The following is a 56,629-nucleotide window of genomic DNA, read 5'->3' on the forward strand; positions in this document are numbered from 1 at the left end:
GCTGGTGGCGCGCCAAGGCCGACGAGATCTACCAGCGCATCCCCGATTTCGGCGGCTTTCTCGTCAAGGCCAACTCCGAAGGGCAGCCCGGCCCGCAGGACTATGGCCGCAGCCATGCCGAGGGCGCGAACATGCTGGCCGAGGCCCTGGCACCGCACGGCGGCCGCGTGATGTGGCGGGCCTTCGTCTATTCGCCCGAGGTCGGTGCCGACCGTGCGCAACAGGCCTACGACGAGTTCAAGCCCCTGGACGGGCGGTTTGCGTCGAATGTCATCGTCCAGGTCAAGAACGGTCCCATCGACTTCCAGCCCCGCGAGCCCTTCCACCCGCTGTTCGGCAGCATGCCCAAGACCGCCATGGCCCTGGAGGTGCAGCTGACCAAGGAGTACCTGGGATTCGCCAGCCACCTGGTCTACCTGGGCCCGCTGTTCGAGGAGGTGCTGAAGGCCGACACGCTGCAGCAGGGCCCGGGCAGCACGGTGGCCCGCGTCATCGCCGGCGGCGGGCCCGCGGCGCTGCCAGGGGCCATGGCCGGGGTGGCCAACATCGGCAGCGACCGCAACTGGACGGGCTCGCATTTCGACCAGGCCAACTGGTATGCCTTCGGCCGGATGGCCTGGGACCCGGACCTGAGCCCGGCGGCCGTGGCCAGGGAGTGGGCCGGCCAGACCTTCGGCTCCGCGCCGGCCGCCCTCGACGAGATCGTGTCGATCATGCTGGCCTCGCGCGAGGCGGCGGTGGACTACATGACACCGCTGGGCCTGCATCACCTGATGGGCACCGGCCATCACTACGGCCCGGCACCCTGGGTCGATGACCTGGAGCGGGCCGACTGGAACCCGACCTACTTCCATCGCGCAAGCCGGCTCGGCATCGGCTTCGACCGCACGCCTGGCGGATCGAATGCCGTGGCCCAGTACGCGCCGCCGCTGGCACGGCAGTTCGCCCAGGTGCGTGACACACCCGAGAACCTGCTGCTGTGGTTCCACCATCTGCCGTGGCAGCACCGCATGGCCTCCGGCCGCAGCCTGTGGCATGAGCTGGTGCTGCGCTACGACCGCGGAGCGGAGAAGGTCACCGAGTTCCGCCGTCGATGGGAGGCCCTGCGCCCCCATGTGGACGCGCAACGGCACGCCGATGTGGCGGCAGCACTGGTGGTGCAGGAGCGCGAGGCGCGCTGGTGGCGCGACGCCTGCGTGGCCTACTTCCAGTCCGTCAATGGCCTGCCCTTGCCGGAAGGCACGCGGCCGCCGGAGCATCCGCTGGCGCACTACAAGGGCTTGCGATTTCCCTTCGCCCCCGGCCACGGTGGTTGACGCCGGCCGGCCACCTGGGCGCCTTGCCCTATGATTGCGGAACCATGAACGCTGCCCCTGGGGCTCGCCGGTGTCACGCCGCCGGAGCTCCGGCGAGGCGTTGCGAAGCGGCCGGTACAGAGGCCAGGGGCCGCATGAATGACTCAAGAACGCGCCGTTCGATGGCGTGAACAGGTGGGGTGAGGATTGAAATCCGATACACGCCTTGGGCGCAGTCCCAAGGTTGCCACGATCGCCGACGTTGCGCGCCACGCGGGCGTGTCGCCGATGACGGTCTCGCGGGTCGTCAACGGCGAGTTGAACGTTCGGCTCGAAACCCGGCAGAAGGTGCAGGCGGCCCTGGCGGCGTTGAACTACGTGCCCAATCAGGCGGCGCGGAATCTCGCCGGTTCGGACCTGATCCGCATCGGCGTCATCTACAACGATCCCAGCGCCAGCTACCTCAACAAGTTCCTGATCGGCCTTCTGAACAAGTCGAGCCTCAGCAATGTGCGCCTGGTGGTGCAGCGCTGCGACGTCAGGGCGCAGGAGGCCACGATGGTGGCCGAGATGCTGCAGAACGGCCTGGACGGCCTGATCCTGCCGCCGCCGTTCTGTGACTCGCAGGCGCTGCTGAAGCTCGTGGCGGAGACCGACACGCCCGCCGTGACGGTCTCGAGCGGGCTGCCGGGTGCGCAGGTCTGTGCCGTGGGCATCGACGACTATCGCGCCGCCTATGTGATGACCCGCCATCTGCTGCAGTTGGGGCATCAGCGGCTGGGCTTCATCGTCGGCGATCCCAAGCAGACCTCGAGCGACCGTCGTCTGGCCGGCTTTCACGCGGCGATGGCGGACGCCGGGCTGGGCGCTTCGAATGAGCTGGTGGCGCAGGGCCTGTTCAGCTACCGCTCCGGGCTGGATGCCGCCGAAGTTCTGCTCTCCGACGAGCAGCGCCCCACGGCAATCTTCGCGAGCAACGACGACATGGCGGCCGCGACAGTGGCCATCGCGCACCGCATGGGCCTGGATGTTCCCAGCGATCTGACCGTGGTCGGCTTCGACGATGCGCCGCTGGCCACCACGATCTGGCCCGAGCTCACCACCGTGCGGCAGCCCATTGCAGAGATGGCCGCTGCCGCCGTGGACCTGGTGGTGCGACAGGTTCGCAGCCGGCGCAACGGTGAATCGATTGCGCCCGAGCAGATGCTGATGGACTTTGAACTGGTGAGGCGGCAGTCGGACGCCGCACCGCGGTTCCGCCCGCCGCTGCGGGTCACTGCATCGCGCCCCAGCGAGGTGTGAGCCAGCCTCGCACGCGCCCGGCCGGCGCCGGGGCGCGACGGCAGTTGTGCGGGCTTGCCATGCATGCAGACGCTGAATGCGCGCAGCTAGCACCTGTGCGGGGTCGGGCTTGGGCCAGGCCGCATCACACCGTAACCTGGACGCGCTGATTGACCGATAGGCATGGCGCCTGCCAGCCTGCTGCGCGGGTGCCGCACGCGCACCCGGCCGCCCAAGCGACACCGCCACCTTCGCCACCTGCAGCAGCCGCTGCGAAGCCTTGCGGCGTCGGGGTAAACCAGGGATCGCAAGCAAAGGTCGCTCGCTATACTGAACTGATTGCGCTACCAACTGATTGATACGCTACCAAACACGATGGTGTGATTGGTGCGGTCGAGCAGCCACGACAAGCCGGGGCGCATGGCAAACAGCAGGCCACCGAGCCGCACGCAGGAGTCGAACATGAATCGTTCTATGGGGGTGCCTCGCAAGTCGATGGGCGCGCGGGAAGTCTTTGCAACAACGTTGCTGAGCAGCCTGATCACGATGGCCTATGCGCAGTCGGCGCCGGCATCGGCGGGCGCCAAGGCCGACGACGCCAAGAGTGCCGGCGTTCAGGAGACTGTCGTCATCAGCGGCATCCGCAGCTCGCTCGCCGCCTCTGCACGCGAGAAGCGCGACAACATCGGCCTGACGGATTCGATCCATGCCGAGGACATGGGCAAGTTCCCGGACAACAACCTGGCCGAGTCGGTCTCGCGCGTGCCCGGGGTGCAGGTCAACCGCGACGTGACCGGCGAGGGCCTCAACATCCAGGTGCGCGGCCTGGGCTCGAACTTCACCCGCATCCTGTTGAACGGTGCGCCGGTGGCGTCGGCGGGCACCAGCTTCGGCAGCGCTTCCAATGCGAACCGCGAGGTCGACCTCGACTTCCTGCCCGGCGACCTGTTCTCCAACATCTCGGTGGCCAAGAGCCCGACCGCCAACCTGCTGGAAGGCGCCATTGCGGGTGTGGTGAACATGCGCACGGCGCGCCCGTTCGACAAGCCGGGTTCGCGCGGCGTGGTCAAGCTGCAACTCGCCAAGAACGACCCGTCGCCCCAGGCCAGCACGCGCGGCACGGCGCTCTACAGCACCACCTTCGACAAGAAGTTCGGTGTGCTGGCCGGCATCTCGTTTGCCGACAACCGCGTGGCCACGCGTGGCTTCGAGGTGGGCTATGTGCAGGACTGGATCACGCCGCGCCTGGCCAATCCGGCGCAATCGGGCAGCGGCACCTCGGGCACCACCGCGGGCGCGTGGAACGTGCCCACCACGGTCTCGTCGGCAGCCGCCGGCACCTACACGGTCGGTGGCCTGACGCGCACGCTGACGGCCGGCCAGGCCGTCAACGCGGCGCTGCTGAGCCAGCTCAACCCCAACGCGACGGTGCAGCAACTGGACAACGGCTATGTGCCCCGCCTGCCGCGCGAGGTGTACTTCGAGGGCCAGCGCAAGCGCCTGAACGCACTGCTGAGCTTCGAGTTCCGGCCGACGTCCGATCTGGACACCTATGTCGACCTGCTCGCGGGCAACAAGACGAACAAGCAGGAGCGCTCCGACTTCAACGTCAGCATCCGCAACTCCGCGGCCATCCCGATGGGGATGACCTACAACAGCGCGGATTGCTCGAGCTACTGCTTCGCGACCGGCGGCACCTTCCTGAACACCGCCGGCTTCCTGGAATGGCGCCGGATGGACGAGAAGACCGACTTCAGCTCGATCACGCCGGGTTTCGAGTGGCGCGTGAACGACAAGTGGACGCTCGACGGTCAGCTGAACGTTGCGCGCAGCACCTTCGAGCGCCTGGCGCCCACGCTGCACATCCCCACCAACAGCGCCAAGCCCTTCACCACCACCATCAGCCACAACGGCGAGTTCCCGGTCTACACGCCGAGCATCGACCCCAATGACCCGGCCAACTTCGGCTGGTATCCCGGCGGCCCGACCGGCATCAACATCTCGATCAACGGTGAAGGCCGGGTCATCAAGACCAGCGGTGCACGCTGGAACCTGGCATGGGGAGACGAGGATCTCACCATCAAGGGCGGCATGGCCTATGACAAGTACGCGCGCAGCATCACCGGCCTGACCGACGACGGCCGCTGGCAGAACATCACCTGCGGCGGCTATCTGAACTTCACGATGGCCTCGCCGAACAGCCTGAACCCCAACACCTGCAACGGCAGCATCACGGCCGCAAATGCGTCTTCCGTGAACGTGAAGTCGCAGTACCCCGGGTTTGGCACCGGTTGGACCACGGGCGCCGCGCCGCTGGCCTACCTGGGCTCGGCCGTTCCCAATGTCAGCAGCTACCTGTCGCCGGGCAAGAGCGGCTTCGTGACGCTGGACTGGGCGCGTTTTGCCGAGGCCACGCACTACTACGACCTGGCCAACAACCTGGTGCAGGCCACCAGCAACGGCTTCAGCGGCGTCTCCGCGCAGCGCTTCGGCGAAGACATCATCGGCACCTATGTGCAGGCGAACGGCCGTACCCGCATCTTCGACCGCCTGCTGCGCTACGACGTGGGCCTGCGCCACACGCATGCCATGCAGACCATCGGCGTGTTCGCGACGGCGCCCGATCCGCGCACGCTGGCGCTGACCGGCGGTGGCACGACATCGGCTTCGCAAGGCGCGCGGTATCCGCTGCTGATTGTCGAGACCTCGCAGCGCACCTCGTACAACAGCACGCTGCCCAGCGCGACGTTGGCCTACAACCTGAGCAACGACATGATCGTGCGCGCGGCCGGCTCCAAGTCGATCACCCGCGCCAACCCCAGCGATCTGCGGCCGCTCACCGTGACGTCCAGTGACGTGGCCTTCCAGACGGCCTCGGCCACCAACCCGGCGCTCAAGCCCTTCTCGTCGAAGAACCTCGACCTGGGCTGGGAGTGGTACACCGACCGCAAGGGCAGCTACCTCGCGGCCGCGTTCTTCGCCAAGAACATCAGCAACTTCCCGAAGACAGTGACGCAGCAGCTGACGCTGACGCAGATCCGTGATCTGTTCGGCCCGACCGCGCTGACCTACTCGGCCGGCAGCGCCGCCGAGGCGGCGGTGACCGCCAGCGGCGGTCCGGACAAGCACCTGATCACGCTGAGCCAGCCGGTCAACACCGATGACGTGATGAAGCTCAAGGGCCTGGAGCTGACCTGGTCGCAGTCGCTGGACCGCTACCTGCCGATGAACGGCTTCGGCTTCATCGCGAACTACACCCGCACGACCCAGGACGCTGGCACCAGCGGCCAGTCGCCCATCGGTGTCTCGCCCTACACGATCAACCTGACCGGCTACTTCGAGAACAGCCGCGGCTCGGTGCGCCTGAGCGGCAGCTACAAGGCCCAGAGCGTTCTCGAGACCATGGCCTCGGATGGCAACGTGGCGGTGCGGCTGAACAAGTACAACCGCGCCTATCTGCAGATGGACCTGTCGACCCGGCTCGAGATCGGTGACTGGGTGGGCTGGAAGCCTGGCGTGTCGGTCAACTTCGACGTGGCCAACCTGACGGCCGCCAAGCAGAAGACCTTCGTGCAGGAAGAGTACGCCACGCGCACCTACTGGGATCCGGGCCGTACCTACCAGCTGTCGGCGCAGATGAAGTTCTGATCCAGCGGCACCCGAGGGTGCCGAGGGGCCGACGCGAGCTGCTGGCTCGCGTCGGCCCTTTTTGCGTTGGCTGGGTGGTTTGCCGGGTGACTTGCCGGGTGACTTGCCGGGCGGTTCGGCGGCGTGACGCAACGGCCGCCGGGCCTGGCCCGCGGGCGCCTGCATGGGCACCGCCGGGCAACAACAGGCCGATCGCGTGCGACCGATTCGCAGGCCGGCGCTCAGCGGCCCGGCAAGGCAGCGATGCCGCGTGACGACGTGGCGACGTGGCGACGTGACGCCAAGACGCCAAGACGTGAGCGGCTAGCCATCCCATCTTGAACGACAGCGATCGTCGCGCCAGTCTCGTGTCCACGACAACTCTGTCATGGACACGATGGAACACTCGACACGCAAGAAGGTGCGCCAGCATCCCCCCGCGCTGAGGCAACAGGTGCTGGCGGAATGCGAGCAGCCCGGCGCATCGGTGGCCAGTGTGGCGCAGTCGCACGGTCTGAACGCGAACATGGTGCATGCCTGGCGCCGGCAGGAACGGGTTGCAGCGGCCGCACAGGACGCGAATGCTGCGACTCCAGCCCCGCAGTTCATCGCGCTGCCGCTGCCGCCGAGCACGGCCGGCGCGCTGCCGGACATCCGCATCGAGCTGCGCCGTGGCGCGACCACCGTGAGCATCATCTGGCCCGGCCAGGCCGCCAGCGAGTGCGGGGCTTGGCTGCGGGAGTGGCTGCGTTGATCCGTATCGACACGCTGTGGTTGTGCACCCAGCCGCAGGACATGCGTGCCGGTGCCGACCGGCTGCTGACAGTGGTGGTCAACACGCTGGGCGAGGCGCGCGCGCACCACGGCTACCTCTTCGCCAATGCGCGCGCAAGCCGGCTCAAGCTGCTCGTGCACGACGGCTTCGGCGTGTGGTGCGCCACGCGCCGGCTGCATGCTGGCCGCTTCGTCAGGCACACGGCCGAGGCGGGCTCGGCAGCTTGCGCGTTGCAGCTCAGCACGCAGCAGTTCGAGGCGCTGACGCTGGGCCTGCCCTGGCAGCGCCTGGGCGAACTGGCCACCATCCGCCGCTGCTGATCGAGCAATACGACGGCCGGGGGCCGTTGACAGCACAAGTGCCAATGGTGCCGTGGCGGCAGGCGCGGCACCATGCTGCGCATGCCGGGTGAATCTGCCGACGCCATCGATGTGACGAGCCTGCCGGCCGAGGTGGCCGCACTGATTGAGCGATTGAAGCAGCAGGCCCAGGCCGATGCGCATGAGCTGGCCCGGCGCGAGCGCGAGATTGCGCTGGCCCGAGTCAAGATCGACAAGCTCAACTTCGAGCTCGCGCGGCTCAAGCGCTGGAAGTTCGACGCCAAGACCGAGTCGATGACGGCCGCACAGCGGCTGCTGTTCGCTGAAGTCATGGCCGAGGACGAGGCCAGCCTGAGGGCGAAGCTGGCCGAGTTGCAGCGCGGCTTGCCCGAGACACCCAAGGCCCCGAAGGCGCCACCCGCAAGCCCCGTCGCCGGGCACTGCCCGAGCACCTGGAGCGCGTCGAGCACCGCCACGAGCCCGAGGACACCACCTGCCCAAACACCGACTGCGGCCGGCCGATGCAGCGCATCGGCGAGGACGTCAGCGAGAAGCTGGACATCATCCCGGCGAAGTTCTTCGTGCACCGGCACATCTACGGCAAGTGGGCCTGCAAGTGCTGCCAGCAACTGCACCAGGAGCCGGCCGAGCCGGACGTGGTCGACGGTGGCATCCCGGCTGCGGGCTTGGTGGCGCACACGCTGATCAGCCGCTTCGTCGACCACCTGCCGTACTACCGGCAGGCGCCGATCAACGCACGTTCGGGCGTGCACACGCCGCGCTCGACGCTGGCATCCTGGGGCGGCGCCGGTGGCGTATCGCTGGAGCCGCTGTTCGAGTTGCAGCGGCGCTTCATCCTCAGCTGCACGGTGCTGCACGCCGACGAGACGCCGCTGCCGCTGCTGGACCCGGGCGCAGGCAAGACGAAGAAGGTCTACGTCTGGGCCTGGGCGCGCAGCCACCACGATCCGCACCCGGGCGTGATCTACGAGTTCTGCCTGGGACGCGGGGCGCAATACCCGGTGGCCTTCCTGGGCGGCAAGGGGCCGCCATCGCCTGAGCCAGTGTGGAACGGCACCCTGATCACCGATCAGTACGCCGGCTACAACGGCGTACTCGATGCCAAGGTCTACCCGCAGCGCAAGGCAGCGGCCTGCGCCGCGCATGCCCGGCGCCGCTTCGAGGAACTCAGCCGCGGCGGCCACAGTGCCAGCGTGGTGGCCACCGAGGCGATGCTGCGCTGGAGCCGAATCTACCGGGCCGAGGCCGCCTTCGCCGAGATGGGCTGCGAGGAGCGTCGGCACGCACGTCAGGGCTTCAGCCGGCCGCTGTGGGAGGAGTTCGAGGTGTGGCTGAAGCTGCAGCGCACGCAGGTGCCGGACGGCACCAAGATCGCCGAGGCCATCGACTACAGCCTGAACGCCTGGAAGGCGCTCACGCTGCACCTGGACGACGGGGCGGTGGCCATCGACAACAACCTCATCGAGCGGCAGATCAAGCCGTGGAAGCTGGGCGCCAAGAACTGGCTGTTCGCCGGCAGCGCGCTGGCCGGGCAGCGCGCGGCGGTGGTGATGAGCCTGGTTCAGTCGGCCAAGCTCAATGGCCTGGATCCGTGGGCCTACCTGCGCGACGTGCTGGCGCGCATCCACCTGCACCCCAGCCACCGGCTGGACGAACTGCTGCCGCATCGCTGGCGGCCGGCCTGACTGAAGTTGAAGTTGATGGGACGGCTCGCGCAGTGGGTGGTGATCGAGGCCGACGTCGCCGTGCGCCGCATGAGCCACGACCAGAAGGTGCGCCTGGCCGACGAGATCTACGCCCAGCAGCCCAACATGCTCGCCTCGATCCTGGCGCTGCCGGGCATGGGGGCGGACATGTCGCAGCTGGAGGTGGCGCTGCACGTCCTGTTGGTCACCTTCCAGGCGATGAAGCTCAGCGGGCACCAGTGGCCGCTGATCACCGAGGACATCCAGGACGGCTGCCTGCAGCGCCTGACGGCCCGTGCGCGCTTCAACGAAGGCTTGCCGCAGGAACTGGCGACCAAGGTCGTCGAACAGTTCCACACTGAACATGCCGAGCGCTACCTGCTGGCCTTCGTATACGGCTGGCTCGACGAACACGACCTGATGGGCGTTCGCACCGAGGCGGAGAAGTACCTCATGCTGGGCGCGCTCAACCTGGTGGAGTGTGTTGCCTTCGTCGGGGCGGTCAAGCCCAGGCCATAGCAACGGGGCCAGTCCACTCGTCAAGATGGGACGGCCAGACGCTCACGCCAAGACGCCAAGACGCAGAGATGCAGAGATGCAGAGATGCGGGGACGCGGGGACGCGGGCACGCCGGGACGCCGGGACGTTCAAGTCGTTGGGGGGAGCTTGCAGGAGCGGCACCGGGCGGAGCCGCGGCGTGGGCGACAGGCCGGTGGCCCGAGGGGGACCGAAGGAAGGCCCGAAGGATAGGGCGAGGGGGGCGATGGGCGGTGACCGGAGGGGTGGTCACCCGGCGCCTGCTGGCGCGGCATCGGTGGGCCGGCGCGCCACGCCCAGGGTGGCGGCGCGCCCGGCGCGCGGTGTCGACGAGACCGGGGCGGTCTCGGGGTCAGTCACCGCGGGGGGGTGACTGACGGGCCGCTACAGCGCAGCGGCCTATGCGGCCCGTGCGCCTTGGCGGCGGGTGAAGGCCAGGCCGGCCAAGGCCATCCCCAGCAGGGCCAGCGAGCCAGGCTCGGGCACCGGTGACGGCCCCTGCAGCGTGAAGGCGCGTTCGCGGCCATTGCCGAACCAGTCGTCCAGCGAGCCGTAGTAGAACGACTCGACGCCATTGCCGGATGCCGCACCCGACCAGCCGACCCCGCTGCTGCCCAGCTGAAGGCCAAAGAAGTACTCGGTGCCGACCTGCGCCAGGAAGTCGGCATCGAAGGCGAACACCAGCTTCTGCACGTTGTCGCGCCGCCCCTGGGCCAGCACACTCGTGTCGATCTGCTGCAGCAGGGTGCCCGCGCCCGTCTGCAGGATGGCGCCAGGCTGGGCGCCGCCGTTGATCGACTCGAAGATGAAGTAGTTCAGCGTGCCGTCCCAGGCAAAGCCGCCCCCCTGCGACTCCAGCCACACGGTGGCACCGACGATCGGGGTGGTGGTGGCCACCGAGAAGTTGTCGGCTTGTACCCAGTCGGCGGCGTCATTGGCGAAGCCGCCTACCACCGTGACCTGGTTGTCGAACACCACGGATGCCTGGGTCAGGCCTGCGCAAAGCGCCAGGGCCGCCGCGGCGATGACTGACTTGATCGTCATGCTCTCAATTCACTTTCTCTGTGTTCATGGCGGAAGCGGCACAGCGCCGCCGGCTGCGCGGGCTCACTGGCTCACGAAGGTGTTCACGCTGCCCGGATCGATGTAGGCCGTGGCCTGGCCATCGACCACGGCATAGGTGCCGGCAGCCTCGTTCGAGTAGCTGGCCGAGGTGCGGGTCTTGGAAAAGCTCGTGACCGTGCCGCCCAGCAGGTTCAGCACGATGCGCCGCTGCGAGGTGCCGGTGTTGGTGGCCACGACCACCAGCTTGCCGGCCGAGTTGCGATAGGCGGTGACGAACACGTCCGTGTGCGGGTTCTCGGTGGCCGCGATGCGCACATAGCCGGGCCGGATGTAGCGCGCGTACTGCGCCATGATCGAGCCGCGCTTGCTGATGCGGCCATCGTCGGTGATCAGGCCGTAGGAGCGGCGGATGTACCACCAGACATAGGCGTTGTAGTTGGCCACCATGGCGCGGTGCAACTCCCGCGCGACAGGCATGGCCGAGGTCCAGTTGTTCGCATCGACGTTGTCGGTGAAGTGCTCGGTCATCCACACTTCCTTGCGCTTGGCACGGGCCAGCGGATAGTCGCTGGGCGTCGGGCCGTACAGGTGGCCGCCGACGATGTCTAGGTGCTGCACCGCGACGCTGTCGTTGAGGATGGGGTCCGACAGGGACTTCTTGAAGTTGAACGACTCCGGCGCAATGACCTTCAGGCTGCCGAACTTCGAGCCATGCGCCTGCAGAAAGCTCACCAGCTGCGCAGCTGTCCAGTTGCAGCTCTCGTAGGTGGGCGTGTAGTCGGGCTCGTTGGCCAACGAGATGGCGTGCAACGCCGCATTGCCCGAACTCATGTAGTTGGCAAAGCTCAGCAGGTGATCGGCGTACTTGCCATAGTTCTCGGGCAGCAGCGTGCCACCGTTGTTCAGGCTGTTGTTGGACTTCCAGGCGGCCGGCGGGCTCCAGGGCGTGGCGAACAACGTCACGCCCTTGGCCTTGGCGCGCTGGGCCGTGGGCAACTGCGTGGCCCATTTCGCACTGTTCGAGTCGATGCGCATGCGCATGATCGACAGGCCGACCTGGCCGGATTCGGTGCCGAAGGCGGTGTCGACCTCGGCCGGGGTCAGGTCATTGATCCAGCCCGCGCCGTTGTGGCCGCCAAAGCCGCGGATCAGCTGATGCACCGTGCCGGGATCGATGTTGATCGTCTGCGCCGAACTTTGGGCCGTGGCGCCCAGCAGGCCCAGGCCGGTGAACAGGGCGCACAGGGCGCTGAGGGTTCTTCTTCGGGTCATCTCACGCTTCTCCTTGGTGATTGCCGAAACGCCGGCAGGTTTTTTGTGTCCGGGCCGGCGCGCCGCCGTGCATCGACGCGGCGGCCGGCCCTAGCCGCGGCAAATGGTCGGCATACCAAAAGTGGTAGCGCAACCATTTCAGTGTATCGCCGTGTTACACGCGCAGTTTGGTGGTTAACCCTGGGGATCCCCTTCTTGGGGGCCTTGCGGCATGCAGGGGATGGACGCGGCGCAGCCGCGTGGCCGGCATGCGCCGCCGCCACATGGCCGCCGCCATCTGGCCGCTGCATGGCAGACGGGGCGCCGGGCGCTTGCCCGGCGCCCCGTCGCGTCGGCGTCCGGCGCATGGGCCGGCTCGTGGGGAGAGCGGGCCGCGGCTGGCCCGTGAACGTGCCTGGTCAGCGCCCGATGGCGCTGCGCACGGCCGGCATCACCTCGCGCGCCAGCAAGGTCATGGTCTCGAACTCGCGTGCGCGGTTTGCGCCCGAGCCGTCCATCATGGCCATCAGCAGGCCGCCGAAGGGCCCGGTGCGCTCGCGGAAGGCCAGCAGCTTCTCGGTCACGGTCTTGGGCGAGCCGTAGATGACCATGCTGTCGATCAGTTGCTCGACGGTGACCTTGTCATCAGGCTGCTTGGGATCGGCCTTCATCACCGCGGTGTAGTTCACCGCCAGCAGCACCTTCCACAGGTACTCGAAGTAGTAGTAGTTGCTGCCCGTGGGGTCCATCACGCGGTCGCGTGCCTCGGAGTCACTGCGGGCCAGCACGATGTTGCGCGCCACGCGCCAGTTGTCGCCGTTGGGCGTGCGGCCTGCCACCTCGCAGCCTTCCTTGTACTTCTTCCAGTGGCTGGCGATGATGTACTCGGGACAGAAGTTGGCGCTCATCGGGCCCCAGCCGCGGATGCCTGCGGTCTTGCAGCTGTCCGAGAACGGCGACATCGCCGTCATCATCACCGGCGGATGCGGCTGCTGCAGCGGCTTGGGGATGTAGCCCACGCCGAGCTCGGGCATCACCGTGTCCGCCAGTTTGATCTTCCAGTGCTTGCCATCGATGCGGTAGGGCGGATCCTGGCGCCACAGGCGCAGGATGGTGTCGATGGACTCCATCATGCGTTCGGTGCGGTAGGTGTTGTCCAGCACGTCGAACAGCTCCATGTCGCTGGCCAGGCCGCCCGGGCCGATGCCCAGCATCAGCCGTCCGCGGCTCATGTGGTCGAACTGCGCCACCTCCGAGGCCACCACGGCCGGGTGGTGGTTGGGCAGCGCGATCACGCCGGTGCCGAAGCGCACATGCTTCGTGCGGTTGATCAGCGAGGCCATGAACATCAGCGGCGAGGCGATCGGCTCGGTGGTGCACGACATGTGCTCACCGATCCACACCTCGTCGAAACCCACCTCGTCCGCGTGGATCACCTTGGCCGCGTCCTCCTCATAGCTCTCGGCCATCGGGCGGGTGGGCGGGTGCAGCGGCATGCCGAACAGACCTAGTTTCATCGCGAGTCTCCTTCTGGGGTGGAATACGCCGTGCGGCGTGGACGGGAAAGTGGTGCCGGCGCGTTGGCTGTGCGGGCGCGCTGGCGCGGTTCGGCGGGCCGGCTCAGGCGGTGGCCGTGAGCGCCGCGCGCTCGCCGGCCAGCCACACCAGCGGCGACATGGCGCCGGCCGTGGCGTCGGGGCAATGCACGCTGAGCACACGGCCGATGAACAGCGTGTGCGTGCCGTAGTCGGTGGCCAGGTCGACGGCGCATTCGATCGCGGCCGGCGCCTGCGGCAGCCAGGGCAGCCGGTCGGCGGCAAGGGACCAGGCGTCGGCCCAGTCATCGGAGCGGAAGCGCTCCACGCGCAGGCTGGTCTGCGAGAACGGGGCCAGCAAATGGTGCTGGTGGCCGGCCAGCAGGTTGACGCAGAAGCGGCCGCTGGCCGACAGCGCCGGATGCAGGCCCGCGCCGCGGTTGACGGCCACCAGCATGGACGGCGGCTCCATCGACACCGGAATCACCGACGAGGCCACCATGCCGTGCGGATGGCCCTCGCCGTCGCGCGTGGTGACGATCATCACCGAGGCCGCCAGGCGGCGCATGGCCTCGCGGAAGGCGCCAATCGCCGGCTCGGCCCAGGCCGTCGGGCTTGCTGGGGATTGCATCTGCGGTCTCCTCCTTGTTCACCGGACATCGGACATCCGGTGCGATGCCAGGAGCCACTGCGAAGGACGTGCCAGCCCTTGAGCCGAGTCAAATCAAGCACTTGCACGGCACGCATGTGTCGCAGGCGGCCGTGCTGCGACAGTGGGGTGTCGCAGCACGCCGGATGCGACAGTCATCACGCCCGCACAGCGCGGCACGCACGGCTCTGCACGAGCGGGTTCCCCCTCTGTGTGCCGCTCGGCCTTGCCGGTAGATTGCGCCCGCAACCCGCAGGAGAAGGACACCGATGAACGCCCACGCCCACCACGTGATGGCCGCATTGGACGGGCGCCGGCCCCATCTGGCCACCGATGTCGACGAGGTGCTGCGCGCGTCGTGGGTCCGCAGCGTGACCCAGCATGGACTGGAGCCCGACCGCATCGTCGAGCCCGACGTGCTCACGCGGTCAGAGTTGCTTGAGCGGCGCGCGCCCATCGAGGAGCTGAGCGCATTGTCCAGCCCGGAGATGGACCGCCTGTACCAGCGGCTGTCCGACCATGCCGAGGTGGTGATGCTGACCGACGCCCATGGTGTGGTGGTGCACTTCCGCAGCGCCGCCACCGTGGTGGACCGCTGCAGCAACCTGCGCGTGCTGCCGGGCTCGATCTGGACCGAGGAGCGCCAGGGCACCACCGGCGTCGGCCTGTGCCTGCGCGAGCAGCGGCCCCTGTCGGTGGTGATGGGCGAGCACTTCGCCACCAAGCTCACGCCACTGAGCTGCACCGTGGCCCCGATCTTCGGCGCCGAGGGGCGCCTGGCCGGCGTGCTCAACGTGACCTCGATGCACAGCACCAACCATGCGCTGCAGGCCGTGCTGCGTGAGCTGGTGGCCAGTTCGGCCCGCCGCATCGAGAACCTCTACTTCGACCGTCGCCACGCCAGGGGCCGCATCCTGCGCCTGTCGCGCCACGACGACTTCTGCGATGGCGCGGCCGAGGCGCGTCTGGCGCTGGACGATGGCGGCCGCATCATCGATGCCACGCCGCTGGCTGAACAATTCTTTGCCGGCGCCGCGGCCGCCCAGGGCGACGCGCCGCTCATCGGCCGCAAGCTCAGCACCGTGGCCGGTGTGCCCAGCGTGGACCGCCTGCTGGATGCGCGTTCACCCGCCATCGAGCTGGCGCAGGGCCGCGTGCATGTGCGGGTGGCCGATCCGCCGCGCCGGACCACGCCCACGCTGGCGCGTGGCCCGGTCGAGCTGGCGCGCGTGGTGCGCGGCCGCGCCGATCCGCGCGAGGCGGCCCTACGGCACCAGCCCACGCTCGACGAGATCGTCGGCAGCGATCCGGTCATGGTGGCCCAGCTGGGCAAGGCCCAGCGCCTGCATGCGCGTGGCCTGCCGCTGCTGCTGCAGGGAGAGAGCGGCAGCGGCAAGACCCAGCTGGCGCGGGCCCTGCATGCCGCGGGGCCACATCGTGCCGGCGCCTTCGTGTCCATCAACTGCGCGGCCATCCCGGCCGACCTGATCGAGAGCGAGCTGTTCGGGCACCGCGGCGGCGCGTTCACCGGCGCGTCCAAGCAAGGCTCGCCGGGACGCCTGCTGGCGGCCCATGGCGGCACACTGTTCCTCGACGAGATCGGCGACATGCCCTTTGCGCTGCAGGCGCGCCTGCTGCAGGTGCTGTCTGAAGGCGAGTTCGTGCCGGTGGGCGCGTCCGAGCCGGTGCATGTGCGCTTCGCGCTTGTGTCCGCCAGTCTGCGCGACCTGCAGCAGCTGGTGCGCGAGGGCCGCTTCCGCGAAGACCTGTACTACCGCCTGAGCGGCGCCACGCTGGTGCTGCCCGCGCTGCGCCAGCGCAGTGACCGTCGCGTGCTGGTGGAGCAGGCCTTCGAGCGCGCCGCTGCCGAGGCGCATCTGGGCGCACTGGCGCTCACCGACGCGGCGCTGCGTGCGCTGGTGCAGCACCCCTGGCCGGGCAATCTGCGCGAGCTGGCGCATGTGGCGCGCTTCGCGGTGGCCATCAGCGATTCACCGGTGATCGGCCTGGAGGCCCTGCCACCGCCGCTGTGTGCCGCGGACCGGCCGCCGCGCGCGGCCGCTGGGGCCGAAGCACAGGCCGCGCGCGTGCCGGCCGATGCCGACGCCGTGCGAGACGCCCTTCAACGCAGCGGCTGGAACGTGTCGACTGCCGCCGTGCTGCTGGGCATCTCACGCGCCACGCTGCACCGCCGGCTGGTGCAGTTCGGCATCGCGCGTCCGCGCAATGGCGCCGACGGCGACACGCCCCGCAAGCCCTCCTGAGTCGGGCGCAACCAGCGCCTGGCGCGCTGTCGCATCGCGCGCTGCCGTGCGACAGCTGGTGTCGCAGGGCATTGCGCTGCGACACGGCATCGCGCGCAAGTCCTTGAATGACCGGCCGGCCATCGCCGGGCATGAAGATCGCAGTGACCTGGGTCAACCGTGCATCCGCACACCTTCCACACGACCCAGGAGACAGAACAGATGGCATTCGATCGGATCGAGGACGCGCTGCAGGCCTTTGCGCGCGGCGAGATGATGGTGGTGGTCGACAACGAGGACCGCGAGAACGAGGGTGATCTGATCCTGGCGGCCGAGTACGCCACACCCGAGGCCGTGGCCTTCATGGTGCGCCACACCAGCGGCATGCTGTGCGTGGGCCTGCCCGGTGATCGGCTGGACCGGCTGGAGCTGCCGCTGATGGTGGAGCGCAACACCGAGTCGCTGCACACCGCCTACACGGTGACGGTGGACTTCCGCCACGGCACCAGCACCGGCATCTCGGCCGCCGACCGCGCCGCCACCATCCGCGCCCTGGTCGATCCCCAGGTGGTGGCGCAGGACTTCAATCGCCCGGGCCATGTCTTTCCGCTGCGCGCGGTGCCCGGCGGCGTGCTGCACCGGCCCGGCCACACCGAGGCCGCGGTGGATCTGGCCAGCCTGGCCGGCCTGCGCCGCGGCGGCGTGCTGGCCGAGATCGTCAACGAGGACGGCAGCATGGCGCGCCGGCCCGAGCTGGAGGTGTTTGCCCGCGAGCACGGGCTGCGAATGATCTCCATCCACGACCTCATCGCCTACCGGCGACGGCAGGTGGGCGTGCAGCGCGCCTCGGAGGCGCGGCTGCCCACGCGCCACGGCGTGTTCACGGCCTGCGTCTACCGCGAGCCGGGCAGTGTGCACGAGCACCTGGCCATGGTGATGGGCCAGGTCGACGGGGCCGACGACGTGCTGGTGCGCGTGCACTCCGAATGCCTCACCGGCGACACCTTCGGCTCGCTGCGCTGTGACTGCCGGCAGCAACTGGAGGCCTCGCTGGCCGCGGTCGGCCGTGCCGGGCGGGGCGTGGTGCTGTACCTGCGCGGCCACGAGGGCCGCGGCATCGGCCTGACGCACAAGCTGCGCGCCTATGCGCTGCAGGACAGCGGGCTGGACACCGTGGATGCCAACCTGGAACTGGGGCTGCAGGTGGATGCGCGTGACTACACGGTGGGCGCCAAGATCCTGCAGGATCTTGGCATCACCAGCATGCGCCTGATGACCAACAACCCGGCCAAGTACCAGGGCATCGCCGACTTCGGCCTGCACATTGCTGAGCGCCTGTCACTGCAGACGCCGCCCACCGACGAGAACCGCGCCTACCTGATGACCAAGCAGCGCCGACTGGGGCATGTGCTGGGCGTGGCCTGCGACGACCCGGCCACCTGACCCACCGGGCTCAGACCGGGTACTGCTGCACCGCGGGTTCCAGCGTGATCCACTTCAGCTCGGTGAACTCGTCGATCACCGCGCGGCCGTCGAAGCGGCCATAGCCGCTGTTCTTCATGCCGCCATAGGGCGCCTGGGCCTCGTTCTGCACGGTGGCACCGTTCACATGCACCGACCCGCAGTCGATCTGCAGCGCCACCTGCAGGGCGCGCGTCACGTCACGGCCGAACACGCCCGACGACAGGCCGTACTCGGTGTCGTTGGCCACGCGCACGGCCTCGTCGGCGCCCTTCACGCGCACAACGGTGGTGATCGGGCCGAAGGTCTCCTCGTCGTAGATCTTCATGCCCGGCTTGACATGGTCGACGATGGTGGCCGGCATTACCGCACCATCGGCGCGGCCGCCGGTGGCCAGCGTGGCGCCCTTGGCCAGCGCGTCGTCGATCAGCGCGTTCAGGCGCGGGCCCGATTCCCTGGCCACCATCGGGCCGATGACGCAGGCGGCGTTTTTCATCGGATCACCGGCCGGCAGCTCGGCGGCTTTGGCGGCGAACTTGGCCACGAACTCGTCGGCGATGGCCTCGTCCACCACGATGCGCTCGGTGGACATGCAGATCTGGCCCTGGTACAGGAAGGAGCCGAACACCGCGGCTTTCACCGCCTCGTCGACGTTGGCGTCGTCCAGCACCACCAGCGGCGACTTGCCGCCCAGCTCCAGCAGGCAGCGCTTGAGGTGCGTGGCCGCCTTCTGGGCAATGATGCGGCCCACGCGCGTGGAGCCGGTGAAGTTGATGCGGCGTACGGCCTTGTGGGCGATCAGCGCATCCACCACCTCGGGCGCGTCCTGCGGCGCGTTGATGATCATGTTCAGCACGCCGGCCGGCAGGCCGGCCTCCACCAGGGCCTCCGCCACCAGCGCATGGGTGCGCGGGCTGGCTTCCGACGCGCGGAAGACCACCGTGTTGCCGCAGACGATCGGGTAGGCGATGGCGCGCGCGGCCAGCACCACCGGGCCGTTCCAGGGCACGATGCTGAGGATCACGCCCACCGGCTGGCGCACGGTCATCGAGATCGCGCCGGGCTTGTCGGTGGGAATGGTCTCGCCCTGGATCTGCGTGGCCAGCGAGGCGGCCTCGCGGAACACGTTGGCGGCCAGGTAGACGTTGAAGCCGGCCCACAGGCCCGACGCGCCCACCTCGGCGCCCATGGCCTCGATGAAGGCCGGCGTGCGCGCCTCCAGCGCATCGGCAGCCTTGAGCAGGATGCGGCGGCGCTCGGACGGCGGCGAGTGGCGCCAGGCGGCAAAGGCCTTGGCAGCCGACTCGACGGCGGCCACGGCGTCATCCACGCCGCCGGCGGCCGCGCGGGTGACGACCTCGTTGCTCACCGGATGGCGGCGCTCGAAGACGGTGCCGGCCTTGGCCGGACGGCTCTCGTTGTCGATCAACAGTTGGGCTTCCATGATGCAGGTTCCTTGGGTGGGATGAGGGGGCGCAGCGAGCGGGCGGCTCAGCTGCGCTGGGTGAGGATCTCGGCCATGCGCTCGCCGATGAGCACGCAGCTGGCCATGGTGGCGACGGAGGCGATGCGCGGCATGATCGAGCTGTCGGCGATGCGCAGGTTCTTCACGCCGTTGACGCGCAGCTGGGCATCGACCACGGCCTGGTTGTCCTTGCCCATGCGGCAGGTTCCGGCCTGGTGGAAGTAGGTGGTGGCGCCGTCGCGCACGAAGTTCTCCATCTCCTGCCCGCTGAGCTTCTTGCCCGGCGCCACCTCGCGCTGGACAAAGGCGCTCATCGCCGGCGAGTTGCCGATCTCGCGCGCCAGCTCGATGCCGTAGGCCAGCGCCTTCACGTCGTCGGGGTGGCTGAGGAAGCGGGCGTCGACGATCGGCCGGTCGGCCGGGTTGGCCGACTTCAGGCGCACCTCGCCGCGGCTCTTGGGCGCCACCAGGCCGGCGCACAGCGCCCAGCTGGTGTTGGGCGGCGAGAAGCGCTTGCCGACCACGTCACTGGCATAGGGCAGCTCGATCTGCACCAGGTTCACGTCGGGCGAGGCCAGGCCGGCCTGGCTCTTGACGAAGCCAGCCGCGTTGGCGGCGCTGTTGCGGTGCGGGATGTGCTCCTTGGGTTCAAAGATGCAGCCGCCATGCAGCAGGTGGTCCTGGAAGTTCTGGCCCACCTCGGGCGCGTGCACGCGGGTCTGGATGCCGTGGCGCTTGAGCTGGGCCTCGTCACCGATGCCGCTGAGCATCAGCAGCTTGGGGGTGTTGATGCCGCCCGAGCAGACGATGACCTCGCTGCGCGCCTCGATGCGCCGCGGCCCGGTGCTGCCGCCCAGTTCCACGCCGGTGGCGCGGGTGCCCGCGAAGCTCAGGCGGTCGACATGGGTGTTGACCAGCAGCGTCACGTTCTTGCGCGACAGCACCGGGTACAGGTAGGCGCGGGCCATGCTCTGGCGCCGGCCGTCGCGGATGATCTGGTTCATCAGCGCAAAGCCGGCACTGGCCTCCTCGCGGGCGCCGTTCTGGTCGTCGAGCACCGGCAGGTTCAGGCTGCGGCAGGCGGCCAGCATGGCCGGCGCCAGCGGGTGCGGGTTGGCAGCGGGCTGGCACCACACCGGGCCGCCCTGACCGCGGTAGCGCGCATCCGGCTTGCCCTGCCAGTTCTCCACACGGCGGTAGATCGACAGGCCGTGCTCATAGCCCCAGGCCTTGTCGCCGCTCTCGGCGGCCCAGTGCTCCAGATCGGCCTTGAACGGGCGCGCCCAGATCGTGGCGTTGATGCTGCTGCCGCCGCCCACCACGCGGCCCATGTGCTCGGGGATGGCGCGGCCGTTGGTGCCGGCCGAGGGGATGGCCACGTCCTTCCAGTCGCGCTCGCTGCCCAGGTTGGTGAACCACACGCCCGGGTCCATCACCGAAGGCGCCGTGTCCCAGTCACCGGCTTCCAGCACCAGGATGCTGGCATCGGGCTTGGCGGCGGCCAGGCGGCCCACCAGGGCCGAGCCGGCGCTGCCGGTGCCCACGACGATGTAGTCGTAAGCGGGCTGCAGCGCCTTGGCGCGCTCGGCCTGGTTGGCGCGGATGGCGTCCAGCTCATCGGCCAGCACCTGCAGGCTGGGGCCGGCCAGGCCGGCGGCCGTGGCGGCGCGCAGGAAGCCGCGGCGGTTGATGCGCCCGGCAATCAGGGCCTGCTCCAGGCTGTCCAGCCAGGTCGGGTCGGGTGTCAATCCAACATCGTTCTTGCTCATGCGTGTCTCCAACGTTCGGTGCGATCGGCGGGTCGCGGGCCAGCGGGCTGCCCTGCGACGCGGGACCGAACGGTAGAGGGCATGACCCGTCGACACGAACCTCGGGTTAACGCGGGGTCGGGCGTGTTCTGTTTGGGAACACGCTGACGCGCCTTCAGGCCGCGGGCGATCCGTCGCGGCCCCTGGCACCGCGCAGGCGCCGGTAGATGAGGCCCCGCGAGACACCAAGCCGCGCCGCCGCCTCCGACACATTGCCACCGCAGGCCTGCAGCGTCTGCTGGATCAGGTGCAGATCGGATTCACGCAGCCGCTGGGGAGAGGCCGGCGTGGCCGTCGCCGCTGTGGGTGCGGGTGCGGATACGGGTGCGGACGGCGCTTCGGTCGCAGCCACCGCCGGCGCGGGCTCGGCGGGCGGCGCGGCATGCCAGGCCGGAGGGGCCACCGGGAAGGGAAATGGCGCCACCGCCACCATGCCGCGGCGGCCGTCGGGTGCACGCATCTCGGCCCGTGCCCACACCTGCAGGCCGTTTGGCAGGGTCAGTGGCGCGGCGCCGGTCAAGGGCAGCGCAGCCAGTTGCTGCCAGGCGAAGGCGGGCGCGGGCTCGGCGGGCTCTCGCCGCGCTGGCGCTGTGCCTGGTCCGCCTGGTCCGCCCGGCGAGGACGGCCCGCCGGCCCCGAGCAGGCTCTTGGCGACCCCGTTCTCCCAGGCCAGGCGGCCCCCTTGGTTCACCCCGATCAGGCCCACCATCGCCGAGTCCAGCAGTTCGGGTGCCACCTGAATGCGGATGACCAGGTGCTCGGTCGACTGCGCCAGCAGCAGGCGGCTTTCGATGGCACCGGCATACAGGCCGACCACGGCCGCAGCATCGAATGCGAACGGGATGCGCTCGCTGGACAGGTCGAGCACACCCGCCAGCCGGCCGTGGATGTCGCGGATCGGCGCGGCGGCGCAATGCATCTCCTGCACGCTGTCGAAGAAGTGCTCTCCGCCGAGCACACACACGGCCTTGCCGATGCGTGCCGCGACACCGGGCGCCGTGGTGCCTACGGCATCCTCCGACAGGTTCACGCCCAGGCGTGTGGCGACAGGCATGAGTTCCTCGTGCGAGCGGCCCACGCAGGAAGCGCCAATCAGCACACCCGAGGCATCGGTCAGCATGGCCGCGCAACTGGTGGCCGACAGCACGGTCTCCAGCCGTGGCAACTCGTCCATCCAGGCCTGCCGCAGATGGCGGTTCTTCATCAGCGCCAGCTGGGTGCGGCTGGCCGTCACCGGCTGGAACTCGGCGCGCTCACGCGGGCTGCCCAGCAGGCGCAGGCAGCGCGCCCAGGATTCGAACACCGCCTCGCCCACCACGCCGGTGGGTGCCTGGCCTTCCTCGAAGAAGCGCTGTCGCGCCTGCGCGATGCGGGCCGGCCGGGACTGGGGAAAGAGCGTGTGCGGCAGATGGTTCATGGCAACCCGAAACCGGCCGCGCCGCGCGCCCGCGCAAGGCTTCAGACCGGGGCACCATCCTGCCTGCTGCACCGCCCCGGCGCCAATGGCGCGGCGCGAATGTGGTGCATCACTGGCGGTGATGCAGCGGGCGGCAGCTCACTCCGCAGGTGCGGTCTTATCCTCGCCGAACAGGTCGAACACGATGCCACGCAGCCACTGGTGCACCGGCGAGCGGTGCACCTTGGCATGCCAGAACACGTTGATCGCCACCTCGGGCAGATCGAGCGGATGCTTGCGGAACGTGAGCTCGAAGGGCTCGGCCAGGCTCTCGGCCAGCCGTTCGGTCACCGTGGCCAGCATGTCCGAGCGGCGCAGGATGTGGCCCACGCTGACGAAGTGCGGCACGGTCAGCCGCGTGCTGCGCTCGATGCCGGCGCGCTGGATCAGCTCGTCGACCCGGCCGTGGCCGGTGCCGGCCGACACGATCACCAGGTGCTCGGCGGCCTTGAAGTCGGTCAGCGTCAGGCGCTTGCGGTCCAGCGCATGGCCCTTGCGGAACAGGCACACATAGCGCTGGCGGAACAGCCGGCGCTGGAAGAAGCCGGCCTTCAGCTGCGGCAGCGGGCCGATGGCCAGATCGACCTTGCCGGCCTCCATGTCGTCGCGCAGCGTGGTGGCCGTGGTGCGCACCGTGGCCAGCGAAAGGCCGGGCGCCTCCTGGCGCAGGCGCTCCACCAGGGCGGGCAGGAACACGATTTCGCCGATGTCGGTCATGCCGATGGTGATCGTGCGCTTGACGCTGGACGGCAGGAAGCGGGTGTGCTGGTTCAGCCCGCTGTGGATCATGCCCAGCGCATAGCCGATGGGCTCGGCCAGCTGCTCGGCAAAGGGCGTGGGCATCATGCCGGCGGGGGTGCGCACGAACAGGTCGTCGCCGAACTGGCGGCGCAGCTTGGCCAGGGTGTTGCTGACCGCCGGTTGCGTCAGCCCCAGGTTCTCGGCCACCTTCGAGACGCGCCGCTCGACCATCAGCTGCTGGAACAGCACCAGCTGGTTCAGGTCGATGTCGGTCAGTTCCACGGCCACCTCATCACGCGCAGTGATACATCACATTCATGCGATTCTATTTGCCGAATGCGCGGATGGGGGAATGATGCCGCCGGCGATCAGACACCGACATGGACATCCTCGTACAACCCCTCAACCGCGTCATCCAGGCCGAGCCCGGCGCCAATCTGCTTGAAGCTCTTTTGGCGGCCCAGGTGCCGATGTCCTACTCGTGCATGTCAGGCCGCTGCGGCACCTGCCGCTGCCGCGTGGTCGATGGCGACGTGCTGGCCGGCGGCGGCATCGATCAGCGGCCGCTGGATGTGCAGGACAGCGAGGTGCTGGCCTGCCAGACCTATGTGACCGAACCCTGCACCATCCGCATCCCGGAGCCCGACGAGGTGGTGGTGCATCCGGCACGGATCGTCAAGGCCAGCGTCGCGGCCATCGAGGACCTGACGCATGACATCAAGCGCGTGCTGCTCAAGCCCGCCAAGCCGATCGAGTTCTCGCCCGGCCAGTACGTGCAGCTGCAGTTCGGCCCCGATCTGAGCCGGCCCTATTCGATGGCCGGCCTGACGACCGACGGGCAGTTCGAGTTCCATGTCCGACTGGTGCCCGGTGGCCGCGTGACGGGCTACATCGCGGACCAGTTGAAGGTGGGCGACGCGGTCAAGGTCAGCGGGCCGCTGGGATCGGCCTACCTGCGGCGCAAGCATGCCGGCCCCATCCTGTGCGTGGCTGGTGGCACGGGGCTGGCACCCATCCTGTCCATCCTGCGCGGCATCGCAGCCGAAGGGCTGGCCAGCGACATCCACCTGTACTTCGGCGTACGTTCGCCACGCGACATCTACGGCTCAGACTGGCTTGCGGCGCTGCAGACAGCCAATCCGCGGCTCAACGTGCACGTGGTGGTCGCCTCGGGCGGTGACCCCGGCCAGCATCGCTGCGGTTTGGTCACCCAAGCCATCGAGGAAGACCACCCCGACCTGACGGGCTGGCGCGCCTACCTGTGCGGCTCGCCACCGATGGTGGAGGCCGCCACCCAACTGGCCCGGCAGCGCGGCATCGCGCCCGACCACATCTACGCCGACGCGTTCTACAGCCAAGGCAACTGAGGAAACCGCCATGACCCCCCGTCCCCTGTCCGACCAGGAGCGCGCCGCCCGTGCGGAGTTCTACAGCCGCATCGGCGCCAATGACATGACACCGCTGTGGGAGGTGCTGGGCGCGCTGGTGCCGCCCACCCCGCGGCCGGTGGCCCAGGCGGCGCTGTGGCGCTACCAGGACGTGCGCGAGCGCGTGATGGAGGCCGGCCGTCTGATCTCGGCCGAAGAGGCCGAGCGGCGCGTGCTGATCCTCGAGAACCCCGCGCTGCGCGGTCAGTCGTGCATCACCAACTCGCTGTATGCGGGCTTGCAGCTGATCCTGCCGGGCGAGGTGGCCCCGGCCCACCGCCATACCCAGTCGGCGCTGCGCCTGGTGCTGGACGGCGAGGGCGCCTACACCGCCGTCGATGGCGAGCGCACCACGATGCGCCGCGGCGATTTCATCATCACGCCGGCCTGGACCTGGCATGACCACGGCAACCTGGGTGACCAGCCCGTGGTGTGGCTGGACGGCCTGGACATCCCCATCGTTCGCTTCCTGGATGCCGGCTTTGCCGAGCGGGCCTCCGAATCCAGCCAGCAGCCACTGCGCCCCGAGGGCGACTCTCTCCACCGCTACGGCGCCAACATGGTCCCGGTCGACTTCGATCCCCGGCCGGCCGACCCGACGCGTGTGTTCGTGTACCCGTTTGAGCGGGCGCGCGAGGCGCTGCGCGGCCTGCAGGCCGCGGGCCAGCCCGATCCGCACCTTGCCCACAAGCTGCGCTATGTGAATCCGGCCACCGGCGCATCGCCCATGCCGACCATCGGCGCGTATGCCCAGCTGCTGCCGGCCGGATTCGAGACCCGCGGCTACCGCTGTACCGACGGCACCGTGCATGTGTGCCTGCAGGGCAGCGCCGAGCTCCAGGTGGGCGAGCGCGTGTGGCGCGTGAGCGAGAACGACGTGGTCGTGGTGCCGTCCTGGCAGACGCTGTCGATGCGCGCCGACCAGGAGTCCATCTTCTTCAGCTTCTCGGACCGGCCCGTGCAGAAGATGCTGGGCTTGTGGCGCGAAGAACGTCTCTGACAGCGCCCGCCACGGCGCCATGCCGTGCGCACCGAATGACCGACACATCCACATCCAGGAGACCCGCATGAGCGAGACATCGACTGTCTTCCCCGACCGGCCCCAATGGGAATCGGACGGCACCCACCGCATCCCGTTCGCGGCCTACACCGACGAACAGGTCTACCAGCGCGAGCTGGAGCGCTTCTTCTACAAGGGCCACTGGTGCTACGTGGGCCTGGAGGCCGAGGTGCCGAACACCGGCGACTTCAAGCGCACCGTCGTGGGCGAGCGCTCGGTGGTGATGGTGCGTGACGCCGACGGCCAAATCAATGTGGTGGAGAACGTGTGCGCGCATCGCGGCATGCGCTTTTGCCGCGAGCGCCATGGCAACCGCAAGGACCTGGTCTGCCCCTACCACCAGTGGAGCTACACGCTCAAGGGCGACCTGCAGGGCGTGCCGTTCCGCCGCGGCGTCAAGCAGGATGGCCAGGTGCACGGCGGCATGCCGTCGGACTTCCGCACCGAAGACCATGGCCTGACCAAGCTGAAGGTGGCCGTGCGCGGGGGGGTGGTCTTCGCGTCGTTCGACCACGACGTGGTGCCCTTCGAAGAATTCCTGGGACCCACCATCCTGGGCTACTTCGACCGGCTGTTCAACGGCCGCAAGCTCAAGGTGCTGGGCTACAACCGCCAGCGCATCCCGGGCAACTGGAAGCTGATGCAGGAGAACATCAAGGACCCGTACCACCCCGGCCTGCTGCACACCTGGTTCGTGACCTTCGGCCTCTGGCGCGCCGACAACAAGAGCCAGCTGCGCATGGACGACAAGCACCGCCACGCGGCCATGATCAGCACCCGTGGCCAGGGCGGCAAGTCCGACCAGGTGACCAGTGTTTCCTCGTTCAAGGAAAGCATGAAGCTCAACGACCCGAGCTTCCTGGACATCGTGCCCGAAGCGTGGTGGGGCGGACCGACCGCCGTGATGACCACCATCTTCCCAAGCGTGATCCTGCAGCAGCAGGTCAACAGCGTGTCCACCCGCCACATCCAGCCCAACGGCAACGGCAGCTTCGACTTCGTCTGGACGCACTTCGGGTTCGAGGACGACTCCGAGGAAATGACGCAGCGCCGGCTGCGCCAGGCCAACCTGTTCGGGCCTGCGGGCTTCGTGTCCGCGGACGACGGTGAGGTGATCGAGTTCTCGCAGGAAGGCTTCGAGAGCAAGCCCTTCCACCGCGCGGTGGCGGAACTGGGTGGCAAGGGTGTCGAGGACACCGAGCACATGGTGACCGAGACCTTGATCCGCGGCATGTACCGCTACTGGCGCGACGTGATGGAAGCCTGAGCCATGCTGGAGCAAGCCATGAACACCGAACTGTCCTTCCAAGACTGGCTGGCGCTGAACCAGCTGTATGCGGACTACGCCGCCGCCGTCGACTCGGGCCAATGGAGCCTGTGGCCCGAGTTCTTCACCGATGACTGCGTCTACCGCCTGCAGCCACGCGAGAACTTCGAGCGCGGCTTCCCGCTGGCCACGCTGGCCTTCACCAGCAAGGGCATGCTGAAAGACCGCGTCTACGGCATCACCGAGACCATCTTCCACGACCCCTACTACCAGCGCCATGTGGTGGGCACGCCGGTGATCCGTCGCGTGGCCGACGGACGCATCGAGAGCGAGGCCAACTACGCGGTGTTCCGCACCAAGCTGTCGCAGGAGTCCAGCGTGTTCAACGTGGGCCGGTACATCGACGTGGTGGTGCGCACGCCCCAGGGTCTGAAGTTCGCGTCGCGGCAGTGCATCTACGACAGCGAAATGATCCCCAACTCCATCATCTACCCGATCTGAGGCCCCCATGAGCCAAGCCGAATGGACCGATGTGCTCGCTGCCGCCGACCTGCCCACCGATGACGTGATCGGCCTGGATGTCGCGGGGCGGGACATCGCCCTCTACACCGTGGGCGACGCGGTCTATGCCACCGACAACCTGTGCTCGCACGGCAATGCCCGCTTGTGCGACGGCTTCCTGGACGGGCATGAGATCGAGTGCCCGCTGCACCAGGGCAAGTTCGACGTGCGCACCGGCGCGCCCAGCTGCGCGCCGGTGACCGAGCCGGTGACCAGTTACCCGGTGCGCATCGAAAACGGGCGCGTCTGGCTCGCCCTGGGCTGATCGGCCCCCCGGGCCTGCGGCCCGTCTGAATCAACGCCTCTTGGAGGGCCGGTCCACTGTCACGGCGCGTTGCGGCGCCGTGAGGGGTGGCTTCGTCCCGAAGCGCCACCGAGCGCGCTCATCCTGATCTCTGGAGACAGTCGCCATGCGTCAAATCGACATGCAGCGAATGGTCGATGAAGCGAGATTCAACTCGTTTCACGCCCTGGTACTTTTGTGGTGCGCCCTGATCATCGTCTTCGATGGCTACGACCTTGCCGTGGTCGGCGTGGCGCTGCCTTCCATCATGAAGGCCTACGGCGTTCAGCCCGCCAATGCCGGCTTCATGATCAGCTCCGCACTGTTCGGCATGATGTTCGGCGCGATCGCATTCGGAACGGTCGCTGATCGCATCGGGCGCCGCTGGACGATCGCTCTCTGCGTCGCGCTGTTCAGCATCTTCACCGCGGCCACCGGCCTGGCCACGACACCATGGGAATTCGCGGCTGTGCGCTTCGTGGCCGGGCTGGGCATCGGCGGCGTCATGCCCAACGTCGTGGCGCAGATGACCGAATACGCGCCCAAGCGGCTGCGCGCCACGCTGGTGACATTGATGTTCAGCGGCTACGCCGTGGGTGGCGTCATTGCAGCCCTGCTGGGCAAGGGCTTGATCGAGCAGTACGGCTGGTCGTCCGTCTTCTTTGCCGCTGGCTTTCCGGTGCTGCTGATCCCGATCATCCTCCGTGCCATGCCGGAGTCGATGGCCTTCTTGCTGGCACACCATCGCGAGGATGAACTCAAGGTCATCGCCGCACGCCTGGACCCGAGCTTCAAGCCCCAGCCGCAAGACCGGGTGCTGCTGCCGGCGGCGCAGAAGACCCAGCTGGCGCCGATCCGCATGCTGTTTCAGGACGGCCGCGGGTTCAGCACGGTCATGTTCTGGATCGCCTTCTTCACCTGCCTGTTCATGGTGTACGCGCTGAGTTCCTGGCTCACCAAGCTGATGGCTGGTGCGGGCTACAGCCTGGGCTCCGCGCTCACCTTCGTGCTGGTGCTGAACCTGGGCGCCGTGCTGGGCGCGGTGGGCGGCGGCTGGCTGGCCGACCGTTTCAACATCAAGCGGGTGCTGGCGGCGATGTATGCGCTGGCCGCGGTGTCGATCACGCTGCTGGGCCTGCGCCTGCCCACCTGGGCGCTGTTCGTGCTCGTCGCGCTGGCGGGGGCGTCGACCATCGGCACCCAGATCGTGGCCAACGCCTATGCCGGACAGTTCTATCCGATGGCCATCCGCGCCACCGGGCTGGGCTGGGCGCTGGGCATTGGCCGCAGCGGCGCCATCCTGGCGCCGATCCTGATCGGTGTTCTGGTTGGCATGAACCTGCCGCGGGAGCAGAACTTCGTCGCCATCGCCTTTCCTGCCGTCATCGGCATGGCGGCGGTGCTGTTGATCGACCACCGCCGCTCAGCTTCCCGACATCCGCATGTCATCGGGCTGGAGAGCGGCACGGTGTCCGCCTGATCCCGTTCCACGCTGTGCCCGTACAGGGCGCGAGCTCTGTCGTCCGTACCCATCACACCAACCCAGCGCCATGACCACGACCTATCTGTTTCCTCCCGCCCCCGTCGCCTCCCTGCCGATCGAAGGCCGCTCCGAGCGCTTCCCGGTCAACCGCCTGTTCTTCGTCGGCCGAAACTACCACGCGCATGCGGTGGAGATGGGCAAGCCGGTGGACAAGAGCGTCGAGCGCCCGTTCTATTTCACCAAGTCACCCAGCACCCTGGTGGAGTCGGGCGCCACCGCGGCCTACCCCAGCGAGACCAGCAACTTTCACCATGAGATGGAGCTGGTGGTGGCCATTGGCCAGCCGGGCTTTCGCGTGGCGGCCGAGCGGGCGCACGAACTGGTGTACGGCTACGCCTGCGGCCTGGACATGACCCGCCGCGACCTGCAGCTCGTGGCCCGCGACAAGGGCCGCCCGTGGGATCTGGGCAAGGACGTCGAGGGCTCGTCCGTCTGCGCGCCGATCAAACCCTTGCCCGGCGTGGTGCTGGACAAGGGCGCGCTGAGCATGAGCGTCAACGGCCAGGTGCGCCAAAAGTCGGACATCGACAAGCTGATCTGGAATATCCGCGAGCTCATCGCCGACCTGTCGCTGTTTTATCACCTGCAGCCCGGCGATCTGATCTACACCGGCACGCCAGAAGGCGTGGGTCCGGTGCTGCCGGGAGACGTGATCGAAGGATCGGTCGACGGCGTGGGCTCGGTCAAGCTGGTCGTCGGCCCGGCCGCTTGAATGCGCATGAAGCTCTACAACTTCTTTCGCAGCGGGACGTCCCATCGCCTGCGCATCGCCCTGAACCTCAAGGGCCTGTCATACGACTACGTGGCGGTGGACCTGCGTACCGAAGCGCACCTGCAGGACAGCTTCAAGGCCATCAACCCGCAGCAGCTGGTGCCCGCGCTGGCGCTGGACGACGGTGAGGTGCTGATCCAGTCGCCGGCGATCATCGAGTGGCTCGAAGAGCGCCACCCGACGCCGCCGCTGCTGCCCGCCGGCGCCGAGGACCGTGCCCGGGTGCGCGCGCTGGCAGCCATCATCGGCTGCGACATCCACCCGATCAACAACCGCCGCATCCTCGAGACCCTGCGCCGCCAGTTCGGCTGTGACGACACGGCGATCAACGCCTGGTGCGGCACCTGGATCGGCGCCGGCTTCGATGCGATCGAGGCACTGCTGTCGGCCGACACCCGGCGCGGACGCTTCTGCTTCGGCAACACGCCCGGCCTGGCCGATGTCTACCTGGTGCCGCAGGTGGAGAGCGCAAGGCGCTTTGGCGTGGAGATGTCGCGCTGGCCGCACATCGTGGCCGTGGACCGGGCCTGCGCGGAACTGCCGGCCTTTGCCGACGCTGCACCGGCGCGGCAGGTGGATGCACCCGCCAGGCCTTGAGGACGCAGTGGCCATGCCGTTCTGTGCCAGTCAGTGGCCGTGTCGCCACCAGCCATGTGTATGACAGCATAAAAGGTAACGCTATCATTCCTCGGTATTTGGAGGAACTGTGGCGCAGGGTCAATCCGGCAAGTCGAAGCAGGCCATCGAGCGCGAAGAGGGTCGTGAGGCCGCGGCGCTGTTCGCCCCGGAATCTAGGCTGGCCCGGGGGCGCAGTGGGTTGCGTCGGCCTCTTGTCTGTGTGGCGGTGCTGGCGGCCTGGGTGCTAAATGGGTGCGCAACCATAGCGCCTTCAGAGCCTGCGCGCTGGCAGGCGGCGTGGGCCAGTGCGCAGCTGGCGCATGAAGCGGCTCGGCCGGCTGACCCATCCGGCGGCGGTACCGCGGCAGTTTGGCGCGAGCCCCTCACCGGTGTCACCTTGCGCCAGGTGCTGCGCAGCAGCGCGGCCGGCAGCGCATTGCGCGTGCAGATCAGCAACGTCTTCGGGCGCAACCCGCTGGTGCTGGGCTCGGCCAGTGTGGCGCTGGCCGAGCCTGGCGAGGCGGTGGCCAGCCTCACCGGCAGCCCGCCTGCGGTCAGCCCAGCCCCGCGCGCACGCGCCGGCAGCCGGCAACTCCTGCGCTTCGGTGGCCGCACCCGCATCGAGTTGCCGCCCGGCGCTGAGGTGTGGAGTGACCCGGTGTCGCTGGCCGTGACCCGACATGCCGACCTGCTGGTGGATCTGCATCTACCATTAACCGCCGCCACACCCGCCAGCACGCATCCCGGCTCGCGCATCGAGAGCTGGGCGTTGCCCGGCGACGCCACCGCACGCGACGACTGGACCGGAGCCGCGCCGCGGGCCGGCTGGTGGTACCTCTCGGCGCTGGACGTTCGCGCAGACGGTGCGGCGCGCCAGCGCCCGGTGCTGGTGGCGACCGGCGACTCAATCACCGATGGCTACGGCGTGCCGCTGGCCAGCCACCTGCGCTGGACCGATCGGCTGTCGCAAAGGCTGGCGGCTGCGGGCATCGACGCCGCAGTGGTCAATACCGGCATCGGCGGCGGCCGCCTGCTGCGCGAAGGCCTGGGCCCGGCGCTGCTGGCACGCTGGCCGCGCGACGTGGCTGGCCGCAGCGGCATCACCCACGCCGTGGTGCTGATCGGTGTCAACGACCTCGGAGCCCAACGCCGCGCCGGCGCGGACAGCCCGCCGCAGCGCGCCGCGCTGCTGGACGAGTTGCAGCAGGCCTTGCGCTTGCTGGCCGCGCAGGCGCAGGCGCAGGGCGTGTGCCTGATCGCCGCCACGGTGCTGCCTTATGCCGGCAGCGGCTACTACCGCCCCGGTCCGGACAACGAGGCCGACCGCCAGACCCTCAACACCTGGATCCGCGGCTATCCTGGCTTTGCGGCGGTGCTGGACTTAGACGCCTGGATGCAGGATCCGCAGGCGCCGGCACGCTTGCGCGCCGATCTGGACATCGGCGATGGCCTGCACCCCTCGATGGCCGGCTACCAGGCCATGGCCGATGCCTTTCCACTGCCGCTGCTGCAGCGGCGCTGTGGCCCGTCGCTCCCCTGAGCCTGTGACGGGCGGCGGCCGCCCATTTCGCACCTGCTGGTTCGACGGGGCCGGGATCCAGGCGACGCCCATCCAATGAGCCCGGGACGGCAACCATCCCCGGCACCTGGCACCGCCGCCATTCAGCGCTTCGGCGCGGCCTCCACGCCGGACACGCCGCCACGGCCGGCGGCAGACGATCGCCCTGGATGCGAATGGCTGTCACGGCGGCGTTCAGCTGCTGCAGCTACTGCGCGCTGAATGAGAGGGCCGCGGCCCCCGGCCGATCAGGTCCCTGGCGGTACTGGCCACATCCTCGATGGGCACGTTAGGGGCCACGCGGTGCTGGACCGGCACGTCAATACGGTCGGTGCGCAAACTCCGAAGATGAGCGTCCACCATCCGCCGGATGTGCTCGGGCTGGCTGTTGCAGCCGCCCGACTGGCGCGCGCTGGTGCCGGGGTCGATGTCAAAGCCGAACTTGGTCCCCAACACCATCTGGTCGCGGATGCCCTGCAGCGCCTCGCCGATGAACTTTTCCGACAGGAAGGGGCGATAGGCCTCGGCCGTTTCGATCAGCGTGAAGCCCATGGTCCATGGCCTGGCGGATCAGGCGGATGGCGGCCAGGCGATCGAAGCGGCTGCTGTACGAATCGACCACCACACCCGGCGCCGCGATGGGCCGTCACTGGCAGCCCAGCCCCACCGGGAAGACCTCCTGCGGCCCGAGCCGGGGCCGCGCCACGGCTTCGGCCTGCACGCCGTGCTCGCGCAGGAAGGCCACGCTCTCTTCCTGTTGGTGGAAGGGGTGGACCTCCATCTGGTTGACCGCCGGCTTCACCGTGTTGAACAACGTGATGTCCATCAGCCAGTCCGGGTGTAAGTTGCTGACCCCGATGGTGCGCAACTTGCCGGCCCGGTAGGCCTCTTCCATGGCGCGCCAGGCGCCATGCACATCGCCAATGGGCTGGTGGATCAGGTACAGGTCGAGGTGGTCCAGCTGCAGGCGGCGCAGCGAGGCATCGATGGCTTTGGTGGTGCGCTCGTAGCCCACGTCCTGCACCCAGAGCTTGCTGGTGACGAACAGCTCGTCGCGCGCCACGCCGCTGCGGCGCAGGCCCTGGCCCACGGCCACCTCGTTCGGGTACGAGGCGGCGGTGTCGATCAGGCGGGAGCCCGCGGCGATGGCGTCAACGACGCTGCGCTCACCCTCGGCGGGGGCAGCAACTTCCACCCGGACCGGTACAGCTATTTCGTCTACTACGGCAGCCGCACCGCCCAGCCGGCGCGCGTGCGGGCCTTCGTGGACCTGGCGGTGGAGCGGCTCGTCGACAACCGCGAGTTCGTGCTGAGCGCGCGTGAACTGAAAGCCGCAGCGCGATCCAGGATCCCGCTGGCCGGCTGAGCATCGGCCGCTTGCCACTTGCCGTGGGTACGGCCAAGACGGGACCGCCAGTGAAGATGTCTCGGGTGCTTTGCGATCGCGAGGGTCTGCCTCGTCCACATACCGCTATGAGCCGAGAGCAGGATCGACAGGTTCCAATTGGCCCTTGACTAGACATAATGATCATCGTCACGGCCGAGAATGCATGGGCCAAGTTCTAGACGATCCAGGCGGTGCTTGACCGGATGCTTCGCGTGGGCCAGGCGGCCGAGCGGCTGGGGGTCAGCCTGCGGCAAGTCGAACGCATGCTGCTGCGCTGCCCCGCGCCGCGCAAGACGCTGCGGGGCGGGTCTCGCGCCGGCGCGGCCGGCCGAGCAAGCACCAGCTCGAACCCGGCCTGGCCGCCAAGGCCATCGCACAGGTGCGCCAAGGCTACGCCGACTTCGGCCCCGCGCTGGCCCGCGAGAAGCTGCTGGAGTGCCGTGGCCTGGCCCTTGGCCAGGAGACGCTGCAGCACTTGATGGCGGACGCCTGACCGCCGGCGCAATCCCTCCAACCGCATCTCTCGGTCTCGAACCGGCGCAGTCGACCCAGAGGATGCATTGAACCCGTCCCGTCAACACCGCAAGCGACGCTGCTGGCGGCAAGTTCGGTCAGAGGGATCGCACCACGCCATACAGCGCCGGGCTGCCGCTGCAGGCCTCGGTTTCGCTGAGCTTGCGGAACGCTGGGTCGCCGACCGCCGCCTGGAAGGCCGCCGGCGATGCCCACTGCGCCACGTTGATGAGTTGGAGCCGGGCGTCGGGGCGCAGAGCGCGGTGAAGCCGCGTGGAAACGAAGCCGGGCCGCTGCGAGAGGAACGCGGCCGCGCGGTCCCACACGGCAAGGCACTCGGTTTCCCGACCAGGCAGAACCTCGAAGGTGTTGATCAGCACCACACCCTCGCTTGCCGGCGGCTGTGCCGACGATGGCACAGCGTGAAGGAGCGCGACCACGATAGACGTGGCGGCAATGGCGCGCAGGGACAGTGACATGGCAATCTCCAGCAAGAGTCAATGATGACAACCAGTTTCCATTGTTGGCAACCGGTTGTCAACCGTGCACTCGCAAGAACGTGACAACCAGTTGCCAGTGGTGGAAACTCGTTGTCATGAACAGTCGACAACCAAACCCGGCAGGGACCGGGGCCACAACCATCACCAACCTGGCGCTGGCGGTGTTCCGCCTCAACGGCGTGCTGCTGAACTGGGGTGACCGGCTGGTTGCACCGCTCGGACTGACCAGCGCACGCTGGCAGATGCTGGGTGCCGTCGCCTTGGCCGGCGTACCCCTGACGGCCCCGCAGTTGAGCGAGGCCATGGGCGTCACGCGCCAGGGCGCGCAGAAGCAGCTCAACTTGCTGCTCGAGCAGGGGCTTGTCGATGTGAGCCCAAACCCGGGGCACAGGCGGTCTCCGCTCTACGCCCTCACGCCACAGGGTTTGGCTCTGTATCGGAAGGCCGACGCAATCTGGAATGCGCAGGCCTCTCAACTGGCCGCACTGATACCGGCCTCGCAAGCCAGCGCAGCTGCTCGCGCGCTCGAGTCCATGCTGCAAGCGCTCCAGGTCGCCAACGGCTCGGTCGAGGTCGAATAGCGATCAAACACCGACAGCGATCCGAAGAAAAGCGCGACACGATGGGGCCAGCCGGAAGAACGCGACAGAACATCGTGTGCCGTCTGGGCAGCCCGTCAACGGTGAGGGCGCGCTCCTACAACGCGCTGGTATCGAGCGCCCATGTCAAGCGGCCGGAAGGCATGCGATCACCCTTTCTCGGCAACGTTGCCTGCGGCAGCAAGCGGCCAGAAGGCCAGCGGCCGCAGCAGCCAGGGTCGCCAGCTCAAGGTGAAGGTCACGGTCAACGCCGCCGCCGCCAGCGTCATCACCCACACCAGGGCGGCCATCGTCGGGTGGTCGGCACGCAAGCAGGCCAGCAGCGACAGCAGCAGGGCCACCACACCCAGGCTGCGCAACAGGCGCGGCGGCGGCAGCGGCCCGGCGGGTCGCACCTGCCGACCATGCGGCTCCATGGCCAGGGCCAGCCAGGTGAAGCCGGCCACGCAGCCGGCATAGGCCAGCAAACACCACAGCAGTTTCATCGTCGGCACCTCAACCACGGCTGGCGGTGGCCGCCATGCCGGGCGACGCCGCAGCCTCGGCGCCCGGCGCTGCGGGGGTCGCGCGGGCCTGCTGGCTGCGCCCGGCATCGAGGCCCTGCTCGCGTCGGCGCAGCTTGCGCGTGGCCAGCAGCGCCACAGCGGCGCTGGCCAGCAGCACCAGATCGAAACCGGCCACCGGCCAGTAGCCCTGCCCCAGCGACTTCAGCAGATGGTCGCCCGTGGTGGCCCAGTTCAGCAGCACCGCCAGCACGGCCAGCGCGGCCACGGCCCAGCACTGCTCGCGCCAGGCCGGCGCCATGTGCGCCTGCTGCACCGGCGCCGTGCGCCAGAAGGCATGGGCCATGGCCAGCAGCCAGGCCAGCCAGAACCCGTAGGCCTGCCAGTCGTTGCGCTGCGCCAGGCCGGCCGGCAGCACCCGGTTGACGATCAGGAGGGCCAGCGTGGCGATCAGCATGCCGGTCACCGTGGTCACCGCCAGGGCATCCACGACACGGCTGCCGCCGACGCCGTCGCGCGCGTGCTGCTTCTTGCGCTTCTCGACGAAGAAGATGAACCCGGTGGCGATGCACACGCAGCCTGACAGTCCGCCCAGCACATACAGCCAGCGCAGCGGCCAGTGCTCGAAGTGCTGCAGGTGCAGGCCGGTGAGGAACTCGTTGATGCCGGCCACGGCGGTGGGCGGGGGGTCTTCGCGCAGCACCCGGCCCGTGGCGGCCTGGAAGTGCACGCCCTGCCCCACCAGCGCAACGCGGTCACTGCCGGCGCGAAACACGCTGACATAGCCGTTTGCATCGCCCACGTGCTCCATGAACAGCAGACCGACTTCACCTGGCATGCCGCGCTGCGCCCAGCGGCGCTTGGCTTCGACCACCATCGCATCGACCGACGCCAGCGGTGCCGCCACGCCGGCCGCCTGGTGCGGCAGCCCGGTGCGCGCTGCCTCGGCGGCTTCGTGCGCCTGGGCCAGCGGCCGCAGCAGCGTGCCGCCCACCGGCAGGTAGATGCTGGCAAAGATCACCAGGCCGGTGAAGGCAAAGAAGAAGTGAAAGGGCAGCGCCACCACGCCGGTCAGGTTGTGCAGGTCCAGCGCGCTGCGCTGGGTATGCTTGTTCGGGCGGAAGGTGAAGAACTCGCGAAAGATCTTGCGGTGCATCACCACGCCGCTGACCAGCGCCGCCAGCATCGCCAGCGCGGCCAGGCCGACGATCCAGTAGCCCAGGTCCTTCCAGTGCAGATGCAGGCTGTAGTGCATCGGGTAGAAGAACTCGCTGCCTACCTTCAGCGGGTTGCCCGGCAGCAGGCTGCCGTTGCGCGGATCGATGGTGACATCGCCGCCGATGTGGTTGTGGGCCTGCGGATCCTTCGGGCTGGGCACGCCGAAGTCGGCGCCCATGCGCAGCACCGGGTCGCGGTGCGTGGTGTAGGCCCAGTACTGCTCGGCCTTCAGGCTGGCGCGCGGCGGCAGTCCGCCCTGGGCCAGCGCGGCCGGGTCCATCAGCCGCGTCATCTCGTCGGCATAGCGCTCGGCGTCGGGCTGCAGGCTGGCGAAGATCGGCTGCAGCACCCGATCAAACGAAGGCATGGGCTGCGGCTGGAAGCGCGTCTCGGGGATCGCCCAGCGGTCGATCTCGCGATCAAACACCGACAGCGAGCCGAAGAAGAAGCAGGCCATCAGCACATAGCCCAGCACCAGTCCGAACCAGGTGTGCAGCCAGGCCATCGAGAGGCGGAAATTGGAAAACATCGCGGGGCTCCTCGATCGGGTCAGGTCAGGGACGACTGCAGCAGCCAGCCGGCACCAGTCATCAGCAGCGCGCCGCCCGCCAGCACCGTCCAGACCCGCCACAGGCTCCGGGCCGCGAAGGCCCAGCAGAACGCGGCCAGAAAGACCAGAAAGGCCAGCAGCATGGCCGCCGTGTGGGCCTCGCCATACGACTGGCCGAGCGCCACCTGCCCGGTGATGGCCAGGGTGACGAAGCCCCACACGAAGGCCCAGCCGCCCAGCAGGCTGGCGGCAATGCGGCTGAGGATCTGGGCAGCGGTCGGCATGGTTTGATGAGAAGAAGAATGCTTCTCATTATGAAGGCTGATGGCTGCGCTTCGCCTTCTGTGGGGGCATGCGCCGCAGCGTGATTCCCGGCCGACGAGCGGGTTGCTTGCGGAATATTGCTAATGCGAACTATTCGCATGTAGTATGCCGGCGTTGTCGTCGCTCGCGCCAGCCCTGCGCGCCCATGCGACGTCGCGCCTGCATGCCAGCACACGGCCAGCCCCAGGTATAGCCACCTCGAGGACCCGCCATGTCACGCCCATCCCTTTGCCCGCAGCCCGGTCAGCCGGCATCGCAGCCGAGCGCCGTGCGGATGCCGTGATGCGCGACCATCCGCTGTGCCCAACCCTCGAGTGGGCAGCCCTGGCGCTGGTGGTGCTGGCGGTCTACGTGCTGGTTCCGCTGGGCGCCTGAACGCCTTGAGTCCCGTGACCGGAAGAACTGGCAACGGCATGCTGGCACCGCGACAGTGGCTGGGCCTGACCATCGTGACGGTGGGCGCCGCCCTTGCCGTGGCCCAGGCATGGGCGGCACTGGGCCGGCTGGCCGGCGTGCAGGACGCCCTGCTGCTGGGCGCCGCGGCAGCACTGGCCACGGCCCTGGGCGTGCTGCCGATGGTGCTGGCGCGCGCACCAACGCAGCGCACCCAGGACGCCCTGCTGGGGTTTGGTGCCGGCCTGATGCTGGCGGCCACCTGCTTCTCGCTGCTCAACCCCGCCTTTGCCGCTGCGGGCGCGTCAGGCCTGGGGCCCTGGCCCCGCGCGCTGGGCATCGGGGCCGCCCTGCTGGCCGGCGCAGGGCTGCTGATGTGGCTTGAGCGTGTGCTGCCGCATGCGCATTTTTTTGGCGGATCGGGCCGCGCCGGGCCAGCCAGCATGCGCCGCAGCACCTTGTTCGTGCTGGCCATCGTGCTGCACAACCTGCCCGAGGGGCTGGCCATCGGCGTGGCCGCGGCGGGCACCAACGCCGCACACGCCATGGCCTTGGCCACCGGCATTGCCATCCAGGACGTGCCCGAGGGCCTGATCGTGGCGCTGGCGCTGCACCGCGTCGGCATGCGCCGGGCCACCGCTGCCGGCATCGGTGCGGCCTCGGGCCTGGTCGAGCCGCTGGCAGCGGCACTGGCCGCGGCCACGCTGGCACTGTCGGGCGCCTTGCTGCCCTGGGGCCTGGCACTTGCCGCGGGCGCGATGCTGTTCGTGGTCAGCCACGAGGTCATCCCGGAGTCGCACCGCCAGGGCCACGAGCGCTGGGCCACCACCGGCCTGCTGCTCGGCTTCACCTTGATGATGACGCTGGACACCGCCCTGGGCTGACGCCAGGCGGGCCGGCACCCACCGTGACCAGGACCAGACCATGACCACAGCGCACCGCGCACACGACACCCCTCCGCCGGCCGCGCTGCTGCGCTGGTGGGACCGCATCGGCATCGGCGTGCGCTGCGCCTACAACCCCCGCTGCGCCTGTGCCGTGCGCCTGTACCTGGAAGCCGGCCGGCGGGTGGCGGCCGAAGGGGCCTGGCCCGAACTGCCGACGCAGCGGCGCTGCCTGGAGCTGCTGCTGCAGACCGCCCGTGACCCGGCCCTGCCCTGGACCTGGCGCAACCTCTGCGTCGAACACGCTGTGTACCCGCAGGCCCGCCTGCAATCGCTGCTGGGTTGCCACGATCCGGTGGCCATGCAGGCCATCGATTGCGCGGTGCAATCGGTGCGCGACTTGCTCGCTGGCCTCGCCCGGTCGCCCGGATCGGCGGCCTGAGTCCGGGCACGGCCCGGCAAGACGGGCCCACCAGCCCGGTGCGGCGGGCGGCGCCCGGGCTCAGCCGCTCAACCGCGGCGTGCCGCGTCGATCGCCGCGATGTCGATCTTGCCCATCTGCATCATGGCCTCGAAGGCGCGCCGGGCGGCGGCGCGGTCGGGGTCGGCCAGGGCCTCGGTCAGCGCCCTCGGCGTGATCTGCCACGACACGCCCCAACGGTCCTTGCACCAGCCGCAGGCGCTGGCCTGGCCACCGTTGTCGACGATGGCCTGCCACAGCCGGTCGGTCTCGGCCTGGTCGTCGGTGGCCACCTGGAACGAGAAGGCCTCGGTCTGCGGAAAAACCGGCCCGCCGTTCAAACCCAGGCAGGCCATGCCCAGCACGGTGAAACACACGGTCAGCACATCCCCTTGCCGCCCCGACGGATAGTCGGCCGGCGCCAGCTGCACCGCGCCCACCGCGCTGTCGGCAAAGGTGGCGGCATAGAACTGCGCCGCCTCCAGGGCCGTGCCGTCGAACCAGAGGCACACGGTGTTCTTGGGGATGGTCATGCGGTGGTTCCTGATGTGGCCATGGCGCCCGTGCACGGTGGGCGCTGGCGCATCATCGCGCCAAGCGCCAGCGCCGCCCCGTCAGACCTGCGGCTTCTTCGGCCGGATGATGGTGCGCTGGCACCAGGCCTCGTTCATGTCGCGCAGAAACTCCAGTTCGATGGCGAAGCCCGACCGGTCGCCGATCACGGTCTCGCCGCCGCAGCGCGGGCACAGCGCGGTGGCGTCCTGCGCGGCGGCATCGGGGTCGTCGAAGCTGCTGGCATCGAGCCCGCCCCAGGCGATGATCTCGTCGGGCGGGAAGATCTGCGTGCAGTTGAAGCAGCCGCACACCGTGCTGGCTTCGATCTCGGCCTGGTTGCGGGCACTGTGGCGGTAGGCGGCGAGGAGGTCGGTCATGGGGTGCTGCGGGCTGTCCTGGAGGGCCGGGCGCGGCCGAGGCCCCGGTTTTTGTATCCCGATGTTGCCAGAGCGCCGGTGCCGGCCGCCATCCTCGGCCATCATTCAAGGGGAACCCCCAGTCACCCTTGCCGAGAACCCGCCATGCCAGCGCTGCCGATCCGCCGTCGCACCCATCTTGCCCAGCTGGGCGCCAGCCTCGGCACTGCCTGGGGCGCCGGCCTGGCCGCGCTGGCCGGCAGCCCCGCCCGCGCCCAGCCCGAGGCCGGCGCCGATGCGGCGCTGGCCGCCGCGCTGGCCGGCCCGCAGCGCAGCGCCAACAACCGCGCCCGCGACGCGGCACGCCACCCGGCCGAGACGCTGCAGTTCTTCGGCGTGCGCCCGGCGCACAGCGTGCTCGAGCTGTCGCCCGGCGGCGGCTGGTACACCGAGATCCTGGCCCCCTGGCTGCGCGAGCGTGGCCGCCTGGCGGTGGCGCATTTCGCGCGTGACGATGCCCAGGACTACCGCCGCCGCGGCCGCGCCAACTTCGAGGCCAAGCTCGCCAAGCACCCCGAGCTGTACGACCGCGTGCTGGTCGGCACGCTGCCGGGCGGGCCGCTGGGCCCGCGCTTTGGCGAGCTGCCGCTGGCGCCGGGCAGCGTGGACTGCGTGCTCACCTTCCGCAACGTGCACAACTGGCTCGAGGACAGCCAGCTCGACGACATCCTGCGCGCCAGCTTCGCGCTGCTGCGCCCCGGCGGTGTGCTGGGCGTGGTGGATCACCGCGCGGCGCCCGACACGCCGCTGGCCCAGCAGATCAAGACCGGCTACCTCACCGAGGCGCTGGTGGCCGAGCGCCTGCGCGCGGCCGGTTTTGTGGCCGAGGCGCGCAGCGAGGTCAATGCCAACCCGCGCGACACGCGCGACCATCCGCACGGCGTGTGGTCGCTGCCGCCCACGCTGCGCGGTGGCGAGGCCACGCGCGAGCGCTTCCTGGCCATTGGCGAATCCGACCGCTTCACGCACCGCTACCGCAAGCCGGGCTGAGCCGGGCCGGCGCGGCCCGGGCAAACCCTGGATGAGCCCTGCGCGACACCGGTGCGCCCGCCGCCGCGCCTAGAGTGGCGCGGCCCGGCCGGCTGCCCTGGCCTGGGCGCCCCCTGCCCCCGCCCGGAGCCCGCCCCATGGCCGACAGCGCGACCCATGTCCTTCCAGCGGCCGACGACCGCTTCGACGCGGCCGCACTGCACCGCCGCTACGAGGCCGAGCGACTGCGCCGCCTGCGGGCCGACGGCAATGCGCAGTACCTCGAGGCCGCCGGCGAGCTGGCCCGCTACCGCGACGATCCGCACGCCGCGGCGCCCACGCCGCGCGCACCGCAGCAGCGCACGGTGGATGTGCTGATCCTGGGCGGCGGCTTCGGCGGCCTGCTCACCGCCGCGCAGCTGCGCCAGGCCGGCTGGGACGACCTGTGCATCCTGGACCAGGCGGCCGATTTCGGCGGCACCTGGTACTGGAACCGCTACCCCGGCGCGGCCTGCGACACCGAGAGCTACATCTACCTGCCGCTGCTCGAAGAAACCGGCTACATGCCGCTGAGCAAGTACGCCCGCGCGCCCGAGATCCTGGCGCACAGCCAGCGCATCGGCCGGCATTTCGACCTGTACCGGGCGGCGCTGTTCCAGACCACCGTGGCCGACATGCGCTGGCTGGCCGAGACCGCGCGCTGGCGCGTGCGCACCGACCGCGGCGACCAGCTTGACGCGCGCTTCGTGGTGCTGGCCGGCGGGCCGCTCAACCGGCCCAAGCTGCCGGGCATCGCGGGCGTCGAGAGCTTTCGCGGCCACAGCTTCCACACCAGCCGCTGGGACTACGCCTATACCGGTGGCGACGCGTCCGGCGCACCGCTCACCGGCCTGGCCGATCGGCGCGTGGGCCTGATCGGCACCGGCGCCACGGCCGTGCAGTGCGTGCCGCACATCGGCGCGGCGGCGCAGGAGTTTTTCGTCTTCCAGCGCACGCCCTCGGCGGTGGATGTGCGCAACGACCGGCCCACCGACCCGGCCTGGGTGCAGGGCCTGCAGCCCGGCTGGCAGCGCCAGCGCATGGACAACTTCACCGCCGTGATCTCGGGCGCCGACTTCGAGGTCGACCTGGTCGATGATGGCTGGACCGACCTGATCACCGGCATCCTGCTGGCCGCACGGCGTGCGCGCAAGGCGGGCGATGCGCCGGCCAGCCGCGAAGACACCGAGGCCCTGATCCAGCACGCCGACGACCTGAAGATGCAGCGCGTGCGCGCGCGCATCGACGCCGTGGTGCGCAACCCGGCCACCGCCGAGGCGCTCAAGCCCTGGTACAGCCAGTTCTGCAAGCGCCCCTGCTTTCACGACCAGTACCTGCCCACCTTCAACCGGCCCAACGTGCACCTGGTCGACACCCAGGGCCAGGGCGTTGAGCGCATCACCGAGCGCGGCGTGGTGGTGGCCGGGCGCGAGTACGTGCTCGACTGCCTGATCTACGGCACCGGCTTCGAGGTCGGCACCGATGTCACCCGCCGCCTGGGCTTCGAGGTCACCGGCCGCGACGGCCTCACGCTCAGCCACAAGTGGCGCGATGGTGCCAGCAGCTTCCACGGCCTGTTCACGCGCGGCTTTCCCAACCTGTTCATCACCGGCACCCAGCAGTCGGGCCAGAGCGCCAACTTCCAGCACATGCTCGACGAGCAGTCGCGCCACATTGCCCATGTGCTGGGCGAGGTGCGCGCCCGTGGCCTGGCCACGCTGGAGGCCGACGCCGAGGCCGAGGCCCGGTGGACGGCCACCATCGTCAAGTACGCCCGCGCGCGGCGTGACTACCTGGCCGCCTGCACGCCCGGCTACTACAACAACGAAGGCGTGTACGACGAGCGCAGCGAGCGCAACGGCCAGTTCTGGCGCGGGCCCACGGTGTTCATCCGCCTGCTCGACGAATGGCGCCGCGACGGCACGCTGCCGGGGCTGGAGACCACGCCGCTGCCTGCACCTGGCGTGCGCTGATCGGCGCCCGGTGCGCATGGCCCCAGGCGGGTCTCGCGGGGCCTGCGGGGCCGCCCGGCCCCGTCGCAAGTCGCACGCAAGTCGCACCCCCGCCCGGCCCGGCCGCCTGGCCGCTTGAGACGGCCGTCGCAGCCGGGCTGCGACGAACAGGCCTGCGGCGCCCGTCGCGGCCGTCCGACCACCGGGCTATCCCTGAGGCAGCGCCTGGCACGCATCCTGCGCGTACAGCGGCAGGAACCGGCGGCGCCATGCATGCGCCGCGGTCGTCTGAGGAGACACCCAGCATGCCAGTCCATCGCGCCCTGCCCACGCCGAGCACCACCCAGGCCTTGCCACCGCCCGCAGGCCACCAGCCCCGGCCGTGGCCCCGGCCCAACCCCCACGCAGCGCGCACGCCCAGCGGCTGATCGCCCGGGGCGGCCCGCACCGCCCAGCCCCCTGCCCTCACCCGTTCACCTGCCGGGCCGCCCGGCCGCAGCGTGAGCGCCAGCCTGCCCGATTGCGGCGCCTGGCCACAGCCCGCTTGCGGCGCCCGACCACAGCCAGGCCACCGCATCCATCCACCGCTTCCATCCACCCGCCCCTGGTTCGCCATGTCCTTCCCCCCTCTCCAGCCATCCTCACCCACCTGCAGCCTGCCGGCCCCAACGGCCTGTCCACGGCATCCCCGGCATCCCCGCCCTGCCCCGGCTGCGACACCGGCCGCCGCGCCGCACTGCAGCGCCTGGCCTGCGGCGCCGCCGCCGCCGGCGGCCTGTCCACCGCCGAGGCCTGGTCGGCCGCCGAGGGCCCGCAGCCCGGCGACTGGCTGGTGTCGGTGGACGCCGACACCCCGGTGCCGCTGACCGTGGCCGATCTCAAGCCCAACGCCAAGCAGCAGCTGGCCTGGCCCTTCGACCCCAAGGCCCGCGCGCTGCGCGACAGCTCGCGCCTGAACCGCGTGCTGCTGGTGCGGCTGGAGGCCAGTGCGCTGGACGCCCCGTCGGCCCAGCGCGCCGCCGAGGGCGTGATGGCCTACTCGTCGGTATGCACCCACCAGGGCTGCGATGTGAGCGCCTGGCGCGAGCAGGAGAAGACCCTGCTGTGCTTCTGCCACTTCTCGCAGTTCCAGCCGGCCCAGGGCGGCGCGGTGGTGGCCGGCCCGGCGCCGCGCCCGCTGCCCGCGCTGCCGCTGCGGGTGGAAGCCGGCCGCCTGGTGGTGGCCGGCGGCTTCAGCCAGCCCCCCGGCGGCCACAAGGCCTGAACCCGTTTCCCTCAGCGTGGCCAACGTGCCGCGCGCCGTTCCCCAAGACCCACAAGCCCAGGAGACCGACCATGCCCCGTTCCCGCACCCTCCGTCCCCGCCTGCACTGGCTGGCCCTTGCCGCGGCCAGCGCCACCCTCGCCGCCGGCCCCGCGCTGGCGCAGAGCGCGCGGCCCTACCCCACGGTGACCGATGCGCGCCTGGCCAACCCCGAGCCGGCCAACTGGCTGCAGTACCGCGGCAACTACGGCGGCTGGGGCTACAGCCCGCTCAAGCAGATCAACAACGCCAACGTGGCCAAACTGCAGCTGGCCTGGGCCTTCAGCACCGGACAGGTCGAAGGCCACCAGAGCCCGCCGATGGTCAACGGCGGCTACATGTACATCACCACGCCGGGCAGCCAGATCGTGGCCCTCGACGCCAAGACCGGCACCGAGCTGTGGCGTTACAAGAAACAGCTGCCGGCCGAGCTGACCCAGCTGCACCCCACCAACCGCGGCGTGGCGCTGTACGGCGACAAGCTGTACTTCGCCACGCTCGACTGCATGCTGGTGGCGCTGGATGCCAAGACCGGCAAGGTGCTGTGGGAGAAGCCGGTCGAGAACTGGAAGACCGGCTACTACATGACCCTGGCGCCACTGGCCGCCAAGGGCAAGATCATGGTCGGCAGCTCGGGTGGCGAGTTCGGCGTGCGCGGCTTCGTGGCCGCCTATGACGCCGAGACCGGCGCCCAGGCCTGGCGCACCTACACCGTGCCGGCCCCCGGTGAGCCCGGCGGCGACACCTGGCCCGACAACGGCAGCTACAAGACCGGCGGCGGCAGCATCTGGATCACCGGCACCTACGATCCGGCGCGCAACGTGGCCTACTGGGGCACCGGCAACCCGGCCCCCTGGACACCCGATACGCGCCAGGGCGACAACCTCTACACCTCGTCCAGCGTGGCACTCGATGTGGACACCGGCAAGATCACCGGCCACCACCAGTACACCTGGAACGACAGCTGGGACTGGGACGAGGTCTCGCCGCCGATCCTGTTCGACACCGAGTTCAAGGGCCGCAAGATCCAGGCGGCCGTGCGTGCCGGGCGCAACGGCTACATGTGGGTGCTCGAGCGCGACGGCGGCAAGCTCAAGTTTGTCGATGCCTGGCCCTATGTGAACAACAACGTGTTCACCGGCCTCGACAAGACCAGCGGCCGCCCCAGCTACGACATGAGCCGCAAGCCGGCCCTCGGCAAGGGCGCCGACTACTGCCCCAGCCTGTGGGGCGGCAAGGACTGGACACCCGAGGCCTACAACCCCGGCACCGGCCTGTTCTACGTGCCGGCCAACAACAACCTGTGCAGCTACCTGCCCGGCGGCATTGCCGAGAAGTACAAGCCCGGCGAGCTGTGGATCGGCTTTCCGCTCGAAGGCATCCTGAGCAATGTGCGCGTGCCCAAGCCCGACCAGAGCATCGGCGAGATCCAGGCCTGGGACATGAAGACCGGCAAGCTGGCCTGGAGCACCAAGTTCAACACCTTCCTGTGGGCGCCGCTGATGACCACCGGCGGCAACCTGGTGTTTGCCGGCGGCACCAACGACCGCATGTTCCGCGCCTTTGACGCCCGCAACGGCAAGACGCTGTGGGAAACCGCCACGCCCTCGGGCGTGACCGGCGTGCCCAGCACCTACGAGGTGGACGGCGAGCAGTACGTGGCCGTGCTCTCGGGCTGGGGCGTGGATGCCGAGCGCATGCAGGGCGCCTTCAACAGCCTGTTCAAGACCACCACCACGGTGCCGCAGGGCGGCAACCTGATGGTCTACAAGCTGCCGAAATAAGTCCCCCCCGAGGCGCCTTCGGCGCTTCCCCCCAGGGGGCACCGCCAGCGGCCCGGCAAAGCCGGTTCCGCGGCGGTCGCTGGGTTCGACCTGAGACCTGCTTCGATAGGAGCAACATTGCAATGACCAGTTTTCAATTGAACGGCAAGCCGGTGCAGCTGGATGCCGCGCCCGAGATGCCGCTGCTGTGGGCACTGCGCGACCGCCTGGGCGCCACCGGCACCAAATACGCCTGCGGCGTGGGCGTGTGCGGGGCCTGCACCGTGCACCTCAACGGCACGGCGGTGCGGGCCTGCACCACGCCGCTGTCGGCGGTGGCGGGCAAGCAGGTCACCACGGTGGAAGGCCTCGCGGCCCTGCCCGTGGGCCGCCAGCTGCAGCAAGCCTGGCAGGCCCATGGCGTGGCCCAGTGCGGCTTTTGCCAGAGCGGCCAGCTGATGAGCGCCGCGGCGCTGCTGAAAAGCCGCAGCAAGCCCACCGACGCCGAGATCGACCAGGCCATGAGCGGCAACCTGTGCCGTTGCGGCACCTACACCCGGATACGGGCGGCCATCCACCAGGCTGCCGGCCAACCCGCAGGAGGCAAGGCATGACCACGCGCACACCGCACACCGCCCCCCGCGAGCACAGTGGCAACGGACTCAGCCGCCGCCGCTGGCTGCAGCTGCTGCCCGGCGCAGGCGGCCTGCTGCTGGCCGTGGGCCTGGACGGCCTGCCGCGCATCGCCCAGGCGCAGGAAGCCCCCAAGTACGGCGCCGACGGCATGCCCAATGGCTGGCGCGACAGCCCGGCCACCTTCATCGCCATCGGCCGCGACGGCCGGGTGACGATCGTGGTGCACCGCAGCGAGATGGGCCAGGGCATCCGCACCAGCCTGCCGCGCGTGGTGGCCGACGAGCTGGAGGCCGACTGGGCCCGCGTGAGGGTGCAGCAGGCACCGGGCGACGAAGGCAAGTTCGGCAACCAGGACACCGACGGCTCGCGCAGCATGCGCCACTGGTTCGAGCCGATGCGCCGCTGCGGCGCCGCGGCGCGCCAGATGCTGGAGGCCGCGGCCGCCGCCCGGTGGGGCGTGCCGGTGGCCGAGGTGGCCGCAAAGAACCACCAGGTGGTGCATGCCGCCAGTAAGCGCAGCCTGGGTTTCGGCGCGCTGGCCGAAGCCGCCGGCGCCCTGCCGGTGCCCGAGCGCAGCGCGCTCACGCTGAAGACGCCCGAGCACTGGCGCTACATCGGCAAGGACAGCATGCTGTCGGTGGACGGGGCCGACATGGTCAGCGGCCGCGCGCAGTACGGCCAGGACGTGATGCTGCCCGGCATGCTGTTTGCCGTGGTGGCGCGTCCGCCGGTGCTGGGCAGCGCGGTCAAGCGCTTCGACGCCGCCGCGGCGCTGAAGGTGCCGGGCGTGCTCAAGGTCATCGAGCTGCCGGGCACGCCGCCGCCGTCGGAATTTCAACCGCTGGGCGGCGTGGCCGTGGTGGCACGCGACACCTGGTCGGCCATCGAGGGCCGCAAGGCCCTGGTGATCGAGTGGACCGACAGCCCGCACGCCAGCTACGACACCAGCACCTACCGCGCCACGCTGCAGGCCGCCGCCAACAGCGAAGACGGCAAGCTGCTGCGCAACGAGGGCGACGCCCGCGCGGCGCTGGCCGTGGCGACACGCCGCGTCGAGGCCGACTACCACGTGCCGCACCTGGCCCATGTGTCGATGGAGACCCCGGTGGCAGTGGCGCGCATCGTCGGCGGGCGCTGCGAGTGCTGGGCACCGGTGCAGTCGCCGCAGGCCGCGCGCGACCGCATCGCCAAGCGCCTGAAGCTCGACTTCGGCGCGGTCACGGTCAACGTCACGCTGCTGGGCGGCGGCTTCGGCCGCAAGAGCAAGCCCGATTTCGCGGTGGAGGCGGCGCTGCTGAGCCAGGCACTCGACGGCGCGGCGGTGAAAGTGACCTGGACCCGCGAGGACGACCTGGCCCACGACTACCTGCACACCATCTCGGCGCAGCGCCTGGAGGCCGGCATCAACGCCGACGGCAAGCTCATCGCCTGGCGGCACCGCGCCGCCGAGCAGACCTTCATGTCGCTGTTCATGCCCGACCCCAAGCACCTGCACGGCATCGAGATCGGGCTGGGCCTGATCGGCCTGCCCTTCGACATCCCCAACATCCGCATCGAGAACCCGGCCGCCGAGGCCCATGCCCGCATCGGCTGGCTGCGCTCGGTTAACAACATCCAGCATGCCTTTGCCACGCAGAGCTTCGTGGCCGAGCTGGCGGCCGCCGCCGGCCGCGACCACCGCGACTACCTGCTGGCCCTGCTGGGGGCCGACCGCAAGATCGATCCGGCGGCCATCGCCGATGGCTGGAACCACGGCGAATCGCCCGAGCGCTACCCCATCGACACCGGCCGCCTGCGCCGGGTGATCGAGCGCGTCACCCAGGAGGCCGGCTGGGGCAAGGGCCAGCAGCCGCGCAGCGGCCGGGGCCTGGCCGCGCACTACAGCTTCGTCAGCTACGTGGCCGCGGTGGTGCAGGTGGCGGTGGACGCGCAGGGCCAGCTGCGCATCCCGCGGGTGGACGTGGCGGTGGACTGCGGCGCGGTGGTCAACCCCGACCGCGTGCGCTCGCAGATCGAGGGCGCGGTGATCAACGGCCTGTCGCAGGCGATGTTCGGTGAGGTGACGTTCCAGAACGGCCGCGTACAGCAGCGCAACTTCCAGGATTACGAACTGTTGCGCATGGCCCAGGCCCCGCGCGAAATCCGCGTGCACCTGATGCCCTCCAACCCCGCGCTGCCACTCGGCGGCGTGGGCGAGCCGGGGGTGCCGCCGATCGCCCCGGCGCTGTGCAATGCCTTGTTCGCCGCCACAGGCAAGCGCATACGCCAATTGCCGATCGGCCGCCAGCTTGCCTAGCATGCAGCGCACGCGCCGCCTGCCGCCGTGGCAGTTCACAGGCGGCGCGTGCCAGCCATGCGCACCCGGATGAGCGATCCCGAAAGCCTGCAGCATGTCGAGCGCGTGCTCGGCGCGCTTGAGCGCAGCCCCGAGGCCGACAACACCCCGCCCGGCCAGGCCGCGGCGCCCGGCGCGCTGCTGCGTGGCAGCGATGCCGGCGGCGAGGCCTACATCGCCGCCTCGTGGCAGCGCTCGCTGCAGCGCCACCGGCTCGACCCCGCCGGCAACAGCTACCGCCGCGTGCTGGGCGCCGCCGAGCTGCGCGAGACCGCCGCCCGCGTGGGCGCGCTGATGGACCTGGCGCGCCCGCATGTCGACGCGCTCGACCGCCATGTGGCGCCAGCCAACTACTGCATCCTGCTGGCCGATGCGGCCGGCGTGACGCTCGACTTCCGCCACCGCGGCGACACCGACGCGCGCTTCAAGCGCGCCGGCGTGCGCCCCGGGGTGTGCTGGGCCGAAGAGAGCGAGGGCACCAATGGCGTGGGCACCGCCATCGCCACGCGCCAGGCGGTGCTGGTGCACAAGACCGACCACTTCCGCGTCGACAACATCGCGCTGAGCTGCAGCGCGGCACCGGTGTTCGGGCTCGACGACGAACTGCTCGCGGTGCTCGACGCCAGCACCCTGTACTCGCCCTACCAGCGCGAGAGCCAGCAGCTGGTGTTCAACCTGGTCCAGGAAAAGGCGCTGCTGATCGAGAACGCCTACGCCGAGTACCGCCTGCGCGACCACTGGCGCCTGAGCTTCGGGCCCGGCGGCAGTGCCGGCGGCCGCGGCGCGGCCAGCGAGCTGCTGCTGGCCTTTGACGAGCAGGGCCGCATCGTGGCCGCCAACCGGCCGGCGCGGCGCCTGCTGGAGCGCCTGTGCCCGGCCAGCCAGCCCACGCTGGCCGCGCTGTTCGAGACCGGGGCCGGGCAGCTGGTGGCGCAGGCCCATGCCGCCCCCGGGCTGGCGCTGCCGCTGCGCGTCTGCGGCACCGGCGAGCTGATGCACGGCGTGCTGCGCGCGCCGCGCCAGATGGCGCCGGGCCCGGGCGGCCCGGCCGCCAGCAGCCCCACCAGCCCCACCAGCCCCGCAGGCCACAGCACCCTTGCCACTGGCACTGGCACCGGCAGCGGCCGCGCGGCGGCAGCCGCCGGCGGGCGCGGCTTTGCCCAGCTGGCCACCGGCGACACCGCGCTGCGCCCGCTGGTCGAGCGTGCGCTGCGGGTCGTCAACCGCGACATGCCGATCATGCTGCTGGGCGAAACCGGCACCGGCAAGGAGGCCTTCGCCCAGGCCCTGCACGCCGCCAGCCTGCGCGCGGCGCGGCCCTTCGTAGCGCTGAACTGCGCCGCCATCCCCGACACGCTGATCGAGAGCGAGCTGTTCGGCTACCGCGACGGCGCCTTCACCGGCGCCCGCGCGCGCGGCGCCCGCGGCAAGGTGCTGCAGGCCGACGGCGGCACGCTGTTTCTCGACGAGATCGGCGACATGCCGCTGGCCCTGCAAAGCCGGCTGCTGCGCGTGCTGGCCGAGGGCGAGGTCACGCCGCTGGGCGCCGAGGAGGCGGTGGCCGTGAAGCTGAGCGTGGTCTGCGCCACCCACCAGGACCTGCCCACCCTGGTGGCGCAGCAGCGCTTTCGCGAAGACCTGTACTACCGCCTGGCCGGCGCCTGCTTTCGCCTGCCGCCGCTGCGCGAGCGCACCGACCGCGCCGAGCTGATCCAGCTGCTGCTGCGCCAGGAGGCCCAGGCCGCCAACCGCCCGGGCCTGCTGCTGGGCGAGCAGGCCCTGCAGCAGCTGATGGCCCACCGCTGGCCGGGCAACATCCGCCAGCTGCGCCTGGCGCTGCGCTATGCCTGCGCGGTGGCCGATGGCAGCGTGCTGCTGCCCGCCGACTTTGCCGATGACCTGTGGGCCACGGCCGGCAGCGCCGGGCGCACGCCAGGCCAGGCGCCCGCGGTCGGGGCCCCGGCTCAGGCCGCCCCACCGGCCACCACATCGGCAGCACCCCCGGCCGCAAACCCGGCCGCAACTCCGGCCACGCCGCAGGCCGCGCCGGCCGCCCCGGCCGCCCAGGTGGCCCAGGTGGCCGAGCGCCAGCGCATCGAGCAGGCCCTGCGCCAGCAGCGCTGGCGGGTGGGCGAGGCGGCGGCGCGGCTGGGCCTCTCGCGCGCCACGCTGTACCGACGCATCAAGGCGCTGGGCATCGTGGCGCCGCACCGCCTGCCGCCCGACGACGAGGGCAGCGGCACGGCGTAGCATCGCCGGCTCCAGCATTGCCGCGAAAGATGTTCCCCATGTCCCTGGCAGCCTCCATCGTCGTCGCGCTCGTCGGCCTGATCCATGTCTACATCCTGCTGCTCGAGATGCTGTGGTGGGACACGCCCAAGGGCCACAAGGCCTTCGGCCTGACGCCCGAGTTCGCCGCCGCCAGCAAGGTGCTGGCGGCCAACCAGGGCCTGTACAACGGCTTCCTGGCCGCCGGCCTGTTCTGGGGCCTGTGGCAGGGCGCGGCCGGCCGGCCGGTGCAGGCCTTCTTCCTGCTGTGCGTGCTGGTGGCCGGCCTGTACGGTGCGGCCACGGCCAGCCGCCGCATCCTGTTCGTGCAGGCCCTGCCGGCGGCCCTGGGCCTGGCCCTGCTGGCACTGGCCTGACAAGCTGTGAATGAACCTGCTGCGCGGGCCCATGGCGGCCCTGCCTTGTGAGTCCCTTGCCCGTCGCCGTGGGCGGGCTGGGCCAGCTCGGGCCGCTGCTGCGCCACTACGGCCGCGAGGGCGGCCGCCATGTGCACAGCCATGCCCAGGTGCTGTTCGGCCTGGACGGCGCGCTGTGCATGGAAGTGGAAGGACGCGATGCGCGGGTCGATGCCAGCAGCGGCCTGATCGTGCCGGCCGGCCAGGTGCACAGCTACCGCGCCGAGGGCCGCGCCCGCGTGCTGGTGTTCGATTGCGAGCACGCGCCGGCCCTGGCGCGCCTGCGCCGCCTGGCGCCGCCGCCCGGCTGGCGCGAGCGCCTGGCGGAGCAGCCCGCGCACGGCTTGCTCGAGGCGCTGCTGGGCCAGGCACGCACGTTGGCGCCGCGCCGGCCGATCGATTTCGAGGCGCTGGCCGCACGCATCGATGCCGAGCCGGCCGGTGACTGGAGCGTGGCCGCGCTGGCCGCCGCCTGCCACCTGAGCCCGCAGCGCCTGCGCGCGCGCTGCGCCGAGGCGCTGGGCTGCTCGCCGCAGCACTTTGTGCGCCAGCGCCGGCTGGCCCGCGCCGAGCAGTGGCTGCGCGCCGGCCTGGCGCTGGAGGCGGTGGCGCTGCAGGTGGGCTATGGCAGCGCCAGCGCGCTGTCGGTGGCACTGCGGCGCGAGCGCGGCACCGGCGCACGCCGCCTGCGGGCCGCCGCCACAGGACGAGCGCTGCGCGAAAGTTGAGCCCGCCAGCGCCGCCATGCTGGCCGGCATGTACCCGATCGCTCGTCCCTGGTTGGGCGTGGCCTGTGTCTGTGGCGCGGCCATGCTGTGGGGCACCACCGGCACCGCCCAGGCGCTGGCCGGTGCCCAGTTGCCCGCGCTGTGGTTTGGCGCGCTGCGCCTGGCCTTTGCCGCGGCCTTCTATGCCATGTTGGCGCTGGCCACCGGGGCCTGGCGGGCCAGCGCCTGGCGCGGCCTGTCGCCGGCCGCGGCGCTGGGGGCCGGCCTGTGCATGGCGGTCTACAACCTGGCCTTCTTTGCCGGCGTGCGGCTCACCGGCGTGGCGGTGGGCACGGCCATCGCCCTGGGCAGCGGGCCGCTGTGGGCCGGGCTGCTGCAGGCCGCGGTGCAGCGGCAGCCGCCGGCGGCGCACTGGTGGCTGGGCGCGGCGCTGGCGGTGGCCGGTGGCGTGCTGCTGGCCAGCGGCGGGCCGCTGCTGGCGGCCGGGGCTGCGGCGACGCTGCCGATCTCGCTGCCCGGCATCGCGCTGTGCCTGGTCTCCGGCCTGGCCTACGCCGTCTACAGCCTGCTCAACCAGCGCATGCTGCGGCAGGCTCCGGCGGCGGTGATCACGCTGTCGGCCTTTGGCGTGGCCGCCTTGCTGGCGCTGCCGGCCGCCGTGTGGCAGGCCGGCCTGCCGGCACCCGATGCGCGTGCGCTGGCGGCCACGGCCTACACCGGCGTCGTCACGGCCGGCCTGGCCTACCTGCTCTACAGCCACGCGCTGCACCATGTGAGCCTGGCCACCGGTGTGACGCTGGCGCTGACCGAGCCGGTGGTGGCCTTCGTGCTGGCCGTGGCCCTGCTGGGCGAGCCGGTGGGCGGCCCGGCGCTGGCCGGGCTGGCGCTGGTGCTGGCCGGCGTGCTGGGCGTGGTGCGCGCCGAGCTGCGCCGCGGCATTGCGGCCCCGGCCTGAGGGCCTGCCGCGGCCCTCAGGGCGCCGGCGGCAGCCAGCGCAGCAGGGTCTGGTACAGGCTCTCGGGATCCACCGGCTTGGCCAGGTGGTCGTCGATGCCGGCGTCGTGCCAGGCCTGGCGGTCGGGGCCGAAGGCATCGGCGCTCATGATCACGATGGCCGGGCGCGCGCCGCGCGGCGAGGCGGGCGGCACACCCGGCCCGGCAGCGCCCGACCCGGCAGCGCCCAATCCAGCAGCACCCGGCCCGGCAGCCCCTGGCGCGCCGGCCGGCGGGCGCAGCCGGCGCGCGGTGGCCAGGCCATCGAGCACCGGCATCTGCGCGCCCAGCAGCAGCAGATCCACCGGCTGGCTGGCGGCCAGCGCCAGGGCCTGCGCGCCATCACTGGCCAGCAGCACCTCCAGGCCGGCCAGGCGCAGCAGCTCGTAGAGCACGCTCTGGTTGATCGGGTTGTCCTCGGCCACCAGCACGCGCCGGCCGGCATGGCCACGGCGCAATGCCGCCTCGGCCAGCGCGCGGCCGGTGAGCTGCGCGGCGGCCACCGGCTGCGGCGTGCGCAGCACCTGCATCAGCAGCCGGTGCAGCGCCGAGGGCAGGACCGGCTTGCTCAGCACGCCCTCGCAGCGCAGGCCGCGCGGCGGCTGCCAGGCCTGCGCCGGCCCCTCGCCGGACGCCATCAGGATGGCCGGCGGCATGCCATCGCCCAGGGCCTTGCGCAGCGCGCGCAGCGTGGCCAGGCCGTCCAGCGGCTGCATGTCGCGGTCGATCAGCAGCAGGTCGAAGGGCGTGCCGCGCAGCATCGCCTGCTGCACCACCTGCAGCGCCTCGCGGCCACCCGGCACGCCCAGCACCTGCAGGCCCAGCTGCCCCAGCTGCCGGCCCAGGCTGGCCAGCGCCTCGGGCAGGTCGTCCACCACCAGGGCGCGCAGGCTCTGCAGGCGCACCGGCTCGTCGGCCTCGACCTGGTCGGCGGCGCGCTCCAGCCAGGCGGTGAACCAGAAGCGGCTGCCCTGGCCGGGCGTACTGGCCACGCCCACCTCACCGCCCATCAGCTGCGCCAGATGGCGCGTGAGCAGCAGGCCCAGGCCAGAGCCGGCCGGCCGGGCGCGGTGCTCGTCGGCCGGCGCATCGCCATCAAACAAGCGGGCCTGGGCCGCAGGCGCGATGCCCCGGCCGGTGTCGCGCACCTCCAGGCGCAGCAGCACGCGTGCGCCGGCCTCGCGCAGCAGCTCGCCGTGCAGGCGCACCGAGCCCTGGGTGGTGAACTTCACCCCGTTCGACAGCAGGTGCAGCAACGCCTGGCGCAGCCGCTGGGCGTCGCCGCGCAGGCGCCGCGGCAGCCCATGGGTGTCGAGCACCAGCTCCAGGCCCTTGCCCTGCGCCTGGCTGGCCAGCTGCTCGAAGCAGGCGCTGAACATCGCGTCGAGCGCAAACTCGGCCGGCTCGAGCTGCAGGCGGCCGGACTCGATGCGCGAGAGGTCTTGCAGGTCGTTGATCAGCTGCATCAGCCGGCGTGCCGCCGCATCCACCTGGCCCAGGCGCTCGCGCTGCAGCGGATCGCGGTTGTCGCGGGCCATCAGATGGTTCAGGCCGACGATGGCATGCATCGGCGTGCGGATCTCGTGGCCGATGTTCGACAGGAACGCGCTGCGCGCGCGGCTGGCGGCCTCGGCGCGCCGCAGCGCCTGGCGCAGCACGATCTCGCGCATGGCCGCATGGGCCAGCTCGCCGAGCAGCGCGATGTCCTGCTCGCGCCATTGGCGCGGCGCGAAGTCCACCGCGCAGAAGCTGCCCAGGCACAGGCCGTCGTCGGTGATCAGGGGCACGCCGGCATAGGCCCGGATGCCCAGCGAACGCACCGTGGGCACCTCGCGAAAGCCCGGATAGGCGGTGACATCGTCGAGCACCAGCGGGCCCTCGCACACCAGGCCGAAGTGGCAGAAGGTGCGGCCCTCGAGCTGGCGCACGCTGGCCAGCGGCTCCGCAAAACCGCTGTGGCTCTTGTAGAAATCGCGGCCCTCGTCCACCAGGGTCATGAACGACACCGGCGCGCCGATGAGGCGCGTGGCCAGGCGGGTCAGGCGGTCGAAGCTGTCTTCGGCCGGCGTGTCGAGCAGCTCGGTGGCCCGCACCGCGGCCAGCCGCGAAACGTGGGTGATGACTGCCTGCAGGGTGGCGTCGTCGGCAGCGCGTGGGGGAGGTACAAGCATGGCGGCGCGCACAAGGCCTCGGTGGGGCCACAGGCCGCGGCCAGCGGTGGCCGCACGATGCGCAGGGACCGCGGCGGATGATAGCGGCAGCTCAGAGGGTGCCTCTCATTTCGGGGACACCCTCTCAGTCGGGCTTGATCTTCGCCCGCGCCACCACCGCCTTCCAGCGCTGCTGCTCCAGCGCGATGAACTTCGCAAACTCGGCCGGCGTGTTGCCCACGGCCATGGCGGCGTCGCCATTCAGGCGCTCCACGGTGGCCGGCGCGCGCACCGCGGCCACGGCGGCGGTGGCCAGGCGGTCGGCGGCGGGCTGCGGCAGCGAGGCCGGCGCCAGCAGGCCGTACCACTGGGTCATCTCGAAGCCGGCAAAGCCCTGCTCGGCCACCGTGGGCACATCGGGCAGCTGGGCCAGGCGCTGCGTGGTGCCGGTGGCCAGGCAGCGCAGCTTGC

General features: G+C 70.3%; 48 protein-coding genes and 1 pseudogene (2 of these 49 only partly in view). 31 read left to right on the top strand and 18 right to left on the bottom strand.

Translation table 11 applies throughout. From position 1 onward, the window contains the following. The 7 genes from N4G63_RS25740 to N4G63_RS25770 form a co-directional block, all read left to right on the top strand. Nucleotides 1-1,316: the 3' portion of an alpha-glucuronidase family glycosyl hydrolase gene (locus tag N4G63_RS25740; protein WP_443112114.1), read on the top strand. The gene continues 847 nt to the left of window position 1, outside the view; 1,316 of the gene's 2,163 nt are visible here — the last part of the coding sequence; its start codon lies off the left edge, out of view; its stop codon occupies nt 1,314-1,316. Nucleotides 1,317-1,502: 186 nt separating this feature from the next. Further along, nucleotides 1,503-2,597, top strand: a complete 1,095-nt coding sequence (locus N4G63_RS25745) for a LacI family DNA-binding transcriptional regulator (RefSeq protein ID WP_314600636.1) — start codon at nt 1,503-1,505, stop codon at nt 2,595-2,597. 504 nt (nt 2,598-3,101) lie between these two features. After that, a complete protein-coding gene (locus tag N4G63_RS25750) occupies nt 3,102-6,224 on the top strand; it encodes a TonB-dependent receptor (RefSeq protein ID WP_314600637.1) in 3,123 nt (1,040 codons plus the stop codon). 367 nt (nt 6,225-6,591) lie between these two features. Beyond that, the gene (gene tnpA / locus N4G63_RS25755) at nt 6,592-6,957 is read left to right on the top strand and encodes an IS66-like element accessory protein TnpA (RefSeq protein ID WP_260787983.1); all 366 of its coding nucleotides are present in this window, start codon (nt 6,592-6,594) and stop codon (nt 6,955-6,957) included. Next, nucleotides 6,954-7,298 (top strand): IS66 family insertion sequence element accessory protein TnpB, encoded by a 345-nt coding sequence (tnpB, locus tag N4G63_RS25760; RefSeq protein ID WP_260787984.1) that lies wholly within the window; start codon nt 6,954-6,956, stop codon nt 7,296-7,298. The genes tnpA and tnpB overlap by 4 nt, the downstream gene beginning before the upstream one ends. A 452-nt stretch (nt 7,299-7,750) precedes the next feature. Beyond that, entirely contained in the window at nt 7,751-9,004 is a 1,254-nt protein-coding gene (gene tnpC, locus N4G63_RS25765) for an IS66 family transposase (protein WP_314600789.1), read from the top strand. 15 nt (nt 9,005-9,019) lie between these two features. Further along, on the top strand, nt 9,020-9,523 hold the full coding sequence (locus tag N4G63_RS25770) for a hypothetical protein (protein ID WP_260787986.1): 504 nt from the start codon (nt 9,020-9,022) through the stop codon (nt 9,521-9,523). A 417-nt stretch (nt 9,524-9,940) separates the two neighbouring features. On the opposite strand, the gene N4G63_RS25775 is transcribed toward N4G63_RS25770, so the two are convergent. The 4 genes from N4G63_RS25775 to N4G63_RS25790 form a co-directional block, all read right to left on the bottom strand. Further along, nucleotides 9,941-10,585 carry a PEP-CTERM sorting domain-containing protein gene (locus N4G63_RS25775; protein ID WP_260790962.1) on the bottom strand — a complete coding sequence of 215 codons (645 nt, stop codon included), beginning with the start codon at nt 10,583-10,585 and terminating at the stop codon, nt 9,941-9,943. Between the two features lie 63 nt (nt 10,586-10,648). After that, the gene (locus tag N4G63_RS25780) at nt 10,649-11,878 is read right to left on the bottom strand and encodes a glycoside hydrolase family 30 beta sandwich domain-containing protein (RefSeq protein ID WP_260790964.1); all 1,230 of its coding nucleotides are present in this window, start codon (nt 11,876-11,878) and stop codon (nt 10,649-10,651) included. 398 nt (nt 11,879-12,276) lie between these two features. After that, on the bottom strand, nt 12,277-13,374 hold the full coding sequence (locus N4G63_RS25785; protein WP_314600638.1) for an LLM class flavin-dependent oxidoreductase: 1,098 nt from the start codon (nt 13,372-13,374) through the stop codon (nt 12,277-12,279). Nucleotides 13,375-13,477: 103 nt separating this feature from the next. Further along, entirely contained in the window at nt 13,478-14,023 is a 546-nt protein-coding gene (locus tag N4G63_RS25790) for a flavin reductase family protein (protein WP_314600639.1), read from the bottom strand. Nucleotides 14,024-14,310: 287 nt separating this feature from the next. Between N4G63_RS25790 and N4G63_RS25795 the strand changes: the two genes are divergently transcribed. Continuing rightward, complete coding sequence (locus tag N4G63_RS25795) at nt 14,311-16,305, top strand: sigma-54-dependent Fis family transcriptional regulator (RefSeq protein ID WP_314600640.1); 1,995 nt, start codon at nt 14,311-14,313, stop codon at nt 16,303-16,305. A 201-nt stretch (nt 16,306-16,506) separates the two neighbouring features. Then, nucleotides 16,507-17,727 carry a bifunctional 3,4-dihydroxy-2-butanone-4-phosphate synthase/GTP cyclohydrolase II gene (locus tag N4G63_RS25800; RefSeq protein ID WP_314600641.1) on the top strand — a complete coding sequence of 407 codons (1,221 nt, stop codon included), beginning with the start codon at nt 16,507-16,509 and terminating at the stop codon, nt 17,725-17,727. A gap of 10 nt (nt 17,728-17,737) precedes the next feature. Here the strand turns inward: N4G63_RS25800 and N4G63_RS25805 are convergent, their stop codons facing one another. The 4 genes from N4G63_RS25805 to N4G63_RS25820 all read right to left on the bottom strand — a co-directional run bounded on the left by N4G63_RS25805 (nt 17,738) and on the right by N4G63_RS25820 (nt 23,497). Beyond that, nucleotides 17,738-19,189, bottom strand: coding sequence for an aldehyde dehydrogenase (locus tag N4G63_RS25805; RefSeq protein WP_314600642.1), 1,452 nt, complete (start codon nt 19,187-19,189; stop codon nt 17,738-17,740). Nucleotides 19,190-19,236: 47 nt separating this feature from the next. Next, the gene (locus tag N4G63_RS25810) at nt 19,237-20,979 is read right to left on the bottom strand and encodes a GMC family oxidoreductase (protein ID WP_314600643.1); all 1,743 of its coding nucleotides are present in this window, start codon (nt 20,977-20,979) and stop codon (nt 19,237-19,239) included. 154 nt (nt 20,980-21,133) lie between these two features. Beyond that, nucleotides 21,134-22,435: a helix-turn-helix domain-containing protein gene (locus N4G63_RS25815; protein ID WP_510182769.1), complete on the bottom strand. Its 1,302-nt coding sequence runs from the start codon at nt 22,433-22,435 to the stop codon at nt 21,134-21,136. A gap of 138 nt (nt 22,436-22,573) precedes the next feature. Beyond that, the gene (locus N4G63_RS25820; protein ID WP_314600645.1) at nt 22,574-23,497 is read right to left on the bottom strand and encodes a LysR family transcriptional regulator; all 924 of its coding nucleotides are present in this window, start codon (nt 23,495-23,497) and stop codon (nt 22,574-22,576) included. A 98-nt stretch (nt 23,498-23,595) separates the two neighbouring features. Between N4G63_RS25820 and N4G63_RS25825 the strand changes: the two genes are divergently transcribed. From N4G63_RS25825 to N4G63_RS25865, 9 genes are all read left to right on the top strand, one after another. Then, the gene (locus N4G63_RS25825; RefSeq protein ID WP_314600646.1) at nt 23,596-24,582 is read left to right on the top strand and encodes a 2Fe-2S iron-sulfur cluster-binding protein; all 987 of its coding nucleotides are present in this window, start codon (nt 23,596-23,598) and stop codon (nt 24,580-24,582) included. A 10-nt stretch (nt 24,583-24,592) separates the two neighbouring features. Further along, nucleotides 24,593-25,642 (top strand): gentisate 1,2-dioxygenase, encoded by a 1,050-nt coding sequence (gene gtdA, locus N4G63_RS25830; RefSeq protein ID WP_314600647.1) that lies wholly within the window; start codon nt 24,593-24,595, stop codon nt 25,640-25,642. 67 nt (nt 25,643-25,709) lie between these two features. Then, nucleotides 25,710-26,969 carry an aromatic ring-hydroxylating dioxygenase subunit alpha gene (locus N4G63_RS25835; protein ID WP_314600648.1) on the top strand — a complete coding sequence of 420 codons (1,260 nt, stop codon included), beginning with the start codon at nt 25,710-25,712 and terminating at the stop codon, nt 26,967-26,969. An 18-nt stretch (nt 26,970-26,987) separates the two neighbouring features. Continuing rightward, nucleotides 26,988-27,470: an aromatic-ring-hydroxylating dioxygenase subunit beta gene (locus tag N4G63_RS25840; RefSeq protein WP_314600649.1), complete on the top strand. Its 483-nt coding sequence runs from the start codon at nt 26,988-26,990 to the stop codon at nt 27,468-27,470. Nucleotides 27,471-27,477: 7 nt separating this feature from the next. Next, nucleotides 27,478-27,795: a non-heme iron oxygenase ferredoxin subunit gene (locus N4G63_RS25845; RefSeq protein WP_314600650.1), complete on the top strand. Its 318-nt coding sequence runs from the start codon at nt 27,478-27,480 to the stop codon at nt 27,793-27,795. 145 nt (nt 27,796-27,940) lie between these two features. Beyond that, nucleotides 27,941-29,293 carry an MFS transporter gene (locus tag N4G63_RS25850; protein ID WP_314600651.1) on the top strand — a complete coding sequence of 451 codons (1,353 nt, stop codon included), beginning with the start codon at nt 27,941-27,943 and terminating at the stop codon, nt 29,291-29,293. A gap of 70 nt (nt 29,294-29,363) precedes the next feature. Next, complete coding sequence (locus N4G63_RS25855) at nt 29,364-30,068, top strand: fumarylacetoacetate hydrolase family protein (RefSeq protein WP_314600652.1); 705 nt, start codon at nt 29,364-29,366, stop codon at nt 30,066-30,068. Between the two features lie 6 nt (nt 30,069-30,074). Beyond that, entirely contained in the window at nt 30,075-30,725 is a 651-nt protein-coding gene (maiA, locus tag N4G63_RS25860; protein ID WP_314600653.1) for a maleylacetoacetate isomerase, read from the top strand. 427 nt (nt 30,726-31,152) lie between these two features. Continuing rightward, on the top strand, nt 31,153-32,286 hold the full coding sequence (locus N4G63_RS25865; protein ID WP_314600790.1) for a GDSL-type esterase/lipase family protein: 1,134 nt from the start codon (nt 31,153-31,155) through the stop codon (nt 32,284-32,286). Nucleotides 32,287-32,499: 213 nt separating this feature from the next. Here the strand turns inward: N4G63_RS25865 and N4G63_RS25870 are convergent, their stop codons facing one another. From N4G63_RS25870 to N4G63_RS25885, 3 genes and pseudogenes are all read right to left on the bottom strand, one after another. After that, nucleotides 32,500-32,856 (bottom strand): aldo/keto reductase, encoded by a 357-nt coding sequence (locus tag N4G63_RS25870; RefSeq protein ID WP_314600654.1) that lies wholly within the window; start codon nt 32,854-32,856, stop codon nt 32,500-32,502. Nucleotides 32,857-33,004: 148 nt separating this feature from the next. Beyond that, a pseudogene (locus tag N4G63_RS25875) lies at nt 33,005-33,517 on the bottom strand (aldo/keto reductase); the annotation flags it as partial. A gap of 785 nt (nt 33,518-34,302) precedes the next feature. Further along, nucleotides 34,303-34,683 (bottom strand): antibiotic biosynthesis monooxygenase family protein, encoded by a 381-nt coding sequence (locus tag N4G63_RS25885; RefSeq protein ID WP_260791001.1) that lies wholly within the window; start codon nt 34,681-34,683, stop codon nt 34,303-34,305. A 116-nt stretch (nt 34,684-34,799) separates the two neighbouring features. Between N4G63_RS25885 and N4G63_RS25890 the strand changes: the two genes are divergently transcribed. Further along, complete coding sequence (locus N4G63_RS25890; protein ID WP_260791003.1) at nt 34,800-35,285, top strand: MarR family winged helix-turn-helix transcriptional regulator; 486 nt, start codon at nt 34,800-34,802, stop codon at nt 35,283-35,285. A gap of 167 nt (nt 35,286-35,452) precedes the next feature. Here the strand turns inward: N4G63_RS25890 and N4G63_RS25895 are convergent, their stop codons facing one another. From N4G63_RS25895 to N4G63_RS25905, 3 genes are read right to left on the bottom strand one after another with little or no spacing between them, the layout of a single operon-like run. Beyond that, nucleotides 35,453-35,788 carry a DUF3325 domain-containing protein gene (locus N4G63_RS25895; protein WP_260791042.1) on the bottom strand — a complete coding sequence of 112 codons (336 nt, stop codon included), beginning with the start codon at nt 35,786-35,788 and terminating at the stop codon, nt 35,453-35,455. A 10-nt stretch (nt 35,789-35,798) separates the two neighbouring features. Beyond that, complete coding sequence (locus tag N4G63_RS25900; RefSeq protein WP_314600655.1) at nt 35,799-37,553, bottom strand: PepSY-associated TM helix domain-containing protein; 1,755 nt, start codon at nt 37,551-37,553, stop codon at nt 35,799-35,801. A gap of 20 nt (nt 37,554-37,573) precedes the next feature. Then, nucleotides 37,574-37,858 carry an iron uptake protein gene (locus N4G63_RS25905; RefSeq protein WP_260791005.1) on the bottom strand — a complete coding sequence of 95 codons (285 nt, stop codon included), beginning with the start codon at nt 37,856-37,858 and terminating at the stop codon, nt 37,574-37,576. A gap of 453 nt (nt 37,859-38,311) precedes the next feature. On the opposite strand from N4G63_RS25905, the gene N4G63_RS25910 reads away from it, so the two are divergent. Further along, nucleotides 38,312-39,175 carry a ZIP family metal transporter gene (locus N4G63_RS25910; protein ID WP_260791007.1) on the top strand — a complete coding sequence of 288 codons (864 nt, stop codon included), beginning with the start codon at nt 38,312-38,314 and terminating at the stop codon, nt 39,173-39,175. Nucleotides 39,176-39,215: 40 nt separating this feature from the next. Continuing rightward, nucleotides 39,216-39,617: a hypothetical protein gene (locus N4G63_RS25915; protein WP_260791009.1), complete on the top strand. Its 402-nt coding sequence runs from the start codon at nt 39,216-39,218 to the stop codon at nt 39,615-39,617. Nucleotides 39,618-39,685: 68 nt separating this feature from the next. Here N4G63_RS25915 and N4G63_RS25920 read toward each other — a convergent pair whose 3' ends face one another. Both N4G63_RS25920 and N4G63_RS25925 read right to left on the bottom strand, forming a co-directional pair. Then, nucleotides 39,686-40,168: a VOC family protein gene (locus N4G63_RS25920; RefSeq protein WP_314600656.1), complete on the bottom strand. Its 483-nt coding sequence runs from the start codon at nt 40,166-40,168 to the stop codon at nt 39,686-39,688. An 81-nt stretch (nt 40,169-40,249) separates the two neighbouring features. Further along, on the bottom strand, nt 40,250-40,567 hold the full coding sequence (locus N4G63_RS25925) for a hypothetical protein (protein WP_260791011.1): 318 nt from the start codon (nt 40,565-40,567) through the stop codon (nt 40,250-40,252). Nucleotides 40,568-40,711: 144 nt separating this feature from the next. Here N4G63_RS25925 and N4G63_RS25930 point away from each other — a divergent pair, with 144 nt between their 5' ends. From N4G63_RS25930 to N4G63_RS25975, 10 genes are all read left to right on the top strand, one after another. Then, a complete protein-coding gene (locus N4G63_RS25930) occupies nt 40,712-41,596 on the top strand; it encodes a class I SAM-dependent methyltransferase (protein ID WP_260791013.1) in 885 nt (294 codons plus the stop codon). Nucleotides 41,597-41,733: 137 nt separating this feature from the next. After that, nucleotides 41,734-43,587 (top strand): flavin-containing monooxygenase, encoded by a 1,854-nt coding sequence (locus tag N4G63_RS25935; protein WP_314600657.1) that lies wholly within the window; start codon nt 41,734-41,736, stop codon nt 43,585-43,587. Between the two features lie 523 nt (nt 43,588-44,110). Further along, nucleotides 44,111-44,830 carry a QcrA and Rieske domain-containing protein gene (locus N4G63_RS25940; RefSeq protein WP_260791026.1) on the top strand — a complete coding sequence of 240 codons (720 nt, stop codon included), beginning with the start codon at nt 44,111-44,113 and terminating at the stop codon, nt 44,828-44,830. Between the two features lie 71 nt (nt 44,831-44,901). Beyond that, nucleotides 44,902-46,653, top strand: a complete 1,752-nt coding sequence (locus N4G63_RS25945) for a PQQ-dependent dehydrogenase, methanol/ethanol family (RefSeq protein WP_260791028.1) — start codon at nt 44,902-44,904, stop codon at nt 46,651-46,653. Nucleotides 46,654-46,775: 122 nt separating this feature from the next. Further along, nucleotides 46,776-47,246, top strand: coding sequence for a (2Fe-2S)-binding protein (locus N4G63_RS25950; RefSeq protein WP_260791030.1), 471 nt, complete (start codon nt 46,776-46,778; stop codon nt 47,244-47,246). Continuing rightward, nucleotides 47,243-49,564 (top strand): xanthine dehydrogenase family protein molybdopterin-binding subunit, encoded by a 2,322-nt coding sequence (locus N4G63_RS25955; RefSeq protein WP_314600658.1) that lies wholly within the window; start codon nt 47,243-47,245, stop codon nt 49,562-49,564. Before N4G63_RS25950 ends, N4G63_RS25955 begins: the two co-directional genes overlap by 4 nt. A 69-nt stretch (nt 49,565-49,633) precedes the next feature. After that, nucleotides 49,634-51,853 (top strand): sigma-54-dependent Fis family transcriptional regulator, encoded by a 2,220-nt coding sequence (locus N4G63_RS25960; RefSeq protein WP_314600659.1) that lies wholly within the window; start codon nt 49,634-49,636, stop codon nt 51,851-51,853. Nucleotides 51,854-51,891: 38 nt separating this feature from the next. Continuing rightward, nucleotides 51,892-52,248 carry a DUF1304 domain-containing protein gene (locus N4G63_RS25965; protein WP_260791036.1) on the top strand — a complete coding sequence of 119 codons (357 nt, stop codon included), beginning with the start codon at nt 51,892-51,894 and terminating at the stop codon, nt 52,246-52,248. Between the two features lie 56 nt (nt 52,249-52,304). Next, complete coding sequence (locus N4G63_RS25970; RefSeq protein ID WP_260791038.1) at nt 52,305-53,015, top strand: helix-turn-helix transcriptional regulator; 711 nt, start codon at nt 52,305-52,307, stop codon at nt 53,013-53,015. A 28-nt stretch (nt 53,016-53,043) separates the two neighbouring features. Then, nucleotides 53,044-53,970 carry a DMT family transporter gene (locus tag N4G63_RS25975; protein ID WP_314600660.1) on the top strand — a complete coding sequence of 309 codons (927 nt, stop codon included), beginning with the start codon at nt 53,044-53,046 and terminating at the stop codon, nt 53,968-53,970. 16 nt (nt 53,971-53,986) lie between these two features. Here the strand turns inward: N4G63_RS25975 and N4G63_RS25980 are convergent, their stop codons facing one another. Further along, on the bottom strand, nt 53,987-56,179 hold the full coding sequence (locus N4G63_RS25980) for a hybrid sensor histidine kinase/response regulator (RefSeq protein WP_314600661.1): 2,193 nt from the start codon (nt 56,177-56,179) through the stop codon (nt 53,987-53,989). Between the two features lie 124 nt (nt 56,180-56,303). After that, nucleotides 56,304-56,629, bottom strand: partial view of a Bug family tripartite tricarboxylate transporter substrate binding protein gene (locus N4G63_RS25985; RefSeq protein ID WP_314600662.1) — the final stretch only. The gene runs 670 nt beyond the window's last position; only the last 326 of its 996 coding nucleotides appear in the window; its start codon lies off the right edge, out of view; the stop codon is at nt 56,304-56,306.

The sequence above is a fragment of the Aquabacterium sp. OR-4 genome (genome assembly GCF_025290835.2).
Classification (GTDB): domain Bacteria; phylum Pseudomonadota; class Gammaproteobacteria; order Burkholderiales; family Burkholderiaceae_C; genus Pseudaquabacterium.

What these genes read in the sequence shown, in the direction of transcription:
- tnpA (WP_260787983.1), top strand. Translation starts at nt 6,592, where the DNA reads ATGGACACGATGGAACACTCGACACGCAAGAAGGTGCGCCAGCATCCC.
- N4G63_RS25770 (WP_260787986.1), top strand. Translation starts at nt 9,020, where the DNA reads ATGGGACGGCTCGCGCAGTGGGTGGTGATCGAGGCCGACGTCGCCGTG.
- N4G63_RS25775 (WP_260790962.1), bottom strand. Translation starts at nt 10,585, where the DNA reads ATGACGATCAAGTCAGTCATCGCCGCGGCGGCCCTGGCGCTTTGCGCA.
- N4G63_RS25780 (WP_260790964.1), bottom strand. Translation starts at nt 11,878, where the DNA reads ATGACCCGAAGAAGAACCCTCAGCGCCCTGTGCGCCCTGTTCACCGGC.
- N4G63_RS25785 (WP_314600638.1), bottom strand. Translation starts at nt 13,374, where the DNA reads ATGAAACTAGGTCTGTTCGGCATGCCGCTGCACCCGCCCACCCGCCCG.
- N4G63_RS25790 (WP_314600639.1), bottom strand. Translation starts at nt 14,023, where the DNA reads ATGCAATCCCCAGCAAGCCCGACGGCCTGGGCCGAGCCGGCGATTGGC.
- N4G63_RS25795 (WP_314600640.1), top strand. Translation starts at nt 14,311, where the DNA reads ATGAACGCCCACGCCCACCACGTGATGGCCGCATTGGACGGGCGCCGG.
- N4G63_RS25800 (WP_314600641.1), top strand. Translation starts at nt 16,507, where the DNA reads ATGGCATTCGATCGGATCGAGGACGCGCTGCAGGCCTTTGCGCGCGGC.
- N4G63_RS25805 (WP_314600642.1), bottom strand. Translation starts at nt 19,189, where the DNA reads ATGGAAGCCCAACTGTTGATCGACAACGAGAGCCGTCCGGCCAAGGCC.
- N4G63_RS25810 (WP_314600643.1), bottom strand. Translation starts at nt 20,979, where the DNA reads ATGAGCAAGAACGATGTTGGATTGACACCCGACCCGACCTGGCTGGAC.
- N4G63_RS25815 (WP_510182769.1), bottom strand. Translation starts at nt 22,435, where the DNA reads ATGAACCATCTGCCGCACACGCTCTTTCCCCAGTCCCGGCCGGCCCGC.
- N4G63_RS25825 (WP_314600646.1), top strand. Translation starts at nt 23,596, where the DNA reads ATGGACATCCTCGTACAACCCCTCAACCGCGTCATCCAGGCCGAGCCC.
- gtdA (WP_314600647.1), top strand. Translation starts at nt 24,593, where the DNA reads ATGACCCCCCGTCCCCTGTCCGACCAGGAGCGCGCCGCCCGTGCGGAG.
- N4G63_RS25835 (WP_314600648.1), top strand. Translation starts at nt 25,710, where the DNA reads ATGAGCGAGACATCGACTGTCTTCCCCGACCGGCCCCAATGGGAATCG.
- N4G63_RS25840 (WP_314600649.1), top strand. Translation starts at nt 26,988, where the DNA reads ATGAACACCGAACTGTCCTTCCAAGACTGGCTGGCGCTGAACCAGCTG.
- N4G63_RS25845 (WP_314600650.1), top strand. Translation starts at nt 27,478, where the DNA reads ATGAGCCAAGCCGAATGGACCGATGTGCTCGCTGCCGCCGACCTGCCC.
- N4G63_RS25850 (WP_314600651.1), top strand. Translation starts at nt 27,941, where the DNA reads ATGCGTCAAATCGACATGCAGCGAATGGTCGATGAAGCGAGATTCAAC.
- N4G63_RS25855 (WP_314600652.1), top strand. Translation starts at nt 29,364, where the DNA reads ATGACCACGACCTATCTGTTTCCTCCCGCCCCCGTCGCCTCCCTGCCG.
- maiA (WP_314600653.1), top strand. Translation starts at nt 30,075, where the DNA reads ATGAAGCTCTACAACTTCTTTCGCAGCGGGACGTCCCATCGCCTGCGC.
- N4G63_RS25870 (WP_314600654.1), bottom strand. Translation starts at nt 32,856, where the DNA reads ATGGGCTTCACGCTGATCGAAACGGCCGAGGCCTATCGCCCCTTCCTG.
- N4G63_RS25885 (WP_260791001.1), bottom strand. Translation starts at nt 34,683, where the DNA reads ATGTCACTGTCCCTGCGCGCCATTGCCGCCACGTCTATCGTGGTCGCG.
- N4G63_RS25890 (WP_260791003.1), top strand. Translation starts at nt 34,800, where the DNA reads ATGAACAGTCGACAACCAAACCCGGCAGGGACCGGGGCCACAACCATC.
- N4G63_RS25895 (WP_260791042.1), bottom strand. Translation starts at nt 35,788, where the DNA reads ATGAAACTGCTGTGGTGTTTGCTGGCCTATGCCGGCTGCGTGGCCGGC.
- N4G63_RS25900 (WP_314600655.1), bottom strand. Translation starts at nt 37,553, where the DNA reads ATGTTTTCCAATTTCCGCCTCTCGATGGCCTGGCTGCACACCTGGTTC.
- N4G63_RS25905 (WP_260791005.1), bottom strand. Translation starts at nt 37,858, where the DNA reads ATGCCGACCGCTGCCCAGATCCTCAGCCGCATTGCCGCCAGCCTGCTG.
- N4G63_RS25910 (WP_260791007.1), top strand. Translation starts at nt 38,312, where the DNA reads ATGCTGGCACCGCGACAGTGGCTGGGCCTGACCATCGTGACGGTGGGC.
- N4G63_RS25915 (WP_260791009.1), top strand. Translation starts at nt 39,216, where the DNA reads ATGACCACAGCGCACCGCGCACACGACACCCCTCCGCCGGCCGCGCTG.
- N4G63_RS25920 (WP_314600656.1), bottom strand. Translation starts at nt 40,168, where the DNA reads ATGACCATCCCCAAGAACACCGTGTGCCTCTGGTTCGACGGCACGGCC.
- N4G63_RS25925 (WP_260791011.1), bottom strand. Translation starts at nt 40,567, where the DNA reads ATGACCGACCTCCTCGCCGCCTACCGCCACAGTGCCCGCAACCAGGCC.
- N4G63_RS25930 (WP_260791013.1), top strand. Translation starts at nt 40,712, where the DNA reads ATGCCAGCGCTGCCGATCCGCCGTCGCACCCATCTTGCCCAGCTGGGC.
- N4G63_RS25935 (WP_314600657.1), top strand. Translation starts at nt 41,734, where the DNA reads ATGGCCGACAGCGCGACCCATGTCCTTCCAGCGGCCGACGACCGCTTC.
- N4G63_RS25945 (WP_260791028.1), top strand. Translation starts at nt 44,902, where the DNA reads ATGCCCCGTTCCCGCACCCTCCGTCCCCGCCTGCACTGGCTGGCCCTT.
- N4G63_RS25950 (WP_260791030.1), top strand. Translation starts at nt 46,776, where the DNA reads ATGACCAGTTTTCAATTGAACGGCAAGCCGGTGCAGCTGGATGCCGCG.
- N4G63_RS25955 (WP_314600658.1), top strand. Translation starts at nt 47,243, where the DNA reads ATGACCACGCGCACACCGCACACCGCCCCCCGCGAGCACAGTGGCAAC.
- N4G63_RS25960 (WP_314600659.1), top strand. Translation starts at nt 49,634, where the DNA reads ATGAGCGATCCCGAAAGCCTGCAGCATGTCGAGCGCGTGCTCGGCGCG.
- N4G63_RS25965 (WP_260791036.1), top strand. Translation starts at nt 51,892, where the DNA reads ATGTCCCTGGCAGCCTCCATCGTCGTCGCGCTCGTCGGCCTGATCCAT.
- N4G63_RS25975 (WP_314600660.1), top strand. Translation starts at nt 53,044, where the DNA reads ATGTACCCGATCGCTCGTCCCTGGTTGGGCGTGGCCTGTGTCTGTGGC.
- N4G63_RS25980 (WP_314600661.1), bottom strand. Translation starts at nt 56,179, where the DNA reads ATGCTTGTACCTCCCCCACGCGCTGCCGACGACGCCACCCTGCAGGCA.